The organism is Hungatella sp. (assembly GCF_046966825.1).
On record NZ_JBKVCZ010000010.1, the window covers coordinates 1 to 57,107 of the forward strand.

Annotated in this window: 56 protein-coding genes and 2 riboswitches (1 of these 58 running past the window's edge); of the genes, 44 read left to right on the forward strand and 12 right to left on the reverse strand. The window is 49.3% G+C overall.

The annotated features are described in order from the left end of the window. The first annotated feature begins 97 nt into the window (after positions 1–97). A complete protein-coding gene (locus ACLTD4_RS04920) occupies positions 98–724 on the forward strand; it encodes a cyclodeaminase/cyclohydrolase family protein (protein WP_055657509.1) in 627 nt (208 codons plus the stop codon). A gap of 61 nt (positions 725–785) precedes the next feature. Continuing rightward, entirely contained in the window at positions 786–1,625 is an 840-nt protein-coding gene (locus ACLTD4_RS04925; RefSeq protein ID WP_055657507.1) for a bifunctional 5,10-methylenetetrahydrofolate dehydrogenase/5,10-methenyltetrahydrofolate cyclohydrolase, read from the forward strand. Between the two features lie 300 nt (positions 1,626–1,925). Here the strand turns inward: ACLTD4_RS04925 and thiT are convergent, their stop codons facing one another. Further along, entirely contained in the window at positions 1,926–2,597 is a 672-nt protein-coding gene (thiT, locus tag ACLTD4_RS04930; protein WP_117634628.1) for an energy-coupled thiamine transporter ThiT, read from the reverse strand. Positions 2,598–2,646: 49 nt separating this feature from the next. Next, positions 2,647–2,749, reverse strand: a riboswitch (TPP riboswitch). A gap of 138 nt (positions 2,750–2,887) precedes the next feature. Here thiT and ACLTD4_RS04935 point away from each other — a divergent pair. From ACLTD4_RS04935 to ACLTD4_RS04970, 8 genes are all read left to right on the forward strand, one after another. Further along, positions 2,888–3,313, forward strand: coding sequence for a DMT family transporter (locus ACLTD4_RS04935; RefSeq protein WP_002601147.1), 426 nt, complete (start codon positions 2,888–2,890; stop codon positions 3,311–3,313). Positions 3,314–3,537: 224 nt separating this feature from the next. After that, positions 3,538–4,302 (forward strand): helix-hairpin-helix domain-containing protein, encoded by a 765-nt coding sequence (locus tag ACLTD4_RS04940; RefSeq protein WP_117634630.1) that lies wholly within the window; start codon positions 3,538–3,540, stop codon positions 4,300–4,302. Positions 4,303–4,322: 20 nt separating this feature from the next. After that, positions 4,323–5,024: a response regulator transcription factor gene (locus ACLTD4_RS04945; protein WP_002601145.1), complete on the forward strand. Its 702-nt coding sequence runs from the start codon at positions 4,323–4,325 to the stop codon at positions 5,022–5,024. 130 nt (positions 5,025–5,154) lie between these two features. Further along, entirely contained in the window at positions 5,155–5,646 is a 492-nt protein-coding gene (locus ACLTD4_RS04950) for a GNAT family N-acetyltransferase (protein ID WP_055657499.1), read from the forward strand. Positions 5,647–5,732: 86 nt separating this feature from the next. Next, positions 5,733–7,589, forward strand: coding sequence for a DUF6320 domain-containing protein (locus ACLTD4_RS04955; RefSeq protein WP_117634632.1), 1,857 nt, complete (start codon positions 5,733–5,735; stop codon positions 7,587–7,589). 152 nt (positions 7,590–7,741) lie between these two features. After that, positions 7,742–8,788, forward strand: a complete 1,047-nt coding sequence (locus tag ACLTD4_RS04960) for an alpha/beta hydrolase (protein WP_117634634.1) — start codon at positions 7,742–7,744, stop codon at positions 8,786–8,788. Between the two features lie 11 nt (positions 8,789–8,799). Next, positions 8,800–9,279: a 23S rRNA (pseudouridine(1915)-N(3))-methyltransferase RlmH gene (gene rlmH, locus ACLTD4_RS04965; RefSeq protein ID WP_002601141.1), complete on the forward strand. Its 480-nt coding sequence runs from the start codon at positions 8,800–8,802 to the stop codon at positions 9,277–9,279. A 109-nt stretch (positions 9,280–9,388) separates the two neighbouring features. Then, positions 9,389–9,589, forward strand: a complete 201-nt coding sequence (locus tag ACLTD4_RS04970; RefSeq protein WP_147335914.1) for a hypothetical protein — start codon at positions 9,389–9,391, stop codon at positions 9,587–9,589. A 135-nt stretch (positions 9,590–9,724) separates the two neighbouring features. Here ACLTD4_RS04970 and ACLTD4_RS04975 read toward each other — a convergent pair whose 3' ends face one another. After that, positions 9,725–10,843, reverse strand: a complete 1,119-nt coding sequence (locus ACLTD4_RS04975; protein WP_055659699.1) for a M14 family metallocarboxypeptidase — start codon at positions 10,841–10,843, stop codon at positions 9,725–9,727. A gap of 285 nt (positions 10,844–11,128) precedes the next feature. Between ACLTD4_RS04975 and ACLTD4_RS04980 the strand changes: the two genes are divergently transcribed. Then, on the forward strand, positions 11,129–11,833 hold the full coding sequence (locus tag ACLTD4_RS04980) for a peptidase MA family metallohydrolase (RefSeq protein WP_117634638.1): 705 nt from the start codon (positions 11,129–11,131) through the stop codon (positions 11,831–11,833). Between the two features lie 70 nt (positions 11,834–11,903). On the opposite strand, the gene ACLTD4_RS04985 is transcribed toward ACLTD4_RS04980, so the two are convergent. Further along, positions 11,904–14,027, reverse strand: coding sequence for an EAL domain-containing protein (locus tag ACLTD4_RS04985; protein WP_412331182.1), 2,124 nt, complete (start codon positions 14,025–14,027; stop codon positions 11,904–11,906). Between the two features lie 220 nt (positions 14,028–14,247). Between ACLTD4_RS04985 and ACLTD4_RS04990 the strand changes: the two genes are divergently transcribed. Further along, on the forward strand, positions 14,248–15,702 hold the full coding sequence (locus ACLTD4_RS04990) for a DUF362 domain-containing protein (protein WP_117634640.1): 1,455 nt from the start codon (positions 14,248–14,250) through the stop codon (positions 15,700–15,702). Positions 15,703–15,723: 21 nt separating this feature from the next. Here ACLTD4_RS04990 and ACLTD4_RS04995 read toward each other — a convergent pair whose 3' ends face one another. After that, on the reverse strand, positions 15,724–15,948 hold the full coding sequence (locus ACLTD4_RS04995) for a hypothetical protein (RefSeq protein ID WP_117634642.1): 225 nt from the start codon (positions 15,946–15,948) through the stop codon (positions 15,724–15,726). 208 nt (positions 15,949–16,156) lie between these two features. Between ACLTD4_RS04995 and ACLTD4_RS05000 the strand changes: the two genes are divergently transcribed. The 6 genes from ACLTD4_RS05000 (at position 16,157) to ACLTD4_RS05025 (ending at position 20,218) form a co-directional block, all read left to right on the forward strand. Next, a complete protein-coding gene (locus ACLTD4_RS05000) occupies positions 16,157–17,179 on the forward strand; it encodes an aromatic acid exporter family protein (protein ID WP_117634644.1) in 1,023 nt (340 codons plus the stop codon). A gap of 183 nt (positions 17,180–17,362) precedes the next feature. Continuing rightward, positions 17,363–18,007, forward strand: coding sequence for a class I SAM-dependent methyltransferase (locus ACLTD4_RS05005; RefSeq protein WP_055659710.1), 645 nt, complete (start codon positions 17,363–17,365; stop codon positions 18,005–18,007). A 130-nt stretch (positions 18,008–18,137) separates the two neighbouring features. Continuing rightward, entirely contained in the window at positions 18,138–18,419 is a 282-nt protein-coding gene (locus ACLTD4_RS05010) for a CD3324 family protein (protein WP_055659712.1), read from the forward strand. 160 nt (positions 18,420–18,579) lie between these two features. Continuing rightward, entirely contained in the window at positions 18,580–19,131 is a 552-nt protein-coding gene (locus tag ACLTD4_RS05015) for a DUF1062 domain-containing protein (protein WP_412331183.1), read from the forward strand. Continuing rightward, the gene (locus ACLTD4_RS05020) at positions 19,125–19,328 is read left to right on the forward strand and encodes a hypothetical protein (protein ID WP_412331184.1); all 204 of its coding nucleotides are present in this window, start codon (positions 19,125–19,127) and stop codon (positions 19,326–19,328) included. Before ACLTD4_RS05015 ends, ACLTD4_RS05020 begins: the two co-directional genes overlap by 7 nt. A gap of 110 nt (positions 19,329–19,438) precedes the next feature. Continuing rightward, positions 19,439–20,218 carry a Uma2 family endonuclease gene (locus tag ACLTD4_RS05025; RefSeq protein ID WP_055659716.1) on the forward strand — a complete coding sequence of 260 codons (780 nt, stop codon included), beginning with the start codon at positions 19,439–19,441 and terminating at the stop codon, positions 20,216–20,218. Positions 20,219–20,345: 127 nt separating this feature from the next. Here the strand turns inward: ACLTD4_RS05025 and ACLTD4_RS05030 are convergent, their stop codons facing one another. Both ACLTD4_RS05030 and ACLTD4_RS05035 read right to left on the reverse strand, forming a co-directional pair. Further along, positions 20,346–21,953 carry a response regulator gene (locus ACLTD4_RS05030; RefSeq protein ID WP_117634647.1) on the reverse strand — a complete coding sequence of 536 codons (1,608 nt, stop codon included), beginning with the start codon at positions 21,951–21,953 and terminating at the stop codon, positions 20,346–20,348. Further along, positions 21,950–23,824 carry a histidine kinase gene (locus ACLTD4_RS05035; protein WP_117634649.1) on the reverse strand — a complete coding sequence of 625 codons (1,875 nt, stop codon included), beginning with the start codon at positions 23,822–23,824 and terminating at the stop codon, positions 21,950–21,952. The genes ACLTD4_RS05030 and ACLTD4_RS05035 overlap by 4 nt, the downstream gene beginning before the upstream one ends. Before the next feature lie 224 nt (positions 23,825–24,048). Here ACLTD4_RS05035 and ACLTD4_RS05040 point away from each other — a divergent pair, with 224 nt between their 5' ends. The 6 genes from ACLTD4_RS05040 to ACLTD4_RS05065 all read left to right on the forward strand — a co-directional run bounded on the left by ACLTD4_RS05040 (position 24,049) and on the right by ACLTD4_RS05065 (position 33,796). Continuing rightward, positions 24,049–24,981, forward strand: a complete 933-nt coding sequence (locus tag ACLTD4_RS05040) for an ABC transporter permease subunit (RefSeq protein WP_070102563.1) — start codon at positions 24,049–24,051, stop codon at positions 24,979–24,981. A 15-nt stretch (positions 24,982–24,996) separates the two neighbouring features. Further along, entirely contained in the window at positions 24,997–25,890 is an 894-nt protein-coding gene (locus ACLTD4_RS05045) for a carbohydrate ABC transporter permease (RefSeq protein ID WP_117634651.1), read from the forward strand. Positions 25,891–25,944: 54 nt separating this feature from the next. After that, positions 25,945–27,669, forward strand: a complete 1,725-nt coding sequence (locus tag ACLTD4_RS05050) for an extracellular solute-binding protein (protein WP_055659724.1) — start codon at positions 25,945–25,947, stop codon at positions 27,667–27,669. Between the two features lie 8 nt (positions 27,670–27,677). Continuing rightward, positions 27,678–29,447, forward strand: coding sequence for a hypothetical protein (locus tag ACLTD4_RS05055; protein ID WP_117634653.1), 1,770 nt, complete (start codon positions 27,678–27,680; stop codon positions 29,445–29,447). 80 nt (positions 29,448–29,527) lie between these two features. Next, positions 29,528–31,918: a TIM-barrel domain-containing protein gene (locus ACLTD4_RS05060; protein ID WP_117633878.1), complete on the forward strand. Its 2,391-nt coding sequence runs from the start codon at positions 29,528–29,530 to the stop codon at positions 31,916–31,918. A 117-nt stretch (positions 31,919–32,035) separates the two neighbouring features. After that, a complete protein-coding gene (locus ACLTD4_RS05065; protein WP_117633879.1) occupies positions 32,036–33,796 on the forward strand; it encodes a glycoside hydrolase family 36 protein in 1,761 nt (586 codons plus the stop codon). A gap of 69 nt (positions 33,797–33,865) precedes the next feature. On the opposite strand, the gene ACLTD4_RS05070 is transcribed toward ACLTD4_RS05065, so the two are convergent. The 3 genes from ACLTD4_RS05070 to ACLTD4_RS05080 are packed head-to-tail and all read right to left on the reverse strand — an operon-like array spanning position 33,866 to position 35,971. Beyond that, complete coding sequence (locus ACLTD4_RS05070; RefSeq protein WP_412331192.1) at positions 33,866–34,714, reverse strand: AraC family transcriptional regulator; 849 nt, start codon at positions 34,712–34,714, stop codon at positions 33,866–33,868. Beyond that, positions 34,602–34,856 (reverse strand): DUF6783 domain-containing protein, encoded by a 255-nt coding sequence (locus ACLTD4_RS05075; protein WP_412331193.1) that lies wholly within the window; start codon positions 34,854–34,856, stop codon positions 34,602–34,604. The genes ACLTD4_RS05070 and ACLTD4_RS05075 overlap by 113 nt, the downstream gene beginning before the upstream one ends. Further along, positions 34,847–35,971, reverse strand: coding sequence for a C45 family autoproteolytic acyltransferase/hydolase (locus ACLTD4_RS05080; RefSeq protein ID WP_055659735.1), 1,125 nt, complete (start codon positions 35,969–35,971; stop codon positions 34,847–34,849). Before ACLTD4_RS05080 ends, ACLTD4_RS05075 begins: the two co-directional genes overlap by 10 nt. Positions 35,972–36,259: 288 nt before the next feature. On the opposite strand from ACLTD4_RS05080, the gene ACLTD4_RS05085 reads away from it, so the two are divergent. Next, on the forward strand, positions 36,260–36,919 hold the full coding sequence (locus ACLTD4_RS05085; RefSeq protein ID WP_055659737.1) for a pentapeptide repeat-containing protein: 660 nt from the start codon (positions 36,260–36,262) through the stop codon (positions 36,917–36,919). 71 nt (positions 36,920–36,990) lie between these two features. Beyond that, positions 36,991–37,935, forward strand: a complete 945-nt coding sequence (locus ACLTD4_RS05090; protein ID WP_242354295.1) for a helix-turn-helix domain-containing protein — start codon at positions 36,991–36,993, stop codon at positions 37,933–37,935. A gap of 186 nt (positions 37,936–38,121) precedes the next feature. Here ACLTD4_RS05090 and ACLTD4_RS05095 read toward each other — a convergent pair whose 3' ends face one another. Beyond that, positions 38,122–38,817, reverse strand: a complete 696-nt coding sequence (locus ACLTD4_RS05095; protein ID WP_055659741.1) for a GntR family transcriptional regulator — start codon at positions 38,815–38,817, stop codon at positions 38,122–38,124. A gap of 377 nt (positions 38,818–39,194) precedes the next feature. On the opposite strand from ACLTD4_RS05095, the gene ACLTD4_RS05100 reads away from it, so the two are divergent. The 11 genes from ACLTD4_RS05100 to ACLTD4_RS05150 all read left to right on the forward strand — a co-directional run bounded on the left by ACLTD4_RS05100 (position 39,195) and on the right by ACLTD4_RS05150 (position 49,581). Next, a complete protein-coding gene (locus tag ACLTD4_RS05100) occupies positions 39,195–39,545 on the forward strand; it encodes a cupin domain-containing protein (RefSeq protein WP_002601111.1) in 351 nt (116 codons plus the stop codon). Positions 39,546–39,559: 14 nt separating this feature from the next. Beyond that, positions 39,560–40,483 carry an isocitrate lyase/phosphoenolpyruvate mutase family protein gene (locus tag ACLTD4_RS05105; RefSeq protein WP_055659742.1) on the forward strand — a complete coding sequence of 308 codons (924 nt, stop codon included), beginning with the start codon at positions 39,560–39,562 and terminating at the stop codon, positions 40,481–40,483. Then, a complete protein-coding gene (locus tag ACLTD4_RS05110; RefSeq protein ID WP_055659744.1) occupies positions 40,480–41,379 on the forward strand; it encodes an isocitrate lyase/PEP mutase family protein in 900 nt (299 codons plus the stop codon). Before ACLTD4_RS05105 ends, ACLTD4_RS05110 begins: the two co-directional genes overlap by 4 nt. Positions 41,380–41,437: 58 nt before the next feature. Then, complete coding sequence (locus ACLTD4_RS05115) at positions 41,438–43,066, forward strand: ABC transporter substrate-binding protein (protein ID WP_025529528.1); 1,629 nt, start codon at positions 41,438–41,440, stop codon at positions 43,064–43,066. Between the two features lie 86 nt (positions 43,067–43,152). Continuing rightward, positions 43,153–43,452: a hypothetical protein gene (locus tag ACLTD4_RS05120; protein ID WP_412331185.1), complete on the forward strand. Its 300-nt coding sequence runs from the start codon at positions 43,153–43,155 to the stop codon at positions 43,450–43,452. A gap of 26 nt (positions 43,453–43,478) precedes the next feature. After that, positions 43,479–44,099 (forward strand): ABC transporter permease, encoded by a 621-nt coding sequence (locus tag ACLTD4_RS05125; RefSeq protein WP_412331186.1) that lies wholly within the window; start codon positions 43,479–43,481, stop codon positions 44,097–44,099. 5 nt (positions 44,100–44,104) lie between these two features. Continuing rightward, entirely contained in the window at positions 44,105–44,977 is an 873-nt protein-coding gene (locus ACLTD4_RS05130) for an ABC transporter permease (RefSeq protein WP_029465476.1), read from the forward strand. After that, on the forward strand, positions 44,977–45,984 hold the full coding sequence (locus ACLTD4_RS05135) for an ABC transporter ATP-binding protein (protein WP_029465479.1): 1,008 nt from the start codon (positions 44,977–44,979) through the stop codon (positions 45,982–45,984). The genes ACLTD4_RS05130 and ACLTD4_RS05135 overlap by 1 nt, the downstream gene beginning before the upstream one ends. After that, positions 45,971–46,966 (forward strand): ABC transporter ATP-binding protein, encoded by a 996-nt coding sequence (locus tag ACLTD4_RS05140; RefSeq protein ID WP_055659746.1) that lies wholly within the window; start codon positions 45,971–45,973, stop codon positions 46,964–46,966. The genes ACLTD4_RS05135 and ACLTD4_RS05140 overlap by 14 nt, the downstream gene beginning before the upstream one ends. Before the next feature lie 75 nt (positions 46,967–47,041). Then, positions 47,042–48,205, forward strand: coding sequence for an MFS transporter (locus ACLTD4_RS05145; protein WP_117633881.1), 1,164 nt, complete (start codon positions 47,042–47,044; stop codon positions 48,203–48,205). Continuing rightward, positions 48,202–49,581, forward strand: coding sequence for an MATE family efflux transporter (locus tag ACLTD4_RS05150; RefSeq protein WP_117633882.1), 1,380 nt, complete (start codon positions 48,202–48,204; stop codon positions 49,579–49,581). The genes ACLTD4_RS05145 and ACLTD4_RS05150 overlap by 4 nt, the downstream gene beginning before the upstream one ends. 147 nt (positions 49,582–49,728) lie before the next feature. Here the strand turns inward: ACLTD4_RS05150 and ACLTD4_RS05155 are convergent, their stop codons facing one another. Further along, positions 49,729–50,124 (reverse strand): type II toxin-antitoxin system HicB family antitoxin, encoded by a 396-nt coding sequence (locus ACLTD4_RS05155; protein ID WP_117633883.1) that lies wholly within the window; start codon positions 50,122–50,124, stop codon positions 49,729–49,731. Further along, positions 50,117–50,338, reverse strand: a complete 222-nt coding sequence (locus ACLTD4_RS05160; RefSeq protein WP_002601100.1) for a type II toxin-antitoxin system HicA family toxin — start codon at positions 50,336–50,338, stop codon at positions 50,117–50,119. The genes ACLTD4_RS05155 and ACLTD4_RS05160 overlap by 8 nt, the downstream gene beginning before the upstream one ends. A gap of 259 nt (positions 50,339–50,597) precedes the next feature. Further along, a riboswitch (TPP riboswitch) is annotated at positions 50,598–50,707 on the forward strand. Between the two features lie 76 nt (positions 50,708–50,783). Here ACLTD4_RS05160 and thiM point away from each other — a divergent pair. The 7 genes from thiM to ACLTD4_RS05195 form a co-directional block, all read left to right on the forward strand. Then, positions 50,784–51,608, forward strand: a complete 825-nt coding sequence (thiM, locus tag ACLTD4_RS05165; protein WP_117633884.1) for a hydroxyethylthiazole kinase — start codon at positions 50,784–50,786, stop codon at positions 51,606–51,608. Then, on the forward strand, positions 51,592–52,254 hold the full coding sequence (gene thiE, locus ACLTD4_RS05170) for a thiamine phosphate synthase (protein ID WP_117633885.1): 663 nt from the start codon (positions 51,592–51,594) through the stop codon (positions 52,252–52,254). The genes thiM and thiE overlap by 17 nt, the downstream gene beginning before the upstream one ends. 36 nt (positions 52,255–52,290) lie before the next feature. Beyond that, a complete protein-coding gene (locus tag ACLTD4_RS05175; RefSeq protein WP_117633886.1) occupies positions 52,291–52,956 on the forward strand; it encodes an HAD family hydrolase in 666 nt (221 codons plus the stop codon). 168 nt (positions 52,957–53,124) lie between these two features. Next, positions 53,125–53,973: a bifunctional hydroxymethylpyrimidine kinase/phosphomethylpyrimidine kinase gene (gene thiD, locus ACLTD4_RS05180; protein ID WP_117633887.1), complete on the forward strand. Its 849-nt coding sequence runs from the start codon at positions 53,125–53,127 to the stop codon at positions 53,971–53,973. Beyond that, positions 53,963–55,171, forward strand: coding sequence for a putative hydroxymethylpyrimidine transporter CytX (gene cytX / locus ACLTD4_RS05185; protein WP_117633961.1), 1,209 nt, complete (start codon positions 53,963–53,965; stop codon positions 55,169–55,171). Before thiD ends, cytX begins: the two co-directional genes overlap by 11 nt. 367 nt (positions 55,172–55,538) lie before the next feature. Then, positions 55,539–56,987: an SLC13 family permease gene (locus ACLTD4_RS05190; protein WP_412331187.1), complete on the forward strand. Its 1,449-nt coding sequence runs from the start codon at positions 55,539–55,541 to the stop codon at positions 56,985–56,987. A gap of 31 nt (positions 56,988–57,018) precedes the next feature. Next, positions 57,019–57,107 carry the beginning of a ferredoxin family protein gene (locus ACLTD4_RS05195; RefSeq protein WP_055659759.1) on the forward strand. It continues 163 nt past the right edge of the window, so only the first 89 of its 252 coding nucleotides appear in the window; the start codon lies at positions 57,019–57,021; the stop codon falls past the right edge of the window.

The window sequence follows — 57,107 nt, forward strand, 5'->3', positions numbered from 1 at the left end:
GTCTCTAAATGAGAGCATGGAAAAATAGCCTTTCACGAATTTCCTGATTATGGTCTACTGGAAACACTTGGTGAAGCACTCACGAATGGAGGAAATTATGATAAAGGAAATGGTGACAGAAGAATTTCTGGCGGAATTATCATCGAAGAAACCGACTCCCGGCGGCGGCGGTGCGGCTGCACTGGGCGGTGCAGCAGGGGTATCTTTGGGGCAGATGGTGATTAATCTGACTCTTGGCAAGAAAAAATATGCGGACGTGGAAGAGGAGATGAAGGAGCTTTTAGAGCAGCTGGAAACTCTGAAAGCAGAGTTTCTTCATCTGGCCGACGAGGATGCGCGGGTGTTCGCACCTCTGGCGGCAGCCTACGGTCTGCCAGGTACTACGGATGAGGAAAAAAAGCGAAAGGCCGAGGTGCTGGAGGGCCATCTCCTAACGGCGAGTCTCGTTCCGCTCCGCGTGATGGAAGATGCGCAGAAGGCTCTGGTTATCATGGACATTCTGGCGGAAAAGGGGAGCCGGATGGCGGTCAGCGACGTGGGCGTGGGCGTACAGTTTATCCGAACGGCCTTAACCGGCGCGGTCATGAACGTATGGATCAATACGAAATCCATGAAAGACAGAGAGAAGGCAGAGGAACTGAACCGGCAGGCAGACGAGATGATGCGTTCCGGGACAGCGGCGGCGGATGCGGTCTATCAGAAGGTGGAAAACGCGCTTCGCTGAGACGTGCCGCCAGAAGAGGAAGATACAGACTGACAGAGCGTGAAATGAGAGGATTAAACGGATGATTATATTAAAAGGTGCAGAGGTTTCTGCAAAGATAAAGGAACAGACAGCGGAGATGCTGAAACAGTGCGGCGGCAGGATACCGAAGCTTGCCATCGTCCGTGTGGGTGAGAATCCGGACGACTTGTCGTATGAGCGGGGGGCGGTGAAGAAGATGGCGGCATTTGGCCTTTCCGCTGAAGTCTATGCCTATCCTGCGGACATTGGTGATGAGGCGTTTAAGGCGGAGTTTCAGAAGATCAACGGGGATCCGGAGGTCGATGGGATTCTCCTGCTCCGTCCGCTGCCGAAGCAGATCCACGAGAGAGAAATTGAGCGCATGATCGACCCGGAAAAGGATTTAGACGGAATATCACCGGAAAATATCGCCAAGGTGTTTGCCGGGGACAGCTCGGGGTATGCGCCATGTACCGCGGAGGCGGTGGTGGAGACATTAAAAGCCTTTGAGATCCCGATCAGCGGAAAGCGGGCGGTGATCGTGGGCCGCAGCATGGTCGTCGGGAAACCGCTGTCCATGCTTCTGTTGAAAGAAAATGCCACGGTTACCATCTGCCACACACGGACCGTGAATCTAAAAGAGACCTGCCGGAACGCCGAGATTCTGGTGGCGGCAGCGGGCCGGGCGAAGATGCTTGATAAAGAGAGCGTGGGAAAAGACGCGGTGGTGATCGATGTGGGCATCAATGTGGATGAGAACGGAAAACTCTGCGGAGATGTGGATTTCGAGACGCTGGAGGGAACCGCTTCCATGGCGACGCCGGTTCCGGGAGGTATCGGCGCGGTAACGACGGCCGTGCTTGCGAAGCATCTGGTGATGGCGGCAGCGAGAAAAGGGTGAATGGAAAATATAAAATGACATTCAGAATATTAAACTGGATATAGAGAATGATATCAAACCACAGCTAAGGCTGTTAGCAGAAAACTATGTTCCTGCTGCTATACGTTATGAAAGTGAATCAGCAAAAATATCAGCTCTGGAGGCTGATGTAGAAATCATGAAGAAGGTGATTTCGAAACATAGTGAGAAGCTGCAGCAATTAGCATAGTAAGAAAAGATGAGATAAAAGAAGGTAAGAGGGCTGTGCCGCACGACGCAGCCCTCTTATCTTCTTTTTTTAATAATATAAATAGAACCGGTTTAAGAACTGATTGCCTGCTTTTTCACCTGCGCGATTGCCTTTGCCACTGGCGGCAGGCTGAGAATGACAACAGTTGCGATTGCTTCCGGCACGATGTAGGTGGCATTATATCCCAGCGTGTATAAAAATGGGTTCATACCTTCCGGTGCATAAGCGGCAAAGAATATGTAGCCGGAGAGCACATGGCAGATATAACGGCTGAAGATACCGAAGAGATAGCCAATGATCAGACCATGCTTTTTCGAACTGAAAAGCCCGGCCAGCCCCAGTCCGGCGAAGGCCATCGGGTAGTCGAGAAGCACCTGAAGCGGAGCGAAGATATACGGTTCGATGAGGAACTGCAGGATTCCGTAGGCCATTCCGGTGATCAGGCCGGTTTTGGCCCCGTAGATGTAACCGATCAGGCAGATAAACATCATGGAAAATAAGGTGATGGAGCCGCCGAAGGGCAGGGACGCCACCTTAATGTAGGAAGTCACGACTGCGAGAGCCATGGCTGCGGAACAGTAAACAAGCTGTTTCGTCTGCATCTTCTGCGTCTTAAGGGATACTTCCCCCAGCTTATAGATGACAAATAACAGTGCGGCCAGTAAAATGATGAGCAGGCCATAGCCGGCGGGCTTCAGCAGATACTCTTCGCTGTCTGCCGCGTAGGTTAAGAAAAATGACATAAAAAAATCCTCCTTTGTTTACACACAGGAGGGGACTACTTTTGATGAAGTATGAATCATACTGCTTCCTTACGCCGGCATTATCCGGTTCAAGTAGTGAGGGTCATGTGAAAAATTCCATTCTCAGCCAATTGGCTCCCCTAGCGTGTCTTTTTCTGTTTTATTTTACGTGTGTGAGTATATCGTAAAAACTGGCTGCTGTCAAGAACATGTGTGTATGAATAGAAGTTCCGATTCTGCGCATGATAAAGGAAAGATTAGAAATGCATGACAGATTTGGAGGTTATTCTATGACAGGCTTTATCATAGCATTGATTTCAGGAGCGCTGATGAGCATCCAGGGAGTTTTGAATACAGGGGTCACCAAGCAGACCAGCATCTGGGTGTCAGCCGGGTGGGTGCAGCTGACGGCGTTTATCACCTGTATTGTCATCTGGTATTTTTCAGGGAGAGAAAATATTTCGGGAATCCTGCAGGTGGAACCGAAGTACATGCTTCTGGGCGGAATTATCGGCGCCTTTATCACGTATACCGTAGTGCGCAGTATGGGCTCACTGGGACCTGCGAAGGCGGCTCTCATCATCGTCATTTCCCAGATTATCGTGGCATACGGAATCGAACTGTTCGGTCTGTTCGGAGTGGAAAAGGTCGGATTTGAATGGAAGAAACTGCTTGGCGCTGTTGTGGCGGTGATTGGTATTATCATATTTAATTAGATGGAATATGAAAAAACGTTGGGTATCCGAAAGCAGGGGCGGAGCGGGGAACATGGAGATCCCGTTACAGCCTGTGCTTCCGGAGGTCCGACGTTTTTTGGGCTGTTAACAGCAACCTTTCCCTGAAACTTGGAAATAGTGCTTGTATTTACTGGTATCTTTTTGTAGAATAGTAACATAGGCTGAAGATGGTATCCTTTCCCTGAGAAAAAAGGAGGGATATCATGAAATATAGATATCAGGCAGTAAAAATGGCTGTAATACTCATATGCATGTTGGCTGCAGGCGTATGCTACAGCTGTGATGGAAGGCAGGACGGATGGGAGTCCGGGGAACTGCCGGTTATGAATGCCCCGGGTGATGCGGGGACGAGTCAGGCGGAAGATGCGCCGGAAGGAAATGGGGAGACGGAGGATTCTGATCCTTATGGGAACGCGAAGGAATCAGAAGAGACGGAGATCCCGGTTTCAGAAGCGACGACGGTTTCCGTCTGTTACGTACATATCTGCGGGGAAGTTGTGCTTCCGGGTGTTTATGAGATGGAAGAGGGGAGCAGGATTTTCCAGGTTGTGGAGCGTGCAGGCGGATTCACGGAGCGTGCGGCGGCGCAGTATCTGAATATGGCTCAGGTTGTCAGCGACGGCATGAAGATCGTGGTCCCGGATGGCGAATCGCTCGATGGGGCGGAACGCTACGGGCTTGATTCCGAAGGCGGGAATCATGGCGCGGGCAGTTCAGGTGCCGGTGTGATCATGCCGGAGGGGAAGACCGCGGGCGGCAGTACGGCAAAAGAAAAAGTGAAAGTGAATTTGAACACGGCCACCAGGGAAGAGCTGATGACCTTAAAGGGGATCGGAGAAGCAAAGGCCGACGATATCATCGCTTACCGGGAGAGTCATGGCGGGTTTCAGAAGATTGAGGATATCAAGAAGATATCCGGTATCAAGGATGCGGCATTTGAAAAGATCAAAGATGACATAACAGTGTGAGTGGAAGATAGAGGTGTGACATGGCACGTATTTTAGTAGTGGATGATGAGAAACTGATTGTGAAGGGAATCCGGTTCAGTCTGGAGCAGGACAACATGGAAGTGGACTGCGCCTATGACGGAGAGGAAGCCATTAATTTAGCAAAGCAGAAGGAATATGATGTGGTGCTCCTCGATGTGATGCTGCCGAAGTTTGACGGTTATGAGGTCTGCCAGGCCATCCGTGAGTTCTCCGAGATGCCGATCATCATGCTGACGGCAAAGGGCAACGACATGGATAAGATTCTGGGGCTGGAGTACGGCGCCGATGACTATATAACGAAACCGTTTAATATTCTGGAGGTAAAGGCCAGAATCAAGGCGATTATGCGGAGAAATACGAAGAAAAGCAGACGGGAAAGCCGGGCCGAGTCCAATGTGGTGACCTCCGGTGATTTAAAGCTGGACCGCGACAGCCGCCGCGTCTTTATCGGTGAAAAAGAGATTAATTTAACAGCCAAGGAGTTCGATCTGCTGGAGCTTCTGGCCTGTAATCCGAACAAGGTATACAGCCGGGAACAGCTGCTTACGTACGTGTGGGGCAACAAGGCCATGGATTCCGGCGATGTCAGAACCGTGGACGTCCATGTAAGGCGTCTCCGTGAGAAGATCGAGCCAAGCCCCAGCGATCCCAAATATGTTCATACGAAATGGGGCGTCGGATACTATTTCCGCGCCCAGTAAAGAAGAGATGATGGAAGAAACGATGGAAGAGGAGGATATCTGCAGGTCTGACGCCGCAGATTCCGCCTTTTCTTTCATCCGCCGGGAGGGTGCGGCGGCGAAATGTGAAGGATGAGAAGAGGTCAATGAGATGGTATATACAATCAGAAATGTGAAAGCAGAGGATCTGGATCAGGTTACAGAGGTGGAAGCTTTATGCTTTCCGGCGGCAGAGGCCGCGACGGGAGAGTCTTTTCGAAATCGGATCGAAACATTTCCGGAAAGCTTTCTTGTGGCAGAGGATGAGAGCGGGAAAATCATTGGATTTATTAACGGCTGTGTAACGGATGAGAGAACCATACGGGATGAGATGTTTGAGGATAGCGGACTCCACCGGGCGGACGGGATGTATCAGAGCATTTTCGGGCTCGACGTGATTCCGGAATACCGGAGGCAGGGAGTCGCGGCTGATCTGATGAATCACTTGATTCAAACGGCGAAGGCGCGGGGAAAAAAGGGCATGATCCTGACCTGTAAGGACCGTCTGATCCACTACTATGAGAAATTCGGCTATCGAAGTCTGGGGATATCCGGGTCGGTACATGGCGGAGCTGTCTGGTACGATATGCTTCTGGAATTTTAGAAACAGAGCCATTTGTTACCGTTCACAGCCATTTACCTTTGACATTTCAGGAAAGTTTGACAGTTGGAAAGGATAGGGGTTCGACGATGAAGAAGAGTCCACAGGGGGAGAGATGGAGACGTCTTGACAATACGGCGAAGATATTTCCGGTCATTGCCAATGAACATCTGAGTAATGTATACAGGATTTCGGCAACACTAAAGGAAGAGGTAGTTCCCGGAACGCTTCAGCGTGCGCTGGAGGAGATACTGCCTCAGTTCGAAGGCTTTGCGGTGAGGCTGAGACGCGGTTTTTTCTGGTACTATTTTGAATCGAATAAACGGATGCCGGTGATCGAGCGGGAAACCACGTATCCGTGCAAGTATATTGATCCGCGCACCAGCCCTTACTATCTGTTCCGGGTCAGCTACTATGAGAAACGGATCAATCTGGAGGTGTTTCACGCGGTAACGGATGGGTTGGGAGCAGTCAATTTCCTGAAGGCGCTGGTTTACCGGTATCTGGATTTGACCCGCGACGGCAGGACCGGCCATCCGGCTCCGCAGAAGATATCGTCCGATGTCTCCATGAACGTGGAGGACAGCTATGTACGCAACTACAAAGAGGTTGCCCGCAGAAAATACAGCACACGGAAGGCATTCCATATAAGTGGGGATCCGCTTCCTCTCGATGAGGAGAGTGTACTGCATGGTTATGTAAATCTTGCGGAACTGAAAAAGGCCGGAAAGTCTTACGGCGTAAGCATCACGAAATTTCTTGCCGCTGCCCTGATCTGGGCGATTTATCTGGAGTATGAGGATGCGGGAATCGGAGACCGGTCCATCGGGATCAGCCTGCCCATCAATTTACGTGCGTTTTTCGATTCCGAGACCATGGCCAATTTCTTCGCGGTCACGCTGCTGGAGTTTCTGGCAGACGGGAAAAAACATGAATTTTCCGAGGTGGTGGAGGCGGTAAGCCGCCAGATGGATGAAAATATTACGAAGGAGAAGCTGGAAGAGACGATCTCCTACAATGTTTCCAATGAAAAGAAATGGTATTTAAGAATCGCCCCGCTCTTCATGAAATGGGGGGCGCTGAATGTGATTTTCCGCAGAAACGACAGGGCCTATACGATGACACTCTCCAATATCGGCCCGATCAAAGTGGAGAAAGGGTATGAGGAGGAGATCGAGCATTTTCATCTTATGATCGGTGTCTCGAAGCGTCAGCCCATGAAGTGCGCCGTGTGTGCGTATGGCGAACATGTGGTGGTGACATTTACCTCGGTCTTTCAGGATACGAGGCTTCAGGACCGCTTTTTCGGCTTTCTGAGGGAGCTGGGAGTCCCCGTGGAGACGGAGAGCAACGGTGTGCCGGATCCCCGGGATGATAAGGCGATGTATCCGCGGATTCAGTACGATCCGAAGAAGTGGAAGGAAGTGGTCAACTCTTTTTACATCATTCTGTTCGCGGTGGCGGCCATACTGGGTATCGTCAATTACGCCACGTACTCAGGGTCCATGTGGTCAGTGATCGCCATCGGCTGCATCGTCTATGTGGCGCTGACTCTGAGGTATTCGATTATGCGCCACGCGAATCTGGCTTCTAAAATTGTGCTGCAGACCATTGCGGCGGAGGTGCTTCTGGTGATGATCGACCATTCTACGGGTTACGCGGGCTGGTCGGTGAACTATGGCATTCCGAGCACACTGCTGTTTGCGGACCTTGCGGTAGTATTTTTGATTATAGTAAACCGGTTGAACTGGCAGAGTTACTTTATGTACCAGATTGCGATCACCATTTTCAGCTTTATTCCCGTCATTTTATGGGCGGCCGGACTGGTGACACGTCCCCTGATGGCGCTCATAACCGTGGTGGTCACCGTCGCGATTCTGTTTGTCACCATCAAGTGGGGGGACAGAAGTGTGAAGACGGAGTTGAAAAGGAGATTTCATCTGTAGGACGGAGTGGACAGAGGAAGGACGCAAGGAGAAGCAGAGTCTGGAATCAAGGTGGAACAGAGTCTGGATTTGAGGAAAAACAGAGAAAACCGGGTCAGGAGTCAATGGCGGAGCCATAGCAGATAGACGGCTGAAAAGAAAGGATAAAACAGATGAGAGATAAGCGAGTGAGTGTTCGGGGAAATCTTGTGCGTGACATGATGCAGAACGTGATGGAGACATCCTTAAAGCAGCCGATTCAGAGCGGAGAGCTGAGAAAGAATCCGGTGGAGCCGGCATGGATCTGTCCTGCCGGTTATGAGTATGAAATCGTGGAGACGGAACAGTTTCCGATGGAGTATTTACGGCCGGAAGGGATCTTTACGGGGCGTGTGATTCTGCAGCTGCACGGCGGCGGCTATATCGGTCCCATGAAGAATATATACCGGAAATTTGCGGTGCGGTACTCCAAGCTGAGCTTCGGCGGCGATGTGCTCACGATCGATTACCGGGTGGCTCCGGAGTATCCATATCCGGCTGCCTTAGAGGATGCGGTTTACGCCTACAAATGGCTGATCCAGGAAAAGGAGTACGAACCGGATCATATTATCGTAGCGGGAGATTCAGCGGGCGGCGGACTCGCTTTGGCTATGGTTATGTATCTGAGGGATAACAGGCTTCCTCTGCCGGGAGGAATTATCACCATGTCCCCCTGGACCGATATGACCAACAGCGGCGCCAGTTACACGGATAATTATGAGACGGATCCGCTCTTTGGTAATTCCACCGACAATATGCTGTTTCATTCTTCCTATATCGGAGATGCCGATCCGAAGAATCCGTATCTGTCGCCGTTGTTCGGAGATTTTCAGGGTTTTCCGCCGGTGCTCATGCAGGTGGGAAGCTATGAGGTCCTTTTAAGCGATACGCTGGGAGTTGCGGATAAGCTGAAGCAGGCGGGCGTACGCCGCCGTTTATCCGTCTATGAGGGAATGTTCCATGTGTTCCAGATGGGGCTGGACTTAATTCCGGAGAGCCGGGAGGCCTGGAACGAGGTGGAGGAATTCTTAAGGATCACCTACGGAATCAGCCGGAAGCCGGACGGAAAAGTGGTAAAACGGGTGAAAACCCAGCGGAAGAAATCCGCGGCGCAGGTGGCGGGCAGAGTTCTGGAGGCGATGAAGAAGAACCTGCCGGATAGCAGGGCAGTCAAACAGTAAGAGGAAGATGCATGAAGATAACGCTGGTCACAGTTGGAAAGATAAAAGAAAAATATTACACCGCCGCAATCGAGGAGTACAGCAAACGGCTGAGCCGGTACTGTAAACTGGAGATTATCCAGGTGGCGGATGAGAAGACCCCGGACAATGCCGGGGAAGCGCTGGAAACTCAGATCAAGGAGAAGGAGGGGGACCGGATTCTGGCCAGTATCAGGGATGGCGCCTGCGTGATCGCCCTGGCGATCGAGGGAAAGATGCTGGATTCCGTGGAACTGTCAGAGAAAATCGCCTCGCTGGGCGTATCGGGAACTAGCCAGATCGTGTTCGTCATCGGTGGCTCCCTGGGGCTCTCAAAGCGGGTTCTCGACCGGGCTGATTATCTGCTGAGTTTTTCCCGGATGACATTTCCGCACCAGCTGATGCGGGTGATTCTCCTGGAACAGATATACAGAGGTTACCGGATTATGAACGGAGAGCCCTATCATAAGTGATGGGGAGAGGGAGGGGGGCTTGTAAGAAGATGTTCCCAATGGGGGGGTGTTGGTTATTTTTATATAGACCTCCTGCAAAATATCTTATAGGAAAGGAACACTTCGTGATGTGGAAATGACACAGGCAGAAGCTTCTGCCGAGGAAGATTTTAAAGATAAGTTAAAACGGATGGTTTTGGAGAAAACAGAGGATCCTGTCTGTGCGTTTCTTTATATCGATGGTTCACGGGAAGAAGATTCTTATATCACCTGCTGTATCAGACGAGTTCCAACTTACCGGGATCTGCTGAATCGTATATGGGGGCGGTGAAGGAACGTAAGCCGCTGGCGGAGATATTATCTGTATTGGGATTCTGAAAAACAAAATTATCAGAGGTATAGGACGGTAGTTTATGGAGAATCCCAGGCCTCTTTATTAAAATGGCCTGGGATTCTGTATGGCGGATCAGATACGCCGGACAACGTAATCGAGAACCTGCACCCAGACTCCCTTATTCTGTTTCCACACCTGAGGAAACTCTGAAAACGGAACGGGGCACGGTGTTTTTCCGACTTCCAGTGTTACGCCGGGGACTGCGCCGCTTCTCGACTGCATCCAGTCTTTGAAGCCTCCTTTGCCGTCACTGGAGTCCATGCGGTAGCCGGTCATGACCGAAACGGCCTCGGCCAGCGTATTGGAGGCCATCTCCGCTCCATTACTGCTTGTAGTCCAGTAGATGACCTGGCCCTGGGAGTGGTAGCTGACTGTGATAGCCCACGGATACTGGTCAGCCAGTTTCGCCAGTGCCTGGCTCTCCGGTTCGGAGAAAGGAGCCGGACCCTTGTAGCTCGCAGAGGAAGGCTCCGTCAGCTTTGTGGCCAGTTCATCCCAGCCATATGGAAAATTGTAATTTAAGTCCACGCCTCCGGCGTTTGCTTTCCACTTCGTTAAGTACGTTTCGAATGAATCCGCGGTTCTTTTCAGATTCACATCCCGTGAATAGCAGTCTCTTATGACCTGTTTCAGCGCATCGGAGCGTATGGCATCGATTCCAAACTGGCTCAAGGATACGCCGTCGGGATTCGTCATGGGTACAAAATGAATGGCCACTTTCTTAAGCATATCGGCAATCGATTTATAATTATAGTGTCCCGTATCGTAAAAGGCCAGGGCATATTCCAACTGGCTCATCATCACCAGAGGCGTCATATACTCTCTGGCATGAATCGCTCCCTGCATAAGAATCTGGGACTTTGCCTCGGGATTGCCCAGGATAATATCATAGATATTCCTTCCATCCAGTGAAGTACCGATGATATTTACGGTGATCTTATCTCCGTACCTGTTTTTGAGGGACTGGATATCGGCTTCCATCTGATCGTAAGAGTACTTATCGGCCGGCTTTACAATGGGATCTGATACCTCCTGATCCAGAAAATCATTGAGGCCTACGGCTGCCTTGATACCAGGGCCTACTGCATTGGCTTCTGAATAGGAGGGCGCTCCGTAGCTGACCATTCCCCCATATCCGACACTTCCCATAACCAGTATACCGCTTAATACGGCACAAACTATTCGCTTCATATTCGTTCTTCTCCCCTCTTCCTGTACATTTATGCAGTGTATCCGGTTTATATTTCATATGTTTCTAATCTACTACAAATAATGATTTCATTCAAATAAAGTTTTCTTACGTTTTTATGCCATTTTTCTAACTCTGCCGTACTTCTCCATATTTGAGATGATTTAGAGAAAGGAATGATACAATGACTTTCGTGAGAAGTACGTTTGTGCTGCAGCTGCCTGTCTGGGAATTCGCAGAGAGATGGGAACGTGGGGAGCAGAAAAAAAGAAAAGGGGATCAGGTAAATGGATTTTGTGTGCGAGAGCAGGCATTTTATTGTAGAGTATCATGAGAGCGAGAGGACCTGTGTAGAAGAGGTGCTGAATTTATTGGAAGAACGATACTCCGATATAACAGAAAAGACAGGCAGAGAGCTGAAACAGAAAACGACAGTCAAGATATGCTCGGATCGGGCGGAATTGAATCAGGCGCTTGGAATCGAGGACGCCCCTGAATGGATAAGAGGGGGAATTGCGGCGGGGAAAACAGTCATAGCGTCGCCGCTGAATCCGCCGCCGGGATCGAATTACGAACAGGTGATAAACACTGTCGTTCACGAGTTTACGCACGTTCTGATAAAAGAGATAAACGCACATATTCCCAGATGGCTTGACGAGGGAATAGCCTCCTACGAGGGGAAAGACAATCATGAAGCATGGATTCGAAATACGGTCTCGGAGGGGCTAAAGAACAACCGCGTGCCGGCACTGGCCGATCTGGACACCGGGGCTGACTTCCAGGAGTTTTTCCGGCGGGACGGGTATCAGTATTCGTATACAGTTGTAGAGTATGTGACTGCCAGATATGGATACGGAAAATTGATGGAATTGGTCAGACGACCGGAAAAGCTTGAAGAGACACTACAGATGACGGAAGAGGAGTTTTATCGCTTATGGGTCGCGTATCTGGAAGAAAATTATGGGACGGATGCAGATGAAAGAAAGGAATAGGCAAATAAAGCAGGAAGAAGAATGGCCGGCATGATGATTCGCATGCCGGCCATTCCTTTTTTTCTGTGATTTACTGAGGATCAGAAGTGTCTCCTTCTTCGGGCAGCCGGGTGATATAATCCTTGAATTCCTCCAGCGGCAGAGGGCGGCTGTAATAGTAGCCCTGGTAGATGGAACAGCCAAGCTCCGATAAGACATCGCGCAGTTCCGCGTTTTCCACAAATTCGGCGATGGTACGGCAGTTTAAATTCCGGGCCATGCTGATGATTCCGGAGACAATTTCACGGGAGCGCTTATTGGTCATGAGCTGGGATACCAGATTACCGTCTAATTTTACCTCATCGAAGGAGCCTTCCTGCAGCTGAATAAGGGAATTATGGCCCATTCCGAAGTCATCCAGACTGAATTCCACGCCCTGGCTCCGCAAATGCTCCATCTCATTTTTCAAGTCATCCGATATTTCCATTGCCGCCCGTTCCGTGATCTCGAAAACGGGGCGGATGTGATCGGCGGGATACTGCCGGATCAAAGTGAGAACCGTGTCAAAAAATCCATTGCTCTTGAGCTGCTTGGAGGAAATATTGACGGACAGACAGACGTCTTTCTTTAAATGTTCCTCCATGGTCTGGGCGTCCAGGCAGGCGCGTTTAATCAGATAGTAGCCGAGTTCATCTAAAAATCCATTTTCATAGGCCAGCCCCACCAGCACGGGCGGAGCGATAAATCCGGTGACCGGATGCTTCCAGCGCAGAAGAGCCTCCATTCCATGAAGCGTTCCATCGCGGGATATCTGCGCCTGATAGTATAATTGAACCTGCCCCCGTTTGATGGCGTTCTGTAAATCCATGGCGAGATTTTTGGCGTAGTAATAACAGGGGTAATCATGGCTTAAGAAGATGGGCGGATTCCCGTGCTTCTCACCAGCGGCCATGTCTGCCTCCATACGGTGGATCGCCTGTGTAAATTTGCCGGTCTCCAGCTTTTCGCTGCGTTTGATAAACGGGATATAGATTAGCGTTCCGATTACAAGGTTGAACAGCTGCATCAAACTGCCTGCGATGGACCCGGTGGCTTTAAATCCGCTGAGCAGTACGGGAACGGTCCATTCCACGGATTGGGTCACAGCGGGTACCAGGCCGAGACGGATAGCCAGTGCGCTGGTGACCGTCAGGACGACCGGGGTGATGATGAATGGAGCCGCCATCGTCAGGTTAAAGATGATCGGGAAACCGAAAACGGCGATTTCACTGATATTAAACAGAACGGAGGGAAGCGCCACATGGGCGATCTTTCTGTTATGGCTCTGCTTCGAGGCGATGCAGAGCGCAAGGACGAAGCTTAAGGCAGTTCCGCAGCCGCCCAGGAATACGAAGGTGTCGAGAAACGTCTTGGAATAGATTTCCGTAGGGAGGTTTCCAGCCGTCATCAGGGCCTGATTGATCTCCACGTTCTGCTCAAACAGCTGTCTGGAGACAGCCTCCAGCGTATTGGTGCCGTGGATTCCCATGAGCCAGAGGACGTGTGTGATAATCACATACAGAAGGATTCCAAACAAATTCCCGCTGATACCGTCAAAGAGTTCCAGAAACAGGTAGGAACCGAAATTCGTGATATTGCTGTCACTCCACGTGATGCGGACGAAATATCCCGTAATTGTGAAAAGCAGGGTGATGGCGATGACAGGAATCAGACTCTGGATTGAAGTGTTAAACAGATAGTCGGCTCCCGTGGTGTGCAGTCTCTCGAACCGGCGTCCAAGCTTTAAGAGCCGCTGGAACAGGATACAGGACAGCAGGGTAATGCACATGGCAGTAAAGACCCATTCCGCGCTGAAGATATAGTCCGTCTGATCCTCAATTCCTCCGCAGAAGGCCAGATAGGAGCAGACAGAGACCACGGGATAGAGCAGCAGCTGGTCTGTCTCAGCCAGCTGTCCGTAGGAGATGCTGATGGTGATGGTAAGAACCAGGGCCAGGGACCCCAGACTGATCATGTAAATGGTGTTTAAAAGCTCCGCAGCGGCTCCGTCGAGCCAGGAGGCGAGAAAAATCTGATAGCTGTCAATGGGAAAATTATTGAGAAGCAGAGAAAATGATCCCATGATCAGAAATGGGATAGCGAGTGTCAATCCATGGCGTATGGACCGTGCAAAGATTGAATTTTGAAACCGGGATATTATTTTACGAAGACTCATGGTAACTCCTCAGGCCGGAGGCTGCAATGGAATCCAGTTGCTGTAGCTGCTGTTTCCTACATTATACACGAATTAGTTTCAGAAGTCATTCCATAAATGCATCAGTTTGAAAAAAAAACAGATTGGATGATGCAACTTTGATGCATGTCCCCTGTAGAATCAATACTGACATAATTCGACAAAAAACGGATGTACAGCATAGAGGAAAAGGGGTACGGAAATGAAGAAATTATGGATCTATATGGCGGTGCCCATGACGCTTTTAAATGGATGCCAGATCCGCCCGGCACAGGCGGCGCCCACGGTGAATACCGTGGCGGAAAGGGAGACCAGCCAGGAACAAACGATACCAGTGGGGCAGAAAGTGCCGCAAAATCAGCAGGGGATGGCCGCGGAAACCATAAAAGAAGCCGCGTTTCACGGCTCAACCGTCACGATTGCCAAATCGCAGAAAACAAGGGCCGCCGATATCACGGAGGAGGAAATCGAAGCGATGGTAAGGATGGCGGCCTCCGATTTGAAAACTGTCGTGAAAAATGGGCAGACTGTGGTACTGAAGCCCAATCTGGTCCAGATGATTGTGGATTCCACGGGGGAACTGCTGGATCAGGAGGTCAACGGGATAACGGTGGACTGGCGTGTCACAAAGGCCGTATTAAAAATGGTAAGGGAGTTAAATCCGGATGGAAAGGTCTATATCATGGAGGGATCGGCGACGGGGCCGACCAGAGAGGTAATGAAATATTTCCATTACACTCCGGATTATATGGTGGGAGTGGATGGGTTTCTCTGTCTGGAGGAGGATTGCGGGGCGTGGCAGGATTTTGACGCGCCGGAGGTGGTAAAGGTGGAGCTGCCGGACGGTCTGCTCCATAAAACGTATTATTTCAACCGGATTCTCTATGAGGCCGACGTGGTAATCAGCATTCCCACCCTCAAGACCTCTTCCGGTGTTGTGGTCACGGGCGGAATCAAAAATGTGAGCATCGGCACGCCGCCGGGGAATCTATACGGAGTGGCACCCGATAACCCCAGCAAGACGGCCATGGTATCCCACAAGATCACGGATGGGGAGCTGGACCGGTGGATTTACGATTATTACATGGCCAGACCGGTGAATTACGTGATCGTGGATGGCCTTCAGGGCTTTCAGAGCGGACCAGTTCCCATGTCGCACGAGCGGAAAGAGACCGATAAAATGAATATGGGCGTCATCATGGGAGGAACGGATGCAGTGGCGGTCGATACCATCTGTTCCCTGGTAACCGGATGGGACCCTGAGAGCATCGGTTATTTAAATCTGCTGCGGGAAAATACGGAAGCGGGGGAACTGGAGTCTATCCGGGTAAAGGGAGCGTACGTCGATGAACTGAGAAAGAAATTTACAATCAGGAAACCGGAGCTGGGCGGTATACAGCTGGAAGCAGGAAATGGGCCGTCACTGGAGGCGGAGGCAGGAAGGAATGGGGATCAGTTGGAGATACAGTATAAGACTGGAGAAAATGCCTGCAAGACGGAGATCTTCGTGGATGGGATATTTCAGTATTCCGGCGGGACGGTCGCTGATGGGGAAATTCAGCTGAATATCCCCGGACTGTCTGCCGGAACACATGAGGTGCAGATCGTCGTCTACGATCGTTTCCTGAATAAGACGGCGAAGACCATAGAAGTATAAGACCGTGAGGACCATTATGCATCAGATCAGCTCATGAACCCGGCAGATCAGATCCAGGTCCTCTTTTTTCAGTTTCAAATTGGAATTTAGTACGGTTCCATCCGGAGCCGTCACCCGGATATCGATGACCGTTCCTTCAGCCAGAGCGCGTCCGCGGACCGCTTTCATGAAGGAGGGGAATTTCGGATGGCGTACCTTAAATGAGGTCCATTCTTCTTTTAACTGCATGAGTGCTGCAAAGTTCATGGATAGGTGCTTCCTTTCTGACTGTATTGTACTGCCCGTAAAATCGTATCACAGAAAAAAACTACGGTCAATACGTAAAACGGACTGAAATTCCAGACAGAACTTGTATTTTAATGGTTGACAGGTAATAATGAAAAGAAAAGGAATTGAGAAGAACTGGAATGAAAAAGAGCTGGATTTATAAGAATCGTCAGGAGGAAGTAGAATCGTGAAGAAGCCGGATTATGTAAAAGTCATCAAAATCGCCGTGGGCGCGGGCCTGGCTATCGTCCTGGCGGAGCGTATGGGGTTACGTTACAGCGCATCCGCCGGGGTGATCACACTTTTAAGCATTCAGGATACAAAGAAGGAGACGATCCGGGTGGTGGCACGCCGGCTGTTGTCATTTGTTATGGCACTGGCCATCTCTGCGGTCGGTTTTTCTGTCTTTGGGTACGGCCCCCTGGCGGTCTGCGTCTTTCTGCTGTTCTTTTCTGCTGCCTGTATGGCGTTTGGAATGCAGGAGGGGATCTCTGTGAATACGGTGCTGATGACTCATTTCCTGGCAGAGCGTTCCATGACGGGAGCCAACATCGCCAATGAACTGGGGCTTCTGGCCGTAGGCGCGGGAATCGGTGTGATTCTCAATCTCTATATTCCCGGAAAGGTACATTTAATCCGAACGAGCCAGCGCCGGATCGAGAGCCATATGAAGGAGATTCTGCGAAAGATGGCAGGACAGCTGACCACTGGAAAGGGCGGAGATGCCGGGCTGGCAGACGGTGAACCGCCGCTTCGTTCCCTTCTGGAAGAGCTTGATACAGAGCTGAAACAGGGGGAGAAGAGCGCATATGAGGACATGGAGAATAAGCTTCTTACTGAGACGAGATACTACCTCCGGTATATGAATATGAGGCGGACACAGGCATTTGTCCTGGGACGGATCGAGGGGGAATTAAAGCATCTGGGGGAACTGCCTTCCCAGGCGCAGCCGATAGCAGAGCTAATGGAGCGGATCAGCGGGGGCTTTCATGAGTATAACAATGCAGTAGGCCTGCTTGAGGCCCTGGATGCGGTAAAGGAAGCTATGCGGGAGCAGCCCCTTCCGGAGCTTCGGGAAGAATTTGAAAATCGTGCGGTGCTGTTTCAGATTCTTCTGGAGCTGGAACAGTTCCTGGAAATAAAGAAGAAATTTGTGGAAGAACTGTCGGCAGAGGAAATAGGAAAATTTTGGAGAGAGACCACGTGTTGACAGGCGGAGCAAACTTCTGTATACTCGACACAGCGTCTGTGTGCGAAAAACGGCTTAAAGTTGTTTCTGCCGGAAACTTGAGGTTTTTTTCCTGAAATCTTCAGAGTATACTGGAAAAGAAGCTGGGGCGTGCCGGAACATTCACCGCACTGGTTTTAAAATTGTGGCCGGGAGGTGGACAACATGGAAAAAATGACGGATTTCTTTACAGCCAGGGTTGATATCTATGATGATCATATGATTCATGAGGTTGAAGGGTGCCGGGAAGGCTATCTAAAGATGGCGGAGCTCGTGCCGGAAAAGACGAAGACACTTCTGGATCTGGGGTGCGGAACCGGACTGGAGCTGGAGGCTATATGGACCAGGAACCCGGGGATTGCCGTCACAGGAATCGATCTGACGGCCGCGATGCTGGAACGGCTGAAGAAAAAGTATTCTGACCGGGATGTAACTCTGATTGAGGCGGATTACATGGCCTGCGAGCTGGGAACGGAGCGGTATGATGCCGCGGTTTCCTTTCAGACACTGCATCATTTTACCCATGAGGAGAAGCTGGGGCTGTATGAGAAATTATGGCGTGCCTTAAAGGCCGGCGGCTGCTATATCGAGTGTGACTACATGGCGGAAACGCAGGAGCAGGAGGACTATTTCTTTGCGGAGAAAAAGCGCCTGGAGGAAGAACTGAAGCTTGTTAAGGGGGAATATTACCATTTTGACATGCCGTGTACCATGGATAATCAGAAGCGTCTGTTAAGACAGGCTGGTTTTACTGAGGTGGAAGTGGTATGGAGACAGGAGAACACAACGATCCTGTATGCAAATAGATAGAGAGGGGGCCGTTTCTTTATGATGAAAGAGGTTAAGACTGCATAGCAACAGGCCTATGCAGTGAAAGATAATATGAGTAATTGTATAGCCTTTGCTATTCCTGACAGTAAAATATGTTTAGGAGGCAGCGATGCGCTATCGGAAAGCAACGGAGGTTCTGCCGGAAGAACTGGTGGAAGCAATCCAGAAGTATATGGATGGGGGATACGTTTACATCCCCAGAAAAGAAGAGAACAAGAAAAAGTGGGGAGAAGAAACATCCTTTCGGGGAGAGCTTAAGACCCGCAACGAAGAGATTTATCGTAGATATCTGGATGGATTCGGTGTGAAGACGCTGGCGGAGGAGTACTTCCTTTCGGAAAAGAGCATTCAGAGAATCATTTTATCAGAAAAAAATAAAGAAAAAAAATAGTATGGAAAAACGATGTGCCGATAAAGAACCCTGGCACATCGTTTTTTGTATATACCTCCCAATCCCCCGCCGTGTGATGTGCCGCGTCTTTCAGACAGAACCGACGACGAGGTATGCCTTCGTCCGGAGCCGTGTTAGAGTGGTTTCCGGAGGGACTGTTATGAAGAACAATATTCAAAAAATAAGAAGAGAACGCTGGAAGCTTGTGCCGGAGGCCGTACCCACGGTGAGACGGAATTGCTCGAAATGTAAAGAAAAACGTGAATTTATAAATAGCATGAAATTCCGTGTAAATGCTAATGGGAAAAACGTGGATGTATGGCTGATCTACCGCTGCGAGAAATGCAGTACCACCTGGAATATGAGCATTTTTGAGCGGAGCCCGGTGAGTGCGATACCGGAAGAGGAGTACGCCGGCTTCCAGGCAAACGACCGCCTGCTGGCAGAATCCTACGGAAGACGAAGGGATTTATTTGTAAAAAACAGAGCGGAAGCAGTGACGCCGGAAGGCGGATACCGGATAGAGGCAGAGGCGGAATCTGAAACAGGCACAGAGGAAGGCGCAGAGGCAGGAGCAGAGGCAGGGGCCGAGGAAAACGTCCTCCCGGCTGAAAGCGGCTTCCGGCGTATTGAGCTGGAGGTTCCGTTTCCCATGGTATTGAGACTGGACAGCCTGTTGGCCGACCGTCTGGGGTATCGAGAAGCATGGTGAAGCGCTGGTGCGGCCAGGGAGTCGTGGTGAAGCTGGACAGAGAGGAGAACGTGTGGAAATCGGAGGAGAAGCTCTGCCGGGAAAAGGTCAGGAACGGTCTGGTGATCGGAATCCGGCCTGTCCTGTCGGTTTCTGAGGCAGGCACGATGCCGCAGGTCTGTCCTCCCGGTTTGACGCCTGTGAAATTAAAAGCCTGAAGGACGATCTGAACTGTTATATAAATATTACCATATTGTATTGGAATGCTTGACCGTATAAGGTAAAGATGGTATAATGAAGTAAATAAAACTGCGGAAGGAGATCGGCTATGATGAATCTGGAGAAGATGAAAAAACGAAAGAAAGAGTTGGGAATGACGAACCAGGAACTGTCTGAACGGTCCGGCGTGCCGCTGGGAACCGTTAATAAGATATTCAGCGGAGCCACGAAGTCGCCGCAGTACGATACGATACTCGCACTGGAGACGGTTCTGGGGATGACGTTTTACCGCGACGAAGATGGACCGTATGTCAGCAGCATGCGGGAAGAAGCTTTTCATTATACGGTTCACGGATCGTATACCCTGAAGGATTACTATGCGCTCCCGGATCATCTCAGGGCCGAGTTAATTGACGGCCAGTTTTACTATATGTCATCTCCCGGCCTCATTCACCAGAAGCTTGTCGGAGAACTGTACTTTCAGATCAAAGAATATATCCGGAGAAAGGGGGGACCCTGTGATGTATTTCTTGCTCCATTTGATGTGTTTCTGGATTCGGATGACAGAACGGTGGTACAGCCTGACCTGATGATTATCTGCGATCAGACGCGTGTGGAAGCGAAAGGCGTAACCGGTGCCCCAGATTTTGTCCTGGAGATCATATCCGAGAGCACAGGGAAGAAAGACTATTCGACGAAACTGAATAAATACTGGTCGGCAGGAGTCCGTGAATACTGGATCGTTGATCCGTTAAAGGGACGAGTTCTGACGTACTGTTTTAACGGCGATAATCCGGATATAGGGATATATGGTCTGCATGATACAGTTCCAGTGGGAATTTATGGAGATTTGTCCATCGATTTTGGAGAGTTTTCCTTTCTGGTGTGATTTTTATTGGAAGACAGGTGGTTTCCCGCGGACGTGAGATCAGATACGTGTATCTGCGAGGAACTGCCGGATAAAAGGAATCAGACACACCTCATTGACAGGAGGCGTTCTGATTCCTTTCTTCTTTTTAGGAAGAATGCTCCTTCTTCCGGAACTCAGAGGGGGTGGCGCCCGTGTAGTCTTTAAAAAGCTTGCAGAAATATTTGACGTTAGGGATCCCGACAGCCTCTGATATTTCGTACAGCTTCTGATTGGTGTTCAAGAGCAGCTGTTTCGATTTTTCAATCCGCACATTCTGAAGGTAGTTAATCAGATTCAGGCCGGTCTTCTTTTTGAACAGGGAGCTGAAGTAGCTGCTGTTCATGGAGATTAGGTCGGAGATCATACTCAAATCCAGATCCAGGTAATAGTTTTGCTCCATGTAGGCGATGGCCTGGTCTACCGGAGAGGAAGCCATGTGGGAGGCAGGGGCGGATCCGTCCTTTTTCTGCTTCCAGTAATTCATCAGCCGGGCATAGAGCGCATCCGTCAGGGCATCAGGAGAATCGCACGCCGTCATGGCTTCGGAAACGGAAAATTCAATTCGGTAGGCGCTTTCCGGTTCGAGACCGTCTTTGGCGGCCTGAAGTGCAAAGGTTTCTTCCAGCCTGTCGAGACAGTCACAGACGTACCCGGGGGAAGAATTCTCTACGCTGAGGATGTGATGGATGAAGCTGTAGAAGTTCTGGCGCAGATCGAATTGGCTGTTCCCAATGAAGTAGTGGTACAGCGTTTCGATCATGGTTAAGGGAATCACGGGAGTTCGTGCCTCCGTGTTCCGTTGCCGTTTCGGGTGAAATGCCACGGCCTCCGGATGGAAGAGCCGGTGATGCAGCAGCATGCATGCTTCCTGATACATGGAGGGAAGCGATTCCCTGGAACTTTCCACGCGGCTGATGGAGAGGCAGATCCGAAGCCCGTGTTTCTGGCTGTATACCCGGATATCTTCCTCTATATTCTGCCATATCTTGTGGCCGTAAGCAGAATCGAGGCGTGAAAAGTTGAAAAGCAGGCATTTATAGACGGACAGGATATCCGCCTGGTAAACGGCAGTATAGGGCTCAAACAGGGAGACGATCCACAGAAAATGGTTTTTATAGTCGATCGAAGACCCGTCTGAAGAAATAACAGGCGTGATCTTAATGCAGACAACCGCCATGTACTCCTCCGGAAATGCAATGGAGTAGTGGGAGAGGAAATGTCCGATCTCCCCGGCCGGATAACGACCGGACAGGATATTACCCAGCAGCAGCTCCTGGAAACGGTCAAGCTTTTTTTCGTAAGTGTGGATCCGTTCCGTCAGCTCCAGGCGAAGTGACTGCTGTTCCTTCAGCTGTCCAATCACCCGGGTGAGCACTTCTTTTATCTCATTCTTAGTGCTGGGCTTTAACAGATAGTCTTTGACTCCATATTGAAGGGCCGTGCGGGCATACTCAAAATCGCTGTAGCCGCTCAGGATGATAAACTGGCCTTCCGGCAGCAGTTTCTGGCTCTCCCGGATAAATGTCAGGCCATCCATGAGCGGCATTTTGATATCGGTCATGATGATGTCGGGAGCATGCTCCCGGCAGAGACGCAGCCCCTCTTCTCCGTCACCGGCCTCGTAGATGTGTTCAAAGTCCATCTCCAGCTTTCGCAGGGTGACGATCAGTCCTTTTCTTATGATATCTTCATCTTCAACAATCAAAAGTGTCATAACTTACTCCGTTCGTTAAGAAATTTTTCTTCCTGCTCCTTTGTCGGTATGGAGACGGGCAGGGAGATCGTGTTGCAGGCGCCGCCTAAGTCTGAGGAGGAAAATGTAAAGGAATAGTGCCTTCCGTAAAGGAGGAAGAGACGCAGATTTACATTGAGAATGCCGATGCTTTTACCGGATCGGGAGGATTCCTTCTCCGGCGGTTCAAGGGATAAGGGTTCGACCTCCAGTGTTTCCGTGGACTTCTTCATGGCAGCTGTAAGCATCTGCTGCTGTTCCGCGCTGATTCCTGTCCCGTTGTCCTCAATCTTAATGATAATGCTGGAATCTCCCCTGTAAATGGTCACCTTTATGATCAGCTCACTCAGCTTATTCTCAAATCCGTGGACAAAGGAATTTTCAATAATGGGCTGAAGAATAAAATTGGGAATCTCAAAGCGGAGCAGATTGTCCGGCACCGACAGGAGCAGGGTGACCCGGTTGTTTAGCAGTAAATTCTGGATATTGATATAGTCCCGGATGATCTGCAGCTCGTGCTCCAGCGTGCAGTGGTAGCTGGCGGGGGAGATGTTGTAGCGCATCAGGTTCCCCAGGGCGGCGATGCTGTCGGAGAAATCATCCAGATCGTGGATGATGGCGATCATTTTAAAGGTATCCAGGATATTAAAGAGAAAATGAGGATTGATCTGGGCCTGGAGGGCGGAAAGCTCCGTCTCCTTCTGCAGCATCCTGGCTTTGTATACCCGGTTGATCAGCTCATTGATTTTGAATGACATATAGTTGATATCGGTGGCCAGCTGATCGATCTCATCCTCCCCGTTTACCGGGATGGCGACATGGAAATCGCCTTCCTGAATCTTATGTACGGCATCGATAATCGTGTTGATCTTTCGGATCAGTAGTGTGGACAGGAGGTAGGAGAGCAGCACGATGCCAATGGCAGCCGCTAAAATCACCAGGGTGAACAACTGCTGAGCCTTTAGAACCGGGCCGTCGATCTCGATGCCCGGAACCGCGCACAGGATCCAGCTGTCCAGCGAACCGATCTGTTTGATGGAAATCAGATACTCTGTCTGCGCCAGGGAGACGAGGAACGAGCCTTTATTGCTGTCAGAGAGACAGTCCCCCTCCATAAGTCTCTCTTCCAGTGAATGGCGGAAATCTGCGGTAACCTCTGCCGGCAGGTCGGAGATGATCTTTCCGTCGCTGTTTACCGCTGCCACAAAACCGGATTCCATGGCCGGTATGGTTTTCATGTCCTCGAAAAATACGGATGGTTTGATGCAGACCTCCAGGAAATTATTTGAGGTCAGAAGTGGATAAAACAGGGAATAGACCATCTGCTCTTCCCCGCCGTAGCCGTAGCTGTAGCTGCGGTTTATGTGGCATGGCTCCAGGTAAAAGCCCTTGTCAAAAATGGAATGCTCCATCTCCTGCATCCACGGCTCTGAGCGGTAGTCATCGTACTGATGAAGGTACTGGGTTTCTGGAATCGAGGGGTTATTTGTGAAAAAGTGGTAGTAGGATATCTCCGGGCTGGAGGCTTCCAGCCATGAGAGCAGGGGCGAAATATCGTTGTTCAGAATCTCGATTAATTCGAGATCACCATAAAATTTGGGAACGAAGAACTTATTGATGACCGTATTGGTGGAGACTAAATAGGAGACATTTCTTATTTTTTCTATTTTGGAATTGATGGTGTTCAGTTCCTGATCCAGTCTCTGATCGATGGCGCTCACGGCGTTTTCCCGGACCGGCTTTACGATGGACTGATACAGCAGGACAAGGCAGAGTATGAGCGGGAATGAGACAAGGACAAGATAACAGAGAATCAGCTTCGATTTATAATGCATTTTTTTGATTATTCCCATTTGCAGGACCTCCGAAGTATGGATATTACGTGAAAACAACTATATTTATTGTACTATTTCCAAAAAATGTGTACTTCTTTTACAAAAAACGTGTGATATACTATGAGCACCTGGTAAGGTATGCTGTATGGCAAACGGGAATGTTCCCAATATTCAATTATAAAGCGTTTTTTTTGTTTTGCAACGGGAAAAAACGTCAGATGGAGGAGGCTTGGTATGTGTATATGAAAAAATTACCCAAAAAAAAGAGGTCAGGAAAGAGGCAGTTTCAATTGCAGCTAATGGTGATTCCTGCCATGGTTTTCTTTTTTATTTTTTCCTATATCCCGGTTATGGGACTGGCAAATGCTTTTCTGGATTACTCGCTGACCGACGGATTCTTCGGCCACGCATTTGCAGGAATGAAGTATTTTAAGGAGCTGTTCTCCAGCGAGAGCTTCTATCTCGCCATGAAAAATACGCTGGGAATGAGTTTCTTGAAGTTCTTCTTTACGTTTACGTCGCCGCTTTTGCTGGCGCTCATTATCAATGAGGTACCGTTCAAGTGGCTGAAGAAGGCAACCCAGACGGGAAGCTACTTACCGCATTTCCTGTCCTACGTTATTGTAGCGACGCTCTGGATTGTGTTTCTGGACAGCAAGGGACTGATCAATGATATTCTGATGAGACTGCATATCACGGATATGCCCATCGAATTCCTGGCGGATTCCAAGTATTTCTGGTGGATCGGCGTGTGGATCGACTGCTGGCAGGAGAGCGGCTGGAATGCGATTATTTATCTGGCGGCCATCGCGGGCATCAACCAGGATATCTACGAAGCGGCGGCCGTGGACGGCGCCGGGCGTCTAAAACGGATCACACAGATCACGCTTCCGTCTATCGCATGGACGGCCGGAGTCCTTTTCGTTATGAACTGCGGAAACTTACTGAGCGGCGGACCGGTGGCTTCCAACTTCAACCAGTCGTATTTGCTGGGAAATGCTTTTAACTATTCGAAATCCTATGTAATCCAGAAATTCATTGTCGATGAAGGCTTAAACCAGCTGAGGTTTTCCTTTGCGGCGGCGGGGAATCTGATTCTGTCCGTACTTTCGGTGACGCTTCTTCTGACCGCCAACAAAATATCAAAAAAAGTATTTGGAAAGAGCGTCTTTTAACGGGAGGGTGACGATATGCTTCGTATGAAATTAGGAAGATCAAGAGAGGACAGAATCATTAATATCGTTACTGCTGTATTGTGTATTCTGGTTCTGATCGTGACCGTATATCCGGTTTATTACTGCCTGATCTATTCGTTTAATGACGGCAAGGATGCGGCGAAACAGGCGATTTACTTCTGGCCGAGAAAGTTTTCCCTGGAGAATTACAAGATCGTTTTCCAGAACAAAGCGATCTATCCGGCCTTCATGATGACGATGCTCAGGAGTATTGTGGGAACGGTACTGGCTGTTTTCTGTATGGCAATGGCGGCGTACGCGCTGTCCAAGGATAACTTAAAGGGGCGGAAGGTCTATATGATTATGGGCGTCATAACGTTGTATTTTTCAGCCGGAGTGGTGCAGTCCTATCTCCTTTACCGGGAGATGCGGCTTTTGGATTCCTTCTGGGTCTATATCCTGCCTAACATTTTTCAGTTTTACTATATCATTCTGTTTATATCATTTTTCAGAGAACTGCCAGCGGCGCTGGAGGAATCGGCGCAGATGGACGGAGCGGGGTACTTTACGATCTTATTTAAGATCATCATACCACTGTCGACGCCGGTGATCGCCACCGTATCACTGTTTGTAGGGGTCTGGCATTGGAACGACTGGTTCCATCCGGCGTTCTTTATCCAGAACGAGAGCCTGATGACACTGCCGGCCGTCCTGATGCGGGCCATGTCTCTGGCTGAGGCGCAGCAGACGCTGCAGAAGATGATTGCCGTGCCGTCGCAGAGCAGTACCACCATGGAGTCGGTCCGGTATGCAATGTTAATCGTGTCGATTTTGCCGGTAACAATTATTTATCCATTCGTCCAGAAATTCTTCTTAAAAGGAATGATGCTGGGCGCGGTGAAAGAATAGAAAACTGCAAATAAAAAAGTAAATAAATAACCATACATAAAGGAGAGAGGGAATATGAGAAAGTTGAAACGTGTATTATCATGCATGGTGTGCTCTGCTATGGTAGCAGGTATGCTGGGAGGCTGCGGGGGCGGCCAGAGTACGGTTAAGGAGACCACAGCGGGGACTGCGGCAGTGGATACGACGGAAGCAGAAACGCAGACAGAGGCGCCGCAGGCAGCTGCATCAAATTTCCAGTCTGAGATGGATTGGGAGAAAATCGGCTGGCAGGCAGATCCGGAAGATCTGGAATGGAAGGAAGACACATCGCCCATAGAATTAGGGTATTACGCCAACTTCTCCTGGTTTTCGCTGGACTGGAACGATGCCACGGCAGAGCGTGTGACCGCGAAGACAGGCGTTGATTTAAACTTTATGAAACCGGTAGTTGACGACGGCCAGAAGCTGAATATGATGATCGCCGGCAATCAGCTGCCTGATATCCTGACTCTGGACAAAAATGACGCGGCCTTAAAGAAGATGGCTGAGGCGGGGATGCTGTGGTCACTCGACGATCTGATTGACCAGTATGCGCCGAAGATGCGTGAAATACTTCCGAAGGAAATCTTAAGCAACTATCAGATGGCGGATGGGAAGACATATCAGTTTACTACATGGATTCAGGGAGAAGCATGGCAGAAGGCCGCGAGAGAGTACGATCAGATCGTGGGAACGAACCAGCCAGTCATGACGGTCAGAAAAGATTACTACGATGAGATTGGTCGTCCGGAGATCAAGAATATGACCGAATTCATCGCCGCTGTTAAGCAGATGAAGGAAAACCATCCGGATAAAATCGGTTTTTATCCCGCTGATGGAAGCATGTCCGCCGATGAGTTTGGAAAGAGCGCGAAGCTTTCCCACTACGGCATTCAGATGGGATTGAGCACCGATTTTTCAGAGAAGGACGGGGGAATCCAGTGGGTGGTCCGCGACGACAAGTTCAAAGAACCAATGAAGTATTTAAATGAGATGTATCTGGAAGGAATTCTGACAAAGGATCCGTTCATTGATACCAAGGATGTAGGAAAGGCCAAGATTGAGCAGGGCGATGTAATTTCCTACTGCTGGACAATCTCCGACGGCGAGAAGGTGCCTGGAGACAACCCGGATACTTCCTACGAGATTCTGCCTCCGTTCGAGACATACGGACAGATCAGAACGGGAGCCGGCTGGCTGGCGACTGTGATTCCGAAGACCTGCAAGGACCCTGAGAGAGCGATTCGTTTCCTGGAATATCTGGCATCTGTAGAGGGACACAGCGACGTATCATGGGGCATCGAAGGCGATACGTATCAGGACGCGGTAGCAGGCGCCCAGTGGCATATGGTAGATGGAAAACCGGTTCTGCTGGAAGAGTATGTGAAGGATAAGAACGCGGACTGGGGCGGCGTTGCCTCCAGAAACGGACTGGGCGAGTATTGGATCGCCTGTAACGAGCTGTTGTGGAACCTGCCGTGGTGGAACGACCAGGATGAGAGAATGAACAAATTCAATGAACAGTTCGGAAAGTATGTGGAATTCCGTCCGGAACTGGACATTCAGGACCCGTCACCGGAATCTGAAGAGGGAATTATCAGACAGAAAGCGTTCAGCCTCCTGCAGCAGTATTCTGTAAAAATGATCTTTACCGAGGACTTTGAGTCTGTGTACCAGGAATTCATTCAAAAGATCGATGAGCTGGGAATGAATAAGGTGGAAGCTTATTGGACAGAAGAGTATAAGAATAAGACAAAATAAGAGGGATTATGACTGAGAAAAAGATTACCTGCTGCGGAATCAGACCACTCATTTACTGCATCAGCAGGGAAGAGGGAGATCCGTATCTGATCCATAATTACGACGGCGCGGTGGAGTTCCCGCCCGTTACCCGGTGTTTTATCCTGCCCTTCCAGGGGCAGGGGGAGTACCGCTCCTATGAGGTGAAATCGAAAGAGCCATTCCAGATTTACATAAGTGCAGATGAAATGGAGGTGACCGTTTCAGTAGATAAAGAGGACACTGTATCCCAGTTGGCATGGAAAGAATTTGACGGCCCGCCGCACTGTGATGTGATGGGGAATTCCATGGAGCTGGACTTCGAAAATGGGGATATCTTCCAGGATACGTATTACCATTTTTACTGGGAAACGCTTCTGCCCTCTGTGGTGGAACGGACGAGGGCGAAATCGTATTCCAACAGCGATGGTTACGTGGTGAGTACGCTTCAGAAGGGCGCCTATGCGGGAACGTACCCGGATGTGGATCATGAATTCCAGATCAAGGGACGCCTGGCCATGGCGGATGAACTGGATCTGGCTGTGGTAAGGCGCATGATGGAACTGCAGCTTAAGCTGATGGCGGAGGACCCGGAGCAGGCGTTCCGTGATCCGTGTGCCATTCAGCCGAACGGAGCCAGAGAGTACCATGTCAGGCGGAACAGCCTGGATAACTCGGAGAATGCGGAGATGTTTCTCGTGACCGGGAATATCGAAATCATTGAATCTGCATGCTTTTATTACGCAGCCGTTAAAGACGATGACTGGCTTCGCGGCCATATCGAGGGGCTGGAAAACTCCCTGTCCCTTGTGGAGAGCTGTATCGACCGACAGGGCCGGCTGTGGTCCGACGTTTATTACGAGGATCAGGTGATCAAGGACGGCCGGGAATGTATGGCCCAGGCGCTTGCGGCCAGATCATTTGAAATCATGGCCGGGCTGGAAGCGGTCTTAAAACGGGATAAACAGGAGGCGCATTACCGGGCCGTATCGGGGCTGCTGAAGGGTGCCCTGGTGCAGGCGCTTCCCACCGGCTTCTGGGATGCGTCGAAGAAGCGGTTTATCGACTGGGTGGACAGAAATTCGGTGTCTCATGACCATATCCACCTTCTGGCAAATGAGCTTCCGGCGCTGTTTCATTATACAAATCCGGATCAGGAGCAGGGCGTGGACCGTCTGATGGAGGCATGTTTTGAGGAGTTCCAGCGTTTCCCCAGCTTCGTTTCCGCCAGAATTTCAGATTATACGGAGTCGGAGATCGGTTCGGGAGGCCCGTATGACCTCTGTGCGGCCGGCAGATACTGGTGCTGGGATTTTGCCTACTGGAGAGAAAAGGGAAGAACTGATATTCTGGAACAACAGCTTTTGGCGGTCTGCCGTCAGGCCAGGATGGACGAATACCGGATGGGGGAACGGTATGACATGAATTACGTTTACTATCCCAGTGAGAAAAACTGGCATGGAGCGGCCCATTATTACGAGTATCCCTGCGTATTTATCTGGAATCTGATTGCCGGGTACGCGGGTGTGCGGTTTGCGCTTCAGGCTGATTTAGAGATAGAGCCGATGCTCGCCGGAGACGGAAGAGTAAGGCTGGAAAATCCGCAGTACGGCATTGAATATAAGGTGGCGGGAAATACCATTTTCGTGAAAAATCTGCTTGCTCAAGAGCGGTCTCTGCTGGTAAAATGGAAAAATGAGGAACGGCTGGTGAAGCTGGGAGAAAACGAGACCTGGTCCTATACGTGCGGTGTGAATTAATGGAATACCAGAGCGTGTTTTAAATAAAAAGGGAAAGCTGTACAGATACCTGTACGGCTTTTCTGAAATGAGGAGATTATATGGTAAGAGATATAAAAAGATATGGAAATCCGGCCTGCAGGGAACGTGCCATTATACAGGGTCCGAACTGCCGTTTCACCGTATTGACGTCCTCACTGATTCGTATGGAATACAGCGAAAACGGCAGCTTTGAGGACAGGGCTACGCAGATTGTGATGAACCGGGAATTTACGGTTCCGAAATATGAAGCTGCATGGAACGGTGGTTTCCTGACGATTACTACGGAGTTTTTGCATCTGCGTTACCGGGGCGGGGTGTTTGCTGAAGACGGATTAAGTATACGGACGATCATAGATCCAAAGACGGGAGAAAGCCGTTTATGGCGCTGGGGAGACGAGAGTAAGGATCTGGGAGGAACAGCGCGCACGCTGGATGAGGTGGATGGTGCGATTCCTCTGGAGCACGGGCTGATTTCCAGAGAAGGCTGGTCTGTGATTGATGACAGCAGTTCCATGGTCATTGGAGAGGACGGCTGGGTTACGCTGCGCGGAGGAGTTGAGCTGGATTTCTACTTCTTTGGATATGGCCATCGCTATCAGGAATGTATCCGCGATTTTTACAGGCTGTGCGGGAATACGCCTTTGCTTCCGCGGTGGGCGCTTGGAAACTGGTGGAGCCGGTATCATAGATATACGGAAGAGGAGTATAAGAGGCTGATGGTGCGCTTTCAAAGAGAGCAGATTCCATTTTCCGTGGCAGTCATTGATATGGATTGGCATCTGGTCGATATTCCGCCGAAATATGGAACCGGGTGGACCGGATATACCTGGAACCGGGAGCTGTTCCCTGATCCGCCGGAGTTTCTGGCGTGGCTCCATGAACAGGGGCTGAAGGTTACCTTGAATGTCCATCCGGCGGACGGGGTGCGCGCCCATGAGGAGGCGTATCCGCGAATGGCGGAGGTGTTGGGAATCGATCCGGCAAGCGGGACAGCGGTGGAGTTTGACGTGACGGACCGGGCGTTTCTGGAAGCGTACTTTGATGTGCTGCACCACCCGATGGAAGAGGACGGCGTCGATTTCTGGTGGGTGGACTGGCAGCAGGGGAAGAAAACCAGGATTCCCGGCCTGGACCCGCTCTGGATGCTGAACCATTACCACTATTTGGACAGCACACGGGCGGGCGGCGCGGGCCTTACATTTTCCCGGTATGCGGGAATTGGCAGCCATAGGTATCCTGTTGGATTTTCCGGGGATACCATCATAAGCTGGGAGAGTCTTCAGTTTCAGCCGTATTTTACGGCTTCGGCAAGCAACGTGGGATATGGATGGTGGAGCCATGACATCGGAGGACACATGATGGGGGCCAGGGATGATGAACTGGCGGCGCGCTGGGTGCAGCTCGGCGTATTTTCACCGATCAACCGGCTTCACAGCACCTCCAATCCATTCAGCGGTAAGGAACCCTGGAATTTCAATAAGCGGGCCGAGATGATTATGGGAGACTTTTTGCGGCTCCGTCATGAACTGATCCCTTATCTCTATACCGCGAACCACCGGGCCTGCTTCGAGGGATGTCCTCTGGTTCGGCCGCTGTACTGGGAGGAGCAGGAACAGAAGGAAGCCTATGAGTTCCCGAATGAATATTATTTCGGCTCGGAACTGCTGGCCGTGCCTATTACGGAACGGATGGAACCGGAGGCGGAGCTGGCGGGCGTGAAAGCCTGGATTCCGGAGGGAGTCTGGTTTGATTATCAGAATTCGCGGATATATCGGGGCGGAAAACAGATGATGCTTTACCGTACCTTAGAGGAGATGCCGGTGCTTGCAAAGGCGGGAGCGATCATTCCCAGAAGCCTTGACAGGATGGGAGGAACGGGAAATCCGAACTGCATGGCGGCCGATATTTTCCCTGGTGCGGATGGCTGTTTCAGCGTATGGGAAGACGACGGGAGAACAGAGGCAGATGGGGAAAATGATGACAGGTGGGCTGTAACGCGGCTTTCCCTGGAGTGGAGCCCGCTTACCCGTTTTGTAATCGACGGTGTTGAAGGAAATCGGAGCGCTGTCCCGGAAATGCGGTCGTGGAAGCTGAATTTCCGGAATGTGGAATATGGGGTTCCGGAAGTGACCGTCGAAGGAGAGCGTGTGGACGCGGTTGTCTCCTACGATGGGGTGAGAAAAAATCTGACACTGGAGCTTTCGGAAATCCCCTCCGTAAAAACCGTGGAGGTGCGATTTGGAACCGGTATGGAGATGGCCTCTATGGACCGGGCAGATCAGGCATTCGAGATTTTAAACAGGGCGCAGATTTCTTATGATAAAAAGGAAGCGATATTAGATGCGGTAAAGAAACAGAGAGGCGATGCGCTTCTGACGATTCAGAGCATAGAGGAAAATACAGTACTGGTGGGGGCGCTGGCGGAAATACTGTTCAGCGATGGAAATTAAAATGCGTTTCCCCGCACATAGACATCAGGCATTATGCCCGGCGGCCCTTTGACAGGGACGCCGGGCTGTAAGCGTTTGATACAGATACACAGCAGGCAGACTGAAAGGAGAAAAGAGATGGAAAGTATTTTTAAGGTTGGTGAATTTGAGATAATTTCGGAGGCGGCTGTATCCTGTACCGCTTCCATGACAGAAAACGGGGCGGGGAGGACCGTTACGGAGTTTCAGCTTCAGTCAGACCGTATTTCGAATATGGGAACTGCCGTTGAAATCCGTTATTCCTTTCCCATTATGGATATCTGCGGACGGTGGCATCCGAACTGCCGTGCCGACCGGGCGCTGAAGGCGGATTGGGAGGCGCCGGTGGCGTCCATGACAGCTGTCTCGGCTCCTGTCGTCTGTTTCTTCAATTCCGAAAGCAGGAACAGACATACGATCGCAGCTTCGGAGCTGTGCCAGGAAGTGGATATGAATGCCGGAGTGCATGAGGAAGACGGCAGGATGGCCGTTAAGATCCGGTTTGTTCTGAGCCCGCAGAAGCTGAGCGCGGGATATTCCCTCCGTCTGTGGGAGTCACAGGAAGATGTTCCGTATTGGGATACGTTAGATCAGGTGAGGCAGTGGTGGGAGGAGGCAATGCCGCCTGTCATGGAGGTGCCGGACGCGGCCAGAGAGCCGGTGTACTCTTTCTGGTACTCCTGGCATCAGGATATCAATGCCTCTATTGTTGAGGAGGAGGCGGAGCGCGCTGCGAAAATGGGCTTTGATACGATTATCGTGGACGACGGCTGGCAGACCGGGGATAATAACCGTGGATACGCATTCTGCGGGGACTGGGCACCCGAGCCTGGAAAATTTCCGGATTTTCCGGAGCATATACGGCGGGTTCACGCCATGGGTATCAAGTATATGCTGTGGTTTTCCGTACCGTTTGTGGGAAAGAACACAGGCTGCTGGAACCGTTTCTCCGATAAACTGCTCTGCTACGACGAGCGGCAGCAAGCCGGAGTTCTGGATCTGCGTTATCCGGAGGTACGGGAGTATTTGCTGGCAGTCTATTTAAAAGCTGTCCGGGAATGGGATTTAGATGGGCTGAAGCTGGATTTTATCGATGAGTTTTATATAAGAGAGGGCACTCCTGTGTGGAAGGAGGGAATGGATTTCAGGGATATCCAGGAGGCGCTGGACGTGTTTATGACCAGCGTGCGGGAGACTCTGCGGAAGGAAAAGGAGAATCTGCTGATTGAATTCAGGCAGCGCTATATCGGACCCAACATGCGCAGGTATGGTAATATGTTCCGCGTTTCAGACTGCCCCTGTTCTCCGGTGACCAACCGGGTGGGCTGTGCGGATCTGCGGCTCCTGTGCGGACACAGCGCCGTCCATTCGGATATGCTGATGTGGAACCGCGGGGAGAGCCCGGAGGCCGCGGCCATACAGGTCCTGAGCTGTCTCTTCGGCGTTCCGCAGATATCGGTCCGCCTGGCGGATCTGGAAGAGGGGATTACGGAGATGCTCCGGTTCTGGCTGGATTTTATGAGACAGCACAGAGCACTGCTGCAGACGACTGTGATCCATGCGAAGGAGCCGGAAAACCTCTATCCGGAGGTGAGCGTGGAAAATGAAACGGAGGAGATCCTGGTTCATTATTCGGCGGGAAGAGTGATCCGTCCGGCTGCGCAGAAGGAAATAACTTACTTTGTAAACGCCCAGCACGCCCAGGAGCAAATACTTATTCTGGATCCGGAAAGGGCGGTATCGGTTACCGTGAAGAACTGCCGCGGAGAAGTGACGGAGACCATGGAGTGGAACGGGGGAGAGAGCCTCGTAAGGCTGTCCATGCCCGCGTGCGGTCTGTGTGAGCTGCACTGGGAATGATCGCAGCGAGGTGCTGGTACTGCGTGCGTTGCGTAATGCGGTACTGGTACTGCGTTGCGTAATGCAGTACTAGTGAATTGGGATATAGAGATCAATCTGGGATTCCGGGTTGTCATATCCTGAAAACCGCTGATCGTATACTTCAAAATCTTCCCGCGCATCCAGCTTCTCATTCGTTCCAAGAAACCAGGTGCCCCAGATATAAGAATAGCTGTCCTGAAGGAGGGAGAGGCTGCCGGTGTGTGTGAACACCGCGTAGCGCCCTCCTTTTATGATCTTTGGAACAAATGGCGCAGGGAGGCCGTCAAAGCTGCTGACTTCGACCGCTGCGACCTCTGAGAAGAGAACATCCCCATTCATGCTGTAGAGCGTGTTGCCCTGGCCGCAGGCCTCGCAGATGCCGAAGCCTCTCCCGCCGGGGATCTGGTGGGGTATCTGATGAGACATTTCCATAAAGGCGGCCCAGAGGCCGGGCAGCACGTTATCGTTCAGCGTGGTGCTGCCGCGCAGACCGGCGGCCATGATATCGGGCAGTTCCACAATGACGGGATGGACTGTCAGGTTCTTCGTGATATGGGTGAGGCGTTCCCCCTCCAGCTGCGGCTTGGATCCGATGAACAAATCGAGCCGGTTTTTCCGGTAGGAGACCGGGCTGGTGAGGTAAAGCGACTTGAAGGCACGGCTGAAGCTTTCCGCAGATTCGAATCCGCAGTCTAAAGCGATATCGAGGATCCGCCTGTCCGTATAGAGCAGCTCCTTGGCGGCTTTGGCGATCCGCCGTTTCCGGATGTAGCTGCCCACACTTTCACCCAGCAGGGCATTGAACTGCCGGGTAAAGTGGTAGTAGGAGTATCCGGCCGCGGCAGCCGCGTCTTCGACTTTGATGTCTTCGCCCAGATGATTTTCGATGTAGAGAATGGCGCGTTCCAGCGCTTTTAAATAGTCCATGGTCAGTCTCCTTTCGGCCAGAGCGTGTTTGAAAATTGCTTTCCGTCAGCTGTGCGTCACAGTGGCCAGCGTATTTTGGTATAATCTGGCTGAATCTTAAGGTTATGCGAATGGATTCGGGGCGAAACGGAACATATCCGGAGCCGCGGGTTCACCGGAGATGGAGATTACTTCTTCCGAAGTGGGGAGCGGATCGCTCAGCCGGTACGTATGCCAGCCGTTTTCTGCCCGTCCGCCCCAGCATAATTCTATTATACCATCCATCGGATCAAGGATCATGCTTTTTGTTGTGCCAAAAAAATCCTGATAGAAACGGCAGCACAGTCCATTCGGATAGGGGGCTAGAAGCATGGATTTTAACTGGCTGACTGTGAGCGTTTCCACGCTGTCTGCAATGCTCTTAATATAGTCATACCGCTTCAGGGAATGGATCATGGCCTCCGGTTCTAAGGATGCCAGTTCCTGGATTACGGCATGGTTGGTGGCGTGGGTGTAGGGAAGCGGGGAGGTTTCATCCAGCGGACGGACCGCCATTCTGCCATCCAGTGTTTCTACCAGGGCGCCATTTCCGGAACGGTCCAGCAGGATCAGATTGAGATTGTAGGCGATGGGCATGTCCTTTAAAAAGAGGAGCGCCTCCCTGGTATCACGGCAGTTTTCCAGAAGCGAGCGGATAACCGCCCAGTACTGCAGGCCCTCCAGTGCAGGCCGGCGCATACATTTGTCGGCGCCGACCGGAAATCCGCAGGAGCTCATGGTGACGGCGAGCCCCTGGTCATTGAAGCCATCCTCCCGTCCAAAGCTTAAGACACTGGTACCCATATGCGTATATTTCCCTTCCACACTGGTTTTAATCAGCTGGAAATCCTCCAGTTCGTCGTTGAATTCATAGTTGCGCGCAATAAGCGGGTGTCCGTTCGAGGATTTGGAGGGCAGGAGGGCTAAGTGACTGCAGTTAGGCTTTAAATAGGTCATGGCATAGTAGACGACAGATTCCAGAGGGACATTCAGTTCGCCGGCAAAACCGGAAAGCTCCTCGTTCAGTCCCGGGCACCACCGGGCAAACAGCGTTTCCGCCTGCCGGGCTTCGGCTTCACCGAAGTTTTCATATCCGGATGTATAGTAATTCTTCATTGATGGAATGGAGGCTGCCATGCGTCCCAGCGCCTGTCCGATCTCATAACTGCTTCCTTTCAGTTCCAGCGTTCGTGTTGTGATTGATTTCATAAGTGAATACCTCCTGTGTTGGTTGATTGATGAGATAATCTTAATGTAAATAAGAAATTTAATCTTGACATTTCCTGCGGGAATTTCTGGAGTGTGAGTATGCGTAAGCAGTCAGGTCTTTTACGAATGCTGTGTTTATGATATACTATGAGCACTTGGTGAGGTTGTTCACGAACCTAGTGCGAGTCATACCTGACCACTTAGCGAGGTAGTTTACGAGCTTAGTGGGAACGGTACAATGGGAGCATCGTGTAATTCAGAACGTGTCAGAAAGGAAGGAATAAGCGTATGGCGGGAATGAAGCTGGCGGAGCCGTGGCTGCCTGAAGTATATGAAATTGTGTCGGAGGAGACAGAGCTTCTTCATCAGAGCAGGGAAGAGGACGAGCGGATCCAGAATGCATATTTAAAAAATATGACTGCACAGGAGGAAGAGTTTTCCGGCCTGTGTTTTTCCAGAGTAAAGTTTGAAAATTGCAGTTTCGAAGGGTGTAATTTTGAAAAGGCGGAATTCAGCGATGTGTTGTTTATCTCCTGTAACTTTTCCAACTGTCTGTTCCGAGACAGCTTTCTCAGACGGGTGTCATTTCAGCGGTCAAAGGGAACGGGGGCCAGGATGACAGAGAGCAGCTTAAAGGATGTGACGATCACGGACTGCAGTATGCAGTATTTGAATTTAGACGGCTCGAAGCTGGAGTCTTTCCGGGTGGAAGATACCGATTTAGAAAATGGGAATTTCGCGCAGTGTAAGTGCAAAGGCGTTACGTTCAGTCAGGTCAGGCTTCAGAATGCCAGCTTTTTTAAGACTCCTCTTAAGGGAATGGACTTTACCACCTGCGATATCAAGGGGCTGGTGCTTTCCGATGAGTGTTCAGAGGTGCGGGGGGCGGTCATGGATTTATATCAGGCGGCGGAACTGGCGAAGCGGCTGGGGATAGTTATAAAGTGACATAATATGTACGTGAAATGAAAAGAAAGCGGCCGGTAAATTTGATAATATATGGAGTGACGGAGGTAATTATGAACAGCAGCAAAACATTCAATGAAGTAATCCTATATTTGGAAAAAATAATTCCCGATGGCTGTGAAATCGATTATCATGAAATATCCAGAATAGCCATGAGTCCGGCCGCGTTGTTTCAGCGTATTTTCAATTTTATCTCGGGGATCAGCATTTCTGATTATGTAAGAAAACGAAGACTGACACTGGCCGGATACGATCTTAAAAATACGGATATTTCTGTTCTTGATGCGGCGGTGAAATACGGTTTTCAGTCTCATTCTTCTTTTTCCCGTGCCTTTAAGGAGCACCATGGGATTACGCCTTCACAGGCCAGATTGAAAAATGCCCGGCTAAATGATTATCTTCCGATTAATTTCTCAGATATGAGATTTGTAGGAGGAAAGCGTATTATGGCTGAAATGAAACGCATCATGTATAAGGAAACACCTGAACGGCTCATGGTGGGGCTGCCCCGGGAAACCAGCTTTTCTGACGCCGGCTTTGTATGGCAGGAATTCTTTCAGGGAGATACCATTGAAAAACTGGACAGGCTGGCGGACGTCAAATGCTGTGATGACATTGACGAAAATGACGGAATTGGTTTCATGTACGACTTTAGCGACAGAATGAATTTTAAGATAGTGATAGGTGACTTTGTCCGGATGCAGACGGAAATACCGGAGGGACTGTTCGTAAAACACATACCCAAAGGCCGGGCGGCTTATGTTCAGATTGAGGGCAGCAATGTGGCAGAAATCCTTGATTCTGCTTACTTGCTGATTACGGAAGCGATTGAGAAAACAGGCGGAACCATTGACTTCGACAACTTTTACTGGTGTGAGATTTATACCCATGAGCGTTATTCGGAACCGTTTGCGAGGGGAGAAAAAGTCGTGATTGATTATATGATGCCGGTGAAGGCAGATGCGGAGGCGGCAGGAGAATGTCTGGAAGAGAAATAATCTGGAAGAGAAATAAGGGGGAGGGATCGGGAAATAAATAACATATTTGATATAATTTGTCATAGATAGGAAGAACGGGCTGCAATATGCAGCCCGCCCTTCCTTTTTTGTCTGGTTTTTCGTATATAACGAATCACGTCTCTTCTCCATGTCCATCAGTCTCAGCTGTTTAACTGCTTCAATCTTTTAACTGCTCCAGTCTTTTAACTGTTTCTTATAAGTCTCGGGCGGCGTCGTATTATAAGCCTGAAGCGAGTAGAAGTAATCGAGAGCGGCCCGCCGGCAGGACTCCACATGTGTTTTCATAAGAGACTGCGCCTTATCGACGTCCTTTTCCAGCAGCGCGTCGAGAATTTCCATGTGCTCTTCCCTCGCATCATGAATCTGCACACGGTTCTGCTTGCTGGCAATAATAACCCTCGTATTGTCATCAAAGACTCTGTGCATCATATCGATAATGTAACGATTTCCGCAGTATTCAATAATAAATAAATGCATGGCAGTGTCCAGACGGAAGCTGTTGGGGATATCCTCGAAATCTTCCAGAAATTTTCCGCGAAACTGGATCAGTTCGCTTTCCGGCAGATAGGGAGCGGCCATGCGAAGCGCCACGGGCTCTATCTCAATTCTGGTCTGAAAAATCTGAAGCACATCGCTCAGTAAAATATCTGATACGTAAATCCCCTTTTTGGGCATGATCTTCACAAAACCATCCGATTCCAGCCTGCTGATGGCTTCACGGACAGGAGTGCGGCTGAATCCAAGATCCTCGGCAAGGCGAGCCTCGTTGAGCAGAGTCCCTGGCTCGTAGGTACAGTCCAGTAACCGCTCTTTTATCGTTTCATAAGCTTTATTTTTTAAATCCCGATTGTTTGCTGCCATGGTTTTACACTCCTATTCTTTTGATGCAAAGTATACAATAAGTATATTATACAACGGTTCGGAAAAAACAACAAGCATTATTTTTAAGGATTATTTTACAAAATACCATATTTTTACAGATATTTTATGGTATGTTATCATTTATAATAAAATCAAATATTTGATCTAAATTATTAAATATAGAAAATATATAAAAATATATATGTTAAAAATGCACAAAAAAATAAGCGCGATATCTCCTATTTGTTTATTGAAAATGAAATAATCTTGTTGTATACTACAGATACATATCAAGTATGCATTGATGCATAAGATATAAAACAAAGGAATTGCAACTCGTTGGGATAAAAGAAAAGAAAGGGGGGACCGAGCGCAAGATGGTGAAGAGAGCAGAGGAATTAGTGTCGGAGCAAAAGCCCAGTCCATTTAACGGTGTTGGGACGATTTCCTGCAAAGAACTGTTGAAGGTACCTGAAGAAATGTACAGTAAAGGGCGTTTCTTTGGCCATACAACTGTAATGCCGGGATCTGGGATTGGTTATCATGTCCACGAGAAGGAGTCGGAGACATACTATGTTTTGAAAGGAACTGGACGGTTTAATGACAACGGAACGATTCAGATCGTGAAGCCGGGAGATGTAACATTTACCGGCGCAGGAGAAGGACATGGTCTGGAAGCGGTGGGGGAAGAACCGCTGGAAGTGATTGCACTGATTTTATTTCAGTGAGAAGGAGGATAAAAATGAGTATTCCTACATTGCAGTCAGTCCTGGCTCAGGGTCAGCTGATTGCTCCGGATACGTTTGATGGAATTTCTACCCGTGCAGCAGAACACATGGGCTGTAAGGGTGCCTTACTCAGTGCATCGGCACTGACACATACCGTACATGGAACACCAGATGAAGGTACTTTAAGTACATCAGAGATGGTGTGGTCCCTGTCACGTTTTGTAGAAGATAACTGCAGCATTCCTCTGATTGTTGAGGTTCGCAGCGGTTTTAGTGATAATCTCCGTATCATGCCTTATGATTTGGAACGGATTGTAAAAGCAGGAGCGGCAGCGATGCTGTTAGATGACCGTGCCTTTGGCTGCGGCAGTGATTCACCCGAAATTATATTAGTAAGCCCCGAGGTATTTGCACAAAAAGTCGCAATTGCTGTGGAGGCGGCATCTAATACGGATTGCATGGTATTGGCGCGAAGCTATGCACCGGATAAGGCAGACGCTATTGCCAGATGTAAGGCGGCTCAGGCGGCAGGCGCCCAAATGGTTGGAGCTGTGTGTATGCATACTGAGGCGGAGGCCGAAGAATTTGCCGAGGCAGTTTCCGGTTCAAAACTCTGGAGTGACTTGACCGTAAAGGGAGACAAGCCGGAAGTAACAGCAGAAAGACTGATGGAGCTGGGCTATGGTCTGGTATTTATAACTTTTATGGAGAAGGCTTCCTGGTTTGGGGACATGGATTTCGGAACCAAAAACTGGGCGAATAAAAACACAGTCTATGCCGATCTCCACGATTTTGACGGGTACCTTCTGGATGAGGAAGGAAAACTGAGAGACTACCATTACATTTTCAGTTATTGGAAGAAATGGATGCCGCTTGAGAAGAAGTTTGAGGATTTAAGTGAACTGGGAAAAGAAGCATTCCAGGAGGTGAAGGCATGAAAAAGAAAATAACCGGAATGGAGCTTTTTGAAAAGGGAGAGCAAATATTTGCACCATGTGTATACGACTGCATGACTGCAGCAGCAGCGGAAAAAAGCGGTTTTCCCTGTATGATGTTAAGCGGCGGAGCCATTGCTTACAGTATGGATGGGCAGCCTGACATGGCCTTTGGCACTTTAGATGAGGTAATCACTATCGTGGAGGCTATTACGAACTGTACCAATATACCGCTGCTGGTCGATTTTGATGATGGTTATGGAGAAAGTCCGGCTGTTATTTATCGAAATGTGAAGCGGCTGATACGCGCAGGCGCTGCGGGCTTTACGCTGGATGACAGTACCGGGCATCGCGGATTTGAACGCAATGAGTATTACATTGCCAATCCGGACGAAGTAAATCCGGCTTCGCTGGATCCTGCCTATAAAACTATCAATCGTGAAAACTGGCTGTCTAAAATCAAAGCAGCGGTGGCAGCCTGCGAAGGCACGGGCTGCGTATGTATTGCACGTACTGAGGCAGGACCATCCTATGGTATGGATGAAGCGATTACCCGCTGCGTGCTGGCCAAAAAGCTGGGGGCGCCTATGACCACTGTATGCGGCGGTATGATGGACCTGGCCATGGGAACCAGAGTCGCAGAAAAGGATTTAGGATGGAAAATGTGGCCTGATGTGATAGTAGTAAACGGTAAACCCTGCGTTGAACTGGAGGATATCAAGAAGCTGGATTTCAATCTGGTTACCATGCATGTATTTGAAAAAGCTGCCTTGTACGGCATGATTAAATACGGTATGGAGGACTTGAAAGAGAAAAATGTAGTGTACAGTACCAGACATGGTATGGGAGGACTTTCAGATACAGAGCAGAAGGAATTGATTTCAATGCGCAGAAGATAAGCGGATGAATATGCAGATGAATAATCTTTTCTCTTATAAAAAATGAGGAGGTAACAAAATGAAAAAATTAGTTGCAATGCTGCTGGTATTTACTATGAGTATTTCTTTGGCAGCATGCGGGGGCAATAAAAGCAGTGAGAGTACATCCGGTGAGAGTAAGGCAAACGAAAGTACGGTTGGCGATACAAAGGCTGCAGAAGAGAATACGGCAGCGTCAGTTGAAAACAGCGGGGAGCCAGTTTCCGGTGGTACAGTGAATATTCCAATAACAGACGATCCGACGACGCTTCAGGGCTGGATGCTTCGCAATACGAATGAGTCTGCCCTGGCACCTGCCATTTATGAAACGCTGCTGCGTTATGATGAAACGGGTAAACCTCAGCCATTCTTACTGGAATCCTTTGAAGGGGATCCTGAGGCGCTGACCTACACGATGGTTGTGAGAGACGGGATTACGTTCCAGGATGGAACTCCGCTGGATGCGGAAGCAGTAAAATGGAACCTGGACTACTATAAAGAGAATGGTGTTCTTACCGGATCATACTTTAATTATGTGGAAAGTGTTGAAGTAGTAGACGATAAAACCGTTGTAGTACATATGTCCCAATGGGATGCTCTGTTTGACTATGGTCTGGCGCGAACCTGTTTTATCTGCAGTCCAACTGCAGTAGAATCCCTTGGAGTGGATGGATTTAATGAAATGCCTGTAGGTACCGGTGCGTTTAAGGTAACAAAATGGGTGCATGGAGAAGGCATCTATACGGAAAAATACGATCAGTACTGGCAGGGAACGCCTTATTTAGACGGGGTCAACTTTAAGATTTATGCTTCCACAGCGACTCAGCAGGCTGCTCTGGAGGTGGGTGACCTGGATATTATGAATCTGACAGGTGATGCAATTACTGCCGATGCTTTGAAGGCTAAGGGATATAGCATGAGCAATGCTGCGATTCCTTCTACCGGCTATACACTTTGCTTTAACAGCCAGGCAGATGGACCACTGAAGGATCTGCGTGTGCGGCAGGCCATTGCTTATGCAGTAGATACAAAAGCTATCTGCGATTCGCTCCTGGGGGATGGGGCTTATGGAACGGAATCCACTCAGTGGGCAATCTCCAGTTCCGCAGAGTATAACAGTGAGGTAACCGGTTACGACTATGATGTGGAAAAGGCCAAAGCGCTTCTGAAAGAGGCTGGCTATGATAAGGGCTTTGAATTAACGATTAATTTCCAGGTGGGCGATTTTGCAAAGAGTGTTTGCCAGATTATCCAGGCAGAGCTGCAGCAGATTGGCGTTACAGTAACATTAAATCAGATTGAAGTTGCCAATTATGCCAACTACCTTGGCGAATGGGATGGTATCTTATTCCATCCGATGGGCTTAGGAAACGGCCAGTTCTCACAGGTGGCTGCCAATATGATTCCAGGCGCCAGATTCGGTGGCTCTACCTTCCTGCACGATGAAAAGTCTGTAGGTCTGATTAATGAGGCGATTGTATCTGATCAGGCTACCTTAAGCAAGAACTTGAAGGAAGCGGTAAAGATTTTGTTCCAGGACAATGTAGAACTTTACACAGTAGCGATTACCTATTCAACCGCAGTGACCAGCCCGAAACTCCATGGTGATTACGGTGCAGTTCAGCAGTATAACGCTACCTGGAATGAATTGTGGAAAGAGACTGAATAATGATGATTCATTAGTGAACGGGCATGCGTTGCCACTCTAAAACGTGACGTATGCCCTGTTTCTCGCAAGAAAAGGTGGTGATGTTTATGGGTCGATATATTTTAAAACGATTGGGGATTTCGGTTGCAGTCGTATTTTTGGTCTCTGTGATTTCTTTTACATTGGTTCACATGCTTCCTGGAGATCCTGCCGTTCTGGCTCTTGGCTCAGAAGCTTCGGAACAGGATATTGCGACTTTCCGGGAAAAGTATTATTTGAATCGTCCTGTAGTGGAGCAGTATTTTATATGGATTTCAGATACGCTGCGCGGTGATTTGGGGGATTCCATTACATACAGCCGTCCGGTATTAACCTGCCTGAAAGGCTGCCCCGTACAATCTCTATAGGTCTGCCAGCTTTAATTCTTTCCAGTTTGTTAGGAATCCTGTGTGGTATTATCAGTGCGATACGGCGGGGGAAATTCATTGATAATCTGATTACGTTTGTCAGTACGATTGGACTCGGTGCGCCTCAGTTCTGGCTGGGAATTGTCGGAATTTATATATTTGGGATGAGGCTTGGCTGGCTGCCGCTGTCCGGCTATGTAGCGCCTACCGAAAACTTTGGTCAATATATTTTCTATGGCGTTATGCCGATCCTGATTTTGTCATTCAGCCTGCTGGCATCGGTGGCCCGTCAGACACGGTCCAATATGCTGGAGGTAATCAATCAGGATTACATTCGTACAGCCAGGGCCAATGGTCTGGCAGAAAAAAGTGTCATTTACAAGCATGCTCTGAAAAATGCATTAATTCCTGTTATTACTACCATTGGACTTCAGGTGCGTGTTGTGGTTGGCGGTTCCCTGATGGTAGAGCAGGTTTTCAATATTGCCGGTATCGGTACCTTAATTGTAAGCGCCATTAACGGCAGGGATTATATGGTGGTTCAGGGCTGTGTATTCGTGATTTCCGTGTTTACAATTCTGGTTAACTTTGTGATTGATTTATTATATGGATTCGTGGATCCCCGTATCCGTAAGTCCTGGAGGTGAGCCGTATGTCAAATAAAAATTCGAAACGTGCAATAGGCATGAAGCGCTTCTTCCGGATATTTTTCAGCCGAGGCTGGGTAACCAAGATATGCTTTGGAATTATTGCAGCATTTGTATTTATTGCCATTTTTGCACCTGTTCTAACACAGTATACTCCTTATGAGCAGAATCTTCGCTATATTTTAGCCAATCCCAGCAGTGAGCATTTACTTGGCTGCGATAATATTGGCCGGGATACTTTAACAAGGCTTTTGTTCGGTGCCAGAGTATCCCTGATTACCGGACTGCTATCCAGCATATGGGCAGCAGTGGTGGGGACTTCAATAGGCCTTATTGCCGGTTATGTAGGCGGTTGGCTTAATAGTTTCGTTATGCGGTTTACGGATGCCATGATTGCCATACCTCCCATTATTTTTACAATGGTGCTTTCTACAATGGTGACCGGAAATTTGATGGGCATCAGCCTTGTCATCGGTGTTTCCATTATTCCAAGCTATATTCGTATGGTAAATGGCCTGGTAATCAGCCTGAGAGAAAATGATTATGTGACAGCTTCCAATTTGATAGGACAGAAGCAGCTTGTTATTATGTTCCGGCATCTTTTGCCGAACTGCCTGGCGTCTCTGATCGTTACCTTCACCATGAACGTGGGAACCGCAATCATGCTGGAATCTACCCTGAGTTACCTGGGTGTGGGCATTATTCCTCCTACACCAGCCTGGGGAGTTATGGTTTCTGAAGGTTATAAATATCTGTTTAACCAGCCGCTGGTAGCGATTCTTCCAGGTATCTGTATCATGCTGGTCGTTATTGCTTTTAATGTCGTAGGCGATGCACTCCGCGATGCTTTGGATCCAAGACTGAGGGGGAAACTGTAATGGAAGAGAAAAAAGTATTGTTAGATGTGAAAAATCTTCGTACCTCCTTCTTTACCGACGCGGGAGAGGTGAAATCGGTTAACGATGTCAGCTTTCATGTAAATGAAAGGGAAGTCGTGGCAGTCGTTGGTGAATCCGGAAGCGGAAAGTCTGTCACTCAGCTTTCTGTGCTGCAGCTGATCCAGTCTCCGCCCGGTAAAATTATTGGAGGAGAGGTATGGTTTGAGGGTAATAATCTGTTGACTTATTCTAAGAAACAGATGTGCAGTATCCGGGGAAACGGCATTTCCATGATATTTCAGGAACCCATGACCAGCTTAAATCCGGTCTATACTGTTGGAAATCAGCTGACAGAGGTGCTCCGGGCTCATAATAAAAATATGAGTAAACAGGAAGCATGGAAAAGGGGCGTAGAGGCTCTTGCCGCTGTTGGTATTCCGGACCCTGAAGAACGTATGAAAAACTATCCCTTTGAGATGAGCGGAGGCATGCGTCAGCGGGCTATGATTGCTATTTCTGTGGCATGCAATTCTAAGCTGATTGTAGCGGACGAGCCTACCACGGCCCTGGATGTGACTACACAGGCTCAGGTTATGGAACTGCTCATATCTCTTGTAGAAAAGAAGGGGACCTCTATTATTGTAGTGACACACAATTTAGGACTGGTAACCCGCTATGCAGACCGTATTTACGTCATGTATGCCGGTCGCATTGTGGAATCCGGCACCACGGAGATGCTTTTGACCAATCCGAGACATCCCTACACCCTTGGGCTGCTGGCGTCCGTTCCCAGGCTGGATGACAATAAAAATGAAAAATTGGTTCCCATCGAGGGAACACCGCCTAACCTGGCAAACATACCGGAATACTGTTCCTTCTATCCAAGGTGTCCCTATGCCTGCGAGAAATGTAAAAATGAGGCGGCACCTGAACTTCGTCCCGTTGGTGAGACAGGACATTTTATGGCCTGTCACCTTGATGTGAGAGGAGGAAATGCAAGTGCCTGAAAAGGATGTTTTATTAAAAGTAGAAAATTTAAAAATGTATTTCCCGGCTGCTAAATCTCTGTTTGGAAAAACGACTTCCTGCGTGAAGGCAGTGGATGATGTCTCTTTTGAGGTAGAAAAAGGGAAAACCTTCGGTCTGGTAGGAGAATCCGGTTGCGGAAAGACAACGACCGGAAAATGTATTTTACGAATTACAAACCCGACAGAGGGCCATATCTACTATAAGGGAAAAGATATCAGCAGAGCTTCGAAGGAGGAGATTAAGTCAATTCGCCGGGAAATTCAGTTGATTTTCCAGGATCCTTACGGTTCTTTGGATCCCCGTCAGTCTGCATACTCGATTATAAAAGAGGCAGTTGTAACAGGAAAGGAAAAATATACAGAGTCCGAGGTGGCTGCCAGAGTAAAGGAATTACTGGAGATCGTAGAACTTTTGCCGGAAATGGGAGACCGGTATCCTCATGAAATGAGCGGAGGACAGAGACAGCGGCTTGGCATAGCCAGAGCATTAGCCTGCAATCCAGAGCTGATCGTGTGCGATGAACCCGTTTCTGCATTGGACGTGTCTATCCAGGCTCAGGTTATCAATCTGTTTCAGTCACTTCAGGAGCGTCTGGGTCTTACCTATGTATTTATTGCCCATGATCTGGCAGTGGTACGCCATATTGCAGATGTGATTGGAGTCATGTATCTGGGACACATTGTAGAGATTATGGATGCAGCGGAAATATATTCGAATCCTGTTCATCCTTACACGCGGGCATTGCTGTCCGCGGTGCCTATCACGGACTATTATGTGGAGAAAAGTAGAAAGCGCATATTGCTGGAGGGAGAGGTACCCAGTCCGATTCATGCACCTTCAGGCTGTCCGTTCCATCCTCGCTGTGCGTATGCAACCGATGTTTGCAAGGCAGAGGTTCCTTCCCTTACCGATACAGGAGGCGGCCATCTGGTAGCCTGTCATCTTTCTAAAAAGAACTGATTATAGGGCCCGAATGCTGCAGTTTCAGTATTTCGGGCCATTTTTCATGATATTAAAGGATATAGAGGAAATTCTATGAAGCAGAATAAAAATGCAACATCTTATGCCCTTGTGGCTCTTTCCTTTTTGACCCTGGCTTCCAGCGCCGTAAGTCCGGTTTTAGCCAGTGTGGGGGAGGCCTATCCGGACGTTTCTTCCACCATGATCTCTCTGTTGACCACGCTTCCCTCTCTTTTGGCTATTCCAATGACCTTGATCTGCGGCCATATGGCCGGGAAGAAGGTATCATACCGCACATTAACGATCTGTGGTCTGACCTGTAATCTGATCAGCGGTATTGCTCCGTTTTTTACTCATAATTTCTATCTTCTCCTTCTGTGGAGGGCTCTGTTTGGCTGTGGTACAGGAATTCTTACTCCCCTGATTATGCCTGTTATGATGTCCGTTTTTCAGGGGGAGGAGGTACACCGACAAGCCAGTTTAAACGCAGTTGCTACCAATATTGGAGCTGTCATGTTTCAGATGCTGGGCGGCGCAGCCTGTGCCAGATGGGGGTGGCAGGCAACCTTTTTGATTTATATTGTGGTATTCCCGGCTCTGGTGATTGTAGCCAGAATCATGCCGGAGCCGCCGGCTCTTACGAATGAGGAAAAAAATAAAAAGATTCCGATGTCTCTGTTCCGCCCTATATTAAAATGGTGTATTCTTTATTTTTTCCACATGATATTATTCTATGTCTGCATTACGGAAACATCTGCCGTTGTAATGAAAAACGGATTTGGAAGTTCCATGACAGCCGCAGTGATTTTATCTATGGTGACTCTCTCCGGTGTTGTGGGAGGGTGGCTGTATAAATTCATTAATAAATGGGAGATACGTGCTTTAGGAGGCGCTTACCTGTTTCTGGCGGCCGGCTATCTGCTTATGGCGGTCAGCCCTGACGTGATGACACTGGGATTGGGAGCCGTTATGATTGGAATTGGCTTTGGTGTGAATATGCCTGCAATTCAGGTATTTGCAGGCATGGAAGTTCCTGGTTATGCCCGAAGTAATGCAGCTTCTGTTCTCAACGTCTTCGGAAGTCTCGGCAGCTTTCTGTCCAAGTTCATACTTGCAGCGGTGGCAGGAGCCTTTGGTTACGAGAATGGAAAATTTAATTTTGCTGTTTGTGTGTGTGCCTACCTGGTTATGGCCCTGTTCTGTTTTTTATCAGGAATGAAAAGAAGAGACACTGTATGAAAACATCTGTTGAAGTAAAAGAAAATAAGATGGGAACCATGAAAATACCGTATTTGCTGTTCAATATGGCCTGTCCTCTCACAATCTCATTAATGGTTCAGGCCATGTATAATATTATCGACAGCCTTTTTGTTTCTCGTTTGGGTGAAAATGCGCTAGCGGCTATTTCCCTGGCGGTTACGCTGCAAAACCTGATGAGTTCTACGGCCTCTGGGCTGGGAGTGGGAATTAACGCTTTAGTCACCTCCTGCCTGGGAGAAAAAAATAAAAAGCAGGCTTCTGAGGCAGCCTTAAATGGGATTTTGATTGAAATGATCTGTATGGTACTCTTCTTGTTTGTCGGCTTATTCTATACACGGGAGTATTTCCTGCTGCAGACAGACAATGAGGAAATCATTGGCTATGGTGTTCAATACTTACAGCTTTGTATGGTAGGATCTCTCGGAATCTTTGGAGAGGTGACCTTTGAGTGTCTGCTGCAGGCAACCGGGAAGAATTCGTGCACCATGATAACCCAGGGAACCGGAGCTGTTATTAATATCATACTGGATGCAGTATTTATTTTTGGGCTGTTTGGATTTCCTGCTATGGGTATTTTTGGAGCTGCACTGGCCACCGTGTGCGGGCAGTGGATTGCCATGGGATTGGCGGTCTTTTTGAATCTGAAGAAAAATACAGATATTTCATTCTCTTTAAAGGGATTCCGGCCCGATCGCCATATGATGGCTGCGGTCTTCCGGGTTGGAGTTCCCACTACTGTTATGGCCTCTGTAAGCTCTCTTATGTCGTTTCTAATGAATCGTCTTGTAGCGGAGTTTTCCACTACTGCAGTAGCTGTTTTTGGGATTTATAACCGGCTTCAGCATTTTGTCCAGACGCCGATGATCGGTTTAAACAGCAGCATGGTATCCATTGTTGCTTATAACTATGGCGCAAAAAGTAAAAAGAGGATCATGGATTCCGTGAAATGGGGGATGATTTATGGCTGTACTGTTATGATTTTAGCTTCCTCTTGTTTTGTGTTCTTTCCGGAAGTGCTCATGTCGCCTTTCCACCCTACGGAGGAGATGCTTCGGGTGGGCATTCCGATTTTCAGGATAGTGGGATTTACCTTTCTGTTTTCACCAACCTCTGTGATTTGCAGTTCCCTGTTCCAGGGGATGGGAAATGGCCATTACAGCCTGATTGTTACCACCGCCAGACAGCTTGTGGTTCGGATTCCGCTGGCTTACTTTCTCGCACAGTTTGGAAACATGGCTCTTATCTGGTTTTGCTGGCCAATATCAGAAGTATGCTCGATTTTGATCAGCGTGTTCTTTCTTATGAAAATATATCATAAGAGAATCAAGCCGCTGGAAACAGTCTGTGGGGGATGACATTCAAGATATCGTGTTAGAATAGACGTATTACAATAAATATCGCGATTTATCGCGATTGAAATCACGATTTGAGCGTGATAATAGGAAAAAGCAGCGTGATGATTATAGAAATTAAAAATATCTGGTCATGGCTTCAGGCAAATTTCACTTTACCTGAAGCCTTTTTAATAAAGCCTCCTGAAGAATCTGTGAGAAATTAAGACCGGCATTCGATGCCGCTTCATTCAGCCATTCGGGAATCGTCAGCGTCTTCTTAACGGCCTTGCTGCGGTGCTTTTTTCGATATTCCATGGTGTCGCACAGAATATAATTAACAAATTGGCCTTCTTTAAGTATAATATCTTCCAAATTGCCAGGCGGAGGGATGACGCGGTTGTCTGCTTCATATCCAAATAGAACCAGGGCCAGGGCATCCTGTGCCATCTCGATGCCGTCTTTTAAGTCGTCGCCGCAGGTATAGCATCCTTCCAGATCCGGAAAATGGATAGACCATCCGGTTGATTCTGGTGTAAAGATGGCAGGATAAACGTATTTATTCATGTAAATGCTCCTTTTCATGATGAAATTCTGACATGGATACTCCTGCATCTGTCAGAATAGAGTGCAAAGTACCTGTTGGGATCTCTGATTTGTGCCGGGGGATCGGGAACTGCCGATCGGTGACGGGGCTGTACCAGATATCATGCTTCTTTCCATTTCGGTATAGGTAACATCCATGTTTCTTTAGTAATTTTAATAGATCTTTCGTTTTCATTATTTCTCCTTTAATATAACACGTATTAATACGTGTGTCAAGCGGCGGTTAGCGTAACATTAAATTTATATTTTATGCATTTTATGAATATTTAAAAAAGTAAGCATAAAGGGAGAAGAATGATAGGAATTCCGGTATTTAAAGGATTTAGAAAATTGGAATTATTAGAAGATCGGAATAAAATCTCATTTACTATTTAGTATCCAGTGTCAAATATTTTATACTTGATTTAATCTTCAATCGTAGTATAATGTACCTGTAATCAAAAACGGGGTGCTCGCTGAAAGCGGGCTGAGAGTAGGCTGTTTTGCCTTGACCCATTAACCTGATTTGGATAATGCCAACGTAGGGAACATAAAAAAGCATGTATTTTATGCTGCAATGATACCTGTGGGTGTTATTGCAGCTTTTTTTAGTCCTTACCAAAGAAGAAAAGGAGAATATCATGTTAAAAGAATGTCTGGAAAATGTCAGAAAGAAGTCGCCGCTGATTCATAACATCACAAATTACGTCACGGTAAATGACGTAGCCAACATCCTGCTGGCCTGCGGAGCGAGTCCGATTATGGCGGATGACAGGAACGATGTGGAGGACATCACCACAATCTGCGGCGGTTTAAACATTAATATCGGCACGCTGAATCAAAATACGGTTCCGTCCATGCTGCTGGCCGGAAAAAAAGCCAATGAGCTGGGCCATCAGGTCCTGCTGGATCCGGTTGGAGCGGGAGCGGGTACATTTCGGACCGAGACGGCTTTAAATCTGATGAGGGAAGTGCGCTTCGATGTGATCCGCGGAAATATTTCCGAGATCAAGACACTGGCCAGAGGCTTCGGACGCACGAAAGGCGTCGATGCGGATGCGGCAGACGCTGTAACGGAGGACAATCTTTCCGGGGCTGTCACATTTGTGAGGGAAATGGCGGCTGGCCTTGGCTGTATCATCGCGGTTACCGGTGCGATCGATCTGGTATCTGACGGAAACAGCACTTACGTGATCCGCAACGGCCGGCCGGAAATGGGTCAGATTACCGGAACCGGTTGTCAGCTTTCCGGGCTTATGACCGCATATCTGACAGCAAACCCGGACAATCGTCTGGAGGCAGCGGCAGCAGCTGTCTGCGCCATGGGACTTGCGGGTGAGATCGGATGGAGCCATCTGGAAAGCTATGAGGGAAATGCCACATACCGGAACCGGATTATTGACGCGATTTACCGGATGGATGGCGATACACTGGAGAAAGGAGCCAGGTATGAAATTAGACAGTGACAGCCTGCTTAACAGCAGCAGCCTTCTGCTGTATGCAGTAACAGACAGAAGCTGGCTGGGAGAGGAGACTCTGTACAGTCAGGTGGAAAAGGCGCTGAAGGGCGGCGCCACAATGATTCAGTTGAGAGAAAAGGATCTGTCGGAAGAGGCATTTCTGGATGAAGCCAGGTCCATCAAGGAGCTGTGCGGGCGTTACGGGGTGCCGTTTTTAATCAACGACAGCGTAGAGATCGCAGCAGCCGTGGATGCGGATGGCGTCCATGTAGGGCAGAGTGATATGGAGGCCGGAGATGTCCGCCGGAGACTTGGAGAAGGAAAGATCATCGGCGTGTCGGCGCAGACCGTGGAACAGGCGCTTCTGGCGGAGAAGCACGGAGCCGATTACCTGGGAGTAGGAGCCGTATTCCACACGGGTACGAAAAAAGATGCCAGTGATGTGAGTGGTCAGACGTTAAAGGACATTTGCGCGGCGGTACATATCCCGGTCGTGGCGATTGGCGGAATTACAGCGGAAAATATGAAGCATTTGGCAGGAAGCGGTATCTGCGGCGTAGCTGTCGTGAGCGCCATCTTCGCTGAGGACGATATCGAGGAGGCCGCCAGGAGGTTGAAATGCGTGGCCGCGGCTGTAACAGAACAGGAATAAAAACCGGCATCACACAGTCAGAGAAAGGAACGACCGATGAAGGGAGCCATATTTGATATCGACGGAACACTTCTGGATTCCATGTCCATGTGGGATCATGCCGGAGAGTGGTATTTAGCCCGCCTCGGCATCAAGGCCGAACCGGGGCTTGGAAGACGTCTGCTTCCCATGAGTATGGAGCAGGCGGCCAGATATATGAGGGAGCAGTACTGCCTGGCACAGACCGAAGCGGAAATTGTAAGCGGAGTGGAAGAAACCGTAAGCCGGTATTACAGGGACGAAGTCCTTCCGAAAGCAGGAGTTGGGGAGTTTCTTAACCAGCTTGGAAAACACGGTTTTGTGATGGCTGCGGCGACCTCCAGCAGCCGGAAGGAAGTGGAGGCGGCGCTTTCCCGATGCGGCCTTAAGGCGTTCTTCCGGCAGATATTTACCTGCACGGAGGTCGGGGCTGGAAAGGACCGGCCGGATATCTATTACGAGGCTCTCTCCTGCCTGGGAACAGAAAAAACGCGGACATGGGTGTTTGAGGACGCCCTCCATGCGGCAGTAACCGCGAAACATGCAGGATTTGCGGTTGCAGGAGTATATGATGAGGCCAGCGGGATGGATCAGGAAGCGTTAAAGAAGATTTCCGATTACTATTTAAAGGATTTCAAAGATTTCCCCGCCTTTTACCGGATTGCTTCCGGGGCAGGTGAATGAAAATGAAATAGATTGAGGCGGTGAACTGCTGTAAATCCACCATGGCAGCGCCGCCCCGCAGACCAGCGGCAGATTGGGGGCACCACCTTCTGTCGCTTAACAAAATGTAACGATTCGGCTGTGCGGCTGAATCATTACACAAAATTAATGCGAAGAGGAGAAAGAAAAATGAGAACAGCATTAACAATCGCCGGGACAGATCCCAGCGGAGGCGCCGGAATTCAGGCAGATTTGAAGACAATGACCGCCCACAGGGTCTACGGTATGAGCGCCATTACGGCCGTCGTAGCCCAGAATACTACCGGCGTAACAGGTATCATGGAGGTAACTCCGGAATTTTTGGCAGAGCAGCTTGACGATGTATTTACGGATATTTTCCCGGATGCGGTGAAGATCGGTATGGTTTCGTCCAGCGCGCTGATCAGAGTGATTGCAGAAAAACTGAAACAGTACCACGCGAAGAATATCGTCCTCGACCCTGTCATGGTAGCGACGGCGGGATCGAAGCTGATCAGCGACGAGGCCATATCCACGCTGAAGGAAATGCTGATTCCGCTGGCGGATGTAATCACACCCAATATTCCGGAGATGGAAGTGTTATCCGGTATGACGATTCAGACAGATAAGGATATGGAACGGGCTGCGAAGTCGGTAGGGGATACCTGCCACTGTGCTGTTCTCTGCAAAGGCGGCCATCAGCTTAATGATGCCAATGATCTCCTGTATGCGGAGGGGGAGATTTTCTGGTTCTACGGAAAACGGATTGCCACTTCCAATACCCACGGCACCGGCTGCACGCTGTCCAGTGCCATCGCTTCTAACCTGGCAAAGGGCCGCGGACTTGCGGAATCTGTGCGCAGGGCGAAGGCGTATTTATCCGGTGCACTCGGAGATATGCTGGATTTGGGAAAGGGAAGCGGCCCCATGAACCATGCATTTGCCATCGAGGGAGAGTATGGCGATGACGCTGATATGCCCGGTGGAGCAGGCAATGGAGGAAACGGCGATGGAAAATAAAGGGACGAGCACTTTAAACAACGGCCTGATCTGGTTTGGAGCCGGTGTTTCCATCGCGGAGATTCTGACCGGAACGTATCTGGCGCCTCTGGGATTTGAAAAAGGGCTGGCAGCCATTTTGCTGGGACATTTAATCGGCTGCACCATGCTGTTTTTCGCCGGCCTTATCGGAGGCATGAAACGGCTCAGCGCCATGGAGACGGTGAAGCTCAGCTTCGGCGGTAAGGGCTGCCTCCTGTTTGCCGTGTTAAATGTTCTGCAGCTGGTGGGTTGGACCGCGATCATGATCTATGACGGTGCGCTGGCGGCTAACAGCATTTACGGCACCGGCGCCTGGATCTGGTGTCTCGTGATCGGGGGCCTGATCATTGTCTGGATCCTGATCGGACTTAAAAATCTGGGGAAACTCAACACGGTGGCCATGGCGCTTCTGTTTATATTAACGCTGATTCTTGGAAAGGTGATATTTTCCGGCTACGGCGGAAGCGGCCTCGTATCGGAAGAGGGTATGAGCTTCGGTGCGGCGGTGGAACTGTCTGTGGCTATGCCGCTTTCCTGGCTTCCGTTAATCAGCGATTATACGAGAGAGGCGAAAAAGCCGTTTCAGGCAACTCTTGCGAGCACACTGGTCTACGGTGTGGTCAGCTGCTTCATGTATATCATCGGAATGGGAGCGGCGCTTTTTACCGGTACATACGATATCGCGGTGATTATGGTAAAAGCGGGGCTGGGTGCTGCAGGGCTGTTCATTATCGTTCTCTCCACGGTTACCACCACGTTTCTGGACGCTTTCTCCGCCGGTGTATCCAGCACGGTAATATCCGGGGCGGTTAAGGAGAAATGGGCGGCCATCGCGGTTACGGTGATCGGTACGATCGCAGCCATCGTGTACCCTATGGACAATATTACCAATTTCCTGTATCTCATTGGTTCCGTGTTCGCACCGATGATTGCGATCCAGATCGCCGATACGTTTATTCTGAAAAATGATTTTCGAACGGTACGGTTTCACGTCCCCAACCTGGTGATCTGGGCATGCGGGTTTGTCCTCTACCGGATTCTGATGCATGTGGACACTCCGGTGGGTAATACACTGCCGGATATGGCGGTTACGATTGGCATCTGTCTCGTGTATCATGCGGTCAGCAGTGCAGCAGGCAGTAAAAAGGTGAGTAAGGCAGAGCCGGAGAGCATTTAGGACAGGAAATACAGCACAGGAAATAAGCGTTTATTATCTACACTATACGATTACAGCGGCGTTTGCTGTTTCTCATAATGAGGAAGCAGAAACGCCGCTTTTTTTGCCATTTGAGAAGAAAAACCAGAAGGAAATAGAGTTACTTCCCAAAGTGGTAAAAATGTGAAGTGATAATCAAATCGAGCTATCTGATTTTTTGATGGATTCCTATCAATATTCGATTCTTTTCATTTGAGTAGAGGAGTGTTAGACTTTTTGTATAAATAAAAAGGGGGGAAACAGGGGGATAACGAAGGAAACGCCGGTCAATGTACGGCCGTGTGATCGGCAGGAGGAATTACTTTAATAACGGAGGAGGAATAAAAAGATGGCTGCTGATTTAACAGCAACAGAAAAAAACAGGAACGTAAAATACTATATTAATTCTGCGGTTTGCCTGATCATTATGTTTGGGTTCGGTTATCTGCCGCCCATAGCTCCAATCACGGTTCTGGGGATGCAGATTTTGGGGATTTTCCTGGGAATGGTGTATGGATGGATTTTTGTAGGAATCGCCTGGCCGAGCCTGGCCGGCCTCATTGCGCTGATGCAGACCGGGTATATGACTGCAGGCGAGGTGATCAAGTCCAGTTTCGGCGAGGCCAATGTAGTGCTGATGTTCTTTATTTTTATTTTCTGCGGAACCTTTGCACACTACGGTCTTTCACGGATTATCGCTGTATGGAGCATTACCAGAAAAATGGTATTGGGCCGGCCCTGGGTGTTTACCTTTGTGTTCCTGATGGTCATGGCATTTCTGGGAGGTGTTACCAGTGCAACTCCCACCATTGTGATCGGATGGAGTCTGGCTTATGTGATTAGTGAGCAGTGCGGATTCAAAAAAGGCGACAGTTACCCGCTGATCCTGATTTTTGGTACGGCGTTTGTCGCTCAGATCGGCGACTGTATTATCCCGTTTAAATCCATTCCGCTGTTGGTGATGGGAGTCTACGAGAGCCTGGCCGGCCATTCTATACCATTGGGGCCGTATATGCTGATCGTAATCCTGGCGACAGTGCTGTGTATTATTGTTTATCTGCTGGGAGCAAAAATGATTTTTAAGCCGGATATGAGCAGTTTAACTGACCTGGATTCCCGGTCGCTCGTGGGGGATGACGGAATTAAGATGAACAGAGTGCAGAAGGTAGTCCTGTTCTTCCTGGTCATGCTGATGGTCATGATGCTGCTTCCGGGATTTTTCCCGAATTCGACATTTTTTGTCATTGCATTTCTGAAGAAAATCGGCAGTACAGGAATCTGTATTCTGCTGGTCATGCTGATGTGTCTGATCCGCATCGATGGGGCGCCTATCATTGATTTCAAAAAGATGGTAGGCAATGTCGAGTGGAATTCCATTTTGCTGCTGGCAGCGGCAATACCGGTAGCGAATGCCATGAGCAATGAAGCGAGCGGCTTTCCGGCGGCACTGAAGGCGATTATCAACCGCGCAAACACTTCAGCCTTCGTATTTGTCCTGCTTATCGGTCTGGCTGCGACGCTTATTACGAATGTGATGACCAACGGACCTGTGGGAATGATCTTGATGGCAGCAGTCTTTGCCGCCACACAGAGCGTGGGAATGAACCCTACTGCCGCAGTAGTTACGGTTGTTATGTGTGTCCATATTTCGGTGCTATTCCCCAGTGGTTCTTCAACCGCGGCTTTAATTAACGGCAATGAGTGGATAGGTACCAAAAGGCTTTGGAAAATTGGTCCGATGTCCTGTATCAGCGCGTGGCTGGTCATCTCCATCGTGGCCGGGATCTTTGGTCTGTAATCAAGAATATTTATGGAAAGGAGTTTTAAATATGCCGCCTGTAATTGACAAAACAAAATGTATCAGCTGCACGACCTGTGCGCAGATATGCCCGCTGGATGTTTACGGTCCGGTTGTTAA

Bases quoted from the DNA above. Each gene is read 5' to 3' on its own strand.
- ACLTD4_RS04995 (WP_117634642.1), bottom strand. From the start codon at position 15,948: ATGAACTTTGCAGCACTCATGCAGTTAAAAGAAGAATGGACCTCATTT.
- ACLTD4_RS04925 (WP_055657507.1), top strand. From the start codon at position 786: ATGATTATATTAAAAGGTGCAGAGGTTTCTGCAAAGATAAAGGAACAG.
- ACLTD4_RS04955 (WP_117634632.1), top strand. From the start codon at position 5,733: ATGAAGAAGAGTCCACAGGGGGAGAGATGGAGACGTCTTGACAATACG.
- ACLTD4_RS05150 (WP_117633882.1), top strand. From the start codon at position 48,202: ATGAAAACATCTGTTGAAGTAAAAGAAAATAAGATGGGAACCATGAAA.
- ACLTD4_RS05160 (WP_002601100.1), bottom strand. From the start codon at position 50,338: ATGAAAACGAAAGATCTATTAAAATTACTAAAGAAACATGGATGTTAC.
- ACLTD4_RS05190 (WP_412331187.1), top strand. From the start codon at position 55,539: ATGGCTGCTGATTTAACAGCAACAGAAAAAAACAGGAACGTAAAATAC.
- ACLTD4_RS05060 (WP_117633878.1), top strand. From the start codon at position 29,528: ATGGTAAGAGATATAAAAAGATATGGAAATCCGGCCTGCAGGGAACGT.
- ACLTD4_RS05065 (WP_117633879.1), top strand. From the start codon at position 32,036: ATGGAAAGTATTTTTAAGGTTGGTGAATTTGAGATAATTTCGGAGGCG.
- thiT (WP_117634628.1), bottom strand. From the start codon at position 2,597: ATGTCATTTTTCTTAACCTACGCGGCAGACAGCGAAGAGTATCTGCTG.
- ACLTD4_RS05145 (WP_117633881.1), top strand. From the start codon at position 47,042: ATGAAGCAGAATAAAAATGCAACATCTTATGCCCTTGTGGCTCTTTCC.
- ACLTD4_RS05140 (WP_055659746.1), top strand. From the start codon at position 45,971: ATGCAAGTGCCTGAAAAGGATGTTTTATTAAAAGTAGAAAATTTAAAA.
- thiM (WP_117633884.1), top strand. From the start codon at position 50,784: ATGTTAAAAGAATGTCTGGAAAATGTCAGAAAGAAGTCGCCGCTGATT.
- ACLTD4_RS04975 (WP_055659699.1), bottom strand. From the start codon at position 10,843: ATGAAGCGAATAGTTTGTGCCGTATTAAGCGGTATACTGGTTATGGGA.
- ACLTD4_RS05095 (WP_055659741.1), bottom strand. From the start codon at position 38,817: ATGGCAGCAAACAATCGGGATTTAAAAAATAAAGCTTATGAAACGATA.
- ACLTD4_RS04920 (WP_055657509.1), top strand. From the start codon at position 98: ATGATAAAGGAAATGGTGACAGAAGAATTTCTGGCGGAATTATCATCG.
- ACLTD4_RS05080 (WP_055659735.1), bottom strand. From the start codon at position 35,971: ATGAAATCAATCACAACACGAACGCTGGAACTGAAAGGAAGCAGTTAT.
- ACLTD4_RS04990 (WP_117634640.1), top strand. From the start codon at position 14,248: ATGAAGAAATTATGGATCTATATGGCGGTGCCCATGACGCTTTTAAAT.
- ACLTD4_RS05005 (WP_055659710.1), top strand. From the start codon at position 17,363: ATGGAAAAAATGACGGATTTCTTTACAGCCAGGGTTGATATCTATGAT.
- ACLTD4_RS04945 (WP_002601145.1), top strand. From the start codon at position 4,323: ATGGCACGTATTTTAGTAGTGGATGATGAGAAACTGATTGTGAAGGGA.
- ACLTD4_RS05120 (WP_412331185.1), top strand. From the start codon at position 43,153: ATGGGTCGATATATTTTAAAACGATTGGGGATTTCGGTTGCAGTCGTA.
- ACLTD4_RS05010 (WP_055659712.1), top strand. From the start codon at position 18,138: ATGCGCTATCGGAAAGCAACGGAGGTTCTGCCGGAAGAACTGGTGGAA.
- cytX (WP_117633961.1), top strand. From the start codon at position 53,963: ATGGAAAATAAAGGGACGAGCACTTTAAACAACGGCCTGATCTGGTTT.
- ACLTD4_RS04980 (WP_117634638.1), top strand. From the start codon at position 11,129: ATGGATTTTGTGTGCGAGAGCAGGCATTTTATTGTAGAGTATCATGAG.
- ACLTD4_RS04940 (WP_117634630.1), top strand. From the start codon at position 3,538: ATGAAATATAGATATCAGGCAGTAAAAATGGCTGTAATACTCATATGC.
- ACLTD4_RS05035 (WP_117634649.1), bottom strand. From the start codon at position 23,824: ATGGGAATAATCAAAAAAATGCATTATAAATCGAAGCTGATTCTCTGT.
- ACLTD4_RS05020 (WP_412331184.1), top strand. From the start codon at position 19,125: ATGGTGAAGCGCTGGTGCGGCCAGGGAGTCGTGGTGAAGCTGGACAGA.
- ACLTD4_RS05015 (WP_412331183.1), top strand. From the start codon at position 18,580: ATGAAGAACAATATTCAAAAAATAAGAAGAGAACGCTGGAAGCTTGTG.
- ACLTD4_RS05055 (WP_117634653.1), top strand. From the start codon at position 27,678: ATGACTGAGAAAAAGATTACCTGCTGCGGAATCAGACCACTCATTTAC.
- ACLTD4_RS05115 (WP_025529528.1), top strand. From the start codon at position 41,438: ATGAAAAAATTAGTTGCAATGCTGCTGGTATTTACTATGAGTATTTCT.
- ACLTD4_RS05090 (WP_242354295.1), top strand. From the start codon at position 36,991: ATGAACAGCAGCAAAACATTCAATGAAGTAATCCTATATTTGGAAAAA.
- ACLTD4_RS05135 (WP_029465479.1), top strand. From the start codon at position 44,977: ATGGAAGAGAAAAAAGTATTGTTAGATGTGAAAAATCTTCGTACCTCC.
- ACLTD4_RS05040 (WP_070102563.1), top strand. From the start codon at position 24,049: ATGAAAAAATTACCCAAAAAAAAGAGGTCAGGAAAGAGGCAGTTTCAA.
- ACLTD4_RS04950 (WP_055657499.1), top strand. From the start codon at position 5,155: ATGGTATATACAATCAGAAATGTGAAAGCAGAGGATCTGGATCAGGTT.
- ACLTD4_RS05175 (WP_117633886.1), top strand. From the start codon at position 52,291: ATGAAGGGAGCCATATTTGATATCGACGGAACACTTCTGGATTCCATG.
- ACLTD4_RS05025 (WP_055659716.1), top strand. From the start codon at position 19,439: ATGATGAATCTGGAGAAGATGAAAAAACGAAAGAAAGAGTTGGGAATG.
- ACLTD4_RS05155 (WP_117633883.1), bottom strand. From the start codon at position 50,124: ATGAATAAATACGTTTATCCTGCCATCTTTACACCAGAATCAACCGGA.
- ACLTD4_RS05130 (WP_029465476.1), top strand. From the start codon at position 44,105: ATGTCAAATAAAAATTCGAAACGTGCAATAGGCATGAAGCGCTTCTTC.
- thiD (WP_117633887.1), top strand. From the start codon at position 53,125: ATGAGAACAGCATTAACAATCGCCGGGACAGATCCCAGCGGAGGCGCC.
- ACLTD4_RS05100 (WP_002601111.1), top strand. From the start codon at position 39,195: ATGGTGAAGAGAGCAGAGGAATTAGTGTCGGAGCAAAAGCCCAGTCCA.
- ACLTD4_RS05030 (WP_117634647.1), bottom strand. From the start codon at position 21,953: ATGACACTTTTGATTGTTGAAGATGAAGATATCATAAGAAAAGGACTG.
- ACLTD4_RS04935 (WP_002601147.1), top strand. From the start codon at position 2,888: ATGACAGGCTTTATCATAGCATTGATTTCAGGAGCGCTGATGAGCATC.
- ACLTD4_RS05045 (WP_117634651.1), top strand. From the start codon at position 24,997: ATGCTTCGTATGAAATTAGGAAGATCAAGAGAGGACAGAATCATTAAT.
- thiE (WP_117633885.1), top strand. From the start codon at position 51,592: ATGAAATTAGACAGTGACAGCCTGCTTAACAGCAGCAGCCTTCTGCTG.
- rlmH (WP_002601141.1), top strand. From the start codon at position 8,800: ATGAAGATAACGCTGGTCACAGTTGGAAAGATAAAAGAAAAATATTAC.
- ACLTD4_RS05085 (WP_055659737.1), top strand. From the start codon at position 36,260: ATGGCGGGAATGAAGCTGGCGGAGCCGTGGCTGCCTGAAGTATATGAA.
- ACLTD4_RS05105 (WP_055659742.1), top strand. From the start codon at position 39,560: ATGAGTATTCCTACATTGCAGTCAGTCCTGGCTCAGGGTCAGCTGATT.
- ACLTD4_RS05110 (WP_055659744.1), top strand. From the start codon at position 40,480: ATGAAAAAGAAAATAACCGGAATGGAGCTTTTTGAAAAGGGAGAGCAA.
- ACLTD4_RS05050 (WP_055659724.1), top strand. From the start codon at position 25,945: ATGAGAAAGTTGAAACGTGTATTATCATGCATGGTGTGCTCTGCTATG.
- ACLTD4_RS04985 (WP_412331182.1), bottom strand. From the start codon at position 14,027: ATGAGTCTTCGTAAAATAATATCCCGGTTTCAAAATTCAATCTTTGCA.
- ACLTD4_RS04960 (WP_117634634.1), top strand. From the start codon at position 7,742: ATGAGAGATAAGCGAGTGAGTGTTCGGGGAAATCTTGTGCGTGACATG.